Here is a 57671-nt window from a genome sequence, read left to right on the forward strand (position 1 = left end):
CTGTGATCATTCGCACACGATTGTGCATAAATCCCGTATCGTTGAGTTGTCTCATTCCTGCGTCTACAATCGGGTAGCCTGTTTTGCCTTCACTCCAAGCTTTAAACTCGGTTTCATCGTTTCTCCATACAATTTCGTCATACTGAGGTTTGAATGCCTGACCTTTACAGATGTGAGGAAAGTGCCAGGTAATAGCATGATAAAACTCTCTCCAGATTAATTCATTGAGGAAGGTCTCATTTACGGCTTGTGCCTTTGCCACTAATTGTCGTATGCTGATAGTTCCGAATCGTAAATGAATACCTAATCGGGAAGTTCCTTCTATTGAAGGATAATCGCGTTGTTGAGTATAGTTCCTGATTAAATCACCGTTAAATTCCATTGGAGGAAAGCTGATTCCTCTTTTTTTTGAAAATCCTAAATCAGATAGACTCGGGATAATATCACTTTTATACTGGTAGAAATTACAAAACAAATCTCTATTATCAAATGATTCTAAATATCCTGGTTGAAGATGTTGTTTCCATCGTTTACTATATGGTGTGAAAACAGTATAAGGTGTTCTGTCGTCTTTTACGATATCGTCTTTACTGAAAATAACCTGATCTTTGAAACTTAGGAAATCAATGTCTTTTTCTTTTAAGAGACTTTCGATATCAGCATCTCGCTCCCGAGCCGAAAGTTCGTAATCTTCATTTGCATATACTGCTTTTATTGTATGCTCTTTACAAAGATTCTCGAAAAATACTGCAGGTGTAGAATGACCTGTTTTTAGAGAGCTTCCACAATGACCCAATTCTTTTTGTAAGATTTGTAATTGCTGATGAATAAACTCTACTTGTGCATTTTCAGGTGTCTCAAACTGTTTCAGTATATCAGTATCGAAAATGAAAACAGGCATAACACGATATCCGCTTTTCAATGCGTGATAAAGTGCGGCATTATCATCGAGTCTTAAATCTCGGCGAAACCAGAAAATAACAATAGGGTTAGATTTCATTCTTTTTTGTTTAATTGCTATTAAAATAAATAACTGATTGATAAGGAAATTGTTCGGCTTTTAAAATCAGATCCATCCCGACTCATATCTGCTAATCCCCAATCGGGAATAAGAGCAAACTCGTATCTACCTTTTTCAAAAGCAAATAGTGCAGATAAACCACCATTGATATCTTTTAGAAAATTAGATGTTGGCGATCCGTTTTTTTCTTTCTTATATTTGTTCTCATTAGACAGCATATTAACTATAAGAAAACCACCTAGTCCGATTGAAAATGAAGTTGTAGGAGATAAATTCTTGTGATAGCCATACATCATGCGAGTGCCTATATAAAATTGATCTATATTGCTGTTGGTGTTATAATAAAAATCATATAGTGAATGATGAATATAACCTATTGAAAGTTCCATCAACCCAAAAAATCTTTGCTTTTTATTTGGCATTTTGACCCACCCTCTTATCTCTGTAATTGTACCCGGGTTTGCATTTGTGCCCCAGTCGCTGAGGTTTGAAATAGTAGATAAGCCAAGTCCTAGTCCAAGCCCGGATTCATAAAATTTTCTGTCTTTTGTAGAGATTGAGCTGTTTTTGTTTTTTGAGTATATTCTCTCTTTACCATAAATTTCATCTTTATAAATGTCATTATTCTCGGTTACTGCTGTTTTTTGATTATCTGGGACAAAAATATCAGCAGAAGTTTTAATGTTCTTCGTTTTATCATATTGATCTTTCACCTTGTACCAATTGCACCTCAATAAAGGATATGGATTTTCTATTCGTAGATCATCCAAAATGGTCTTGTTATATTCTTCTTCACCATCCAAACTTCCAAATAATAAAGCATTTGTCATAGCAATAGGATCTATTTTAGCCTGAGATTCTGCAATTTGAATAAAAGATGTGGCTTGTCCTTCTATTATAGCTTTCAATATTTTTTGATCTTTTACCCATTGCTTGTCCGCTTCATTCTTTATGCTTGTATAAATTTGCGGATAATATTTTTTTACGATGTTGATATTATCTGATTGTGAGTATACCGATAATACAAACAGTATAAAAATAGTAGTTAGTGATAGTTGCTTTGTTCCCATATTCATTAAGGTGTGTTGGTTATTCAAGGTCTTTTTATATTAAGACTAAAGAAGTGTCAAAAAGTTTAAAAGATAGATGATGGTTTTACGAAATTGTAATAACAAATAAACTAGGTAGACTTTAATTCTGTCAACTTGTCTTTTCTTATTTTCCTGATGATTCTTCCTTTCAGGACTTTTTGGCAGTTTATCGTTTTGGCATAGATTTCGCTATAGTTTGACTGAGAATATCAATATAAAATAGATCAAACAAATAATAAAAAATTAGAATTATGAGTATTAAACCTTTAGCAGATAGAGTGCTTGTTAAGCCAGCTGCGGCAGAAGAAAAAACTGTAGGAGGAATCATTATTCCTGATACCGCAAAAGAAAAACCATTGAAAGGCGAAGTTGTTGCCGTAGGTAACGGAACAAAAGACGAAGAAATGGTATTGAAAGCCGGGGATCAGGTACTTTATGGTAAATATGCCGGTACTGAAATAGAATTGGAAGGCGAAAACTTTCTGATTATGCGTCAGTCTGATGTACTTGCTATAATTTAAGGTCGCAGACCTTTTTATAGCTTTGGTTAGCATAAAAACCAGAGGTAGTTATATTTAAAATATAGCAATAAATATTTAACGGTATTTTTAAAGAATTAAAAAATCATGGCTAAAGAAATTAAATTTAATATTGATGCTCGTGACGAACTTAAGAAAGGCGTCGATGCATTAGCAAATGCAGTAAAAGTAACATTAGGTCCAAAAGGTCGTAATGTAATTTTAGAAAAAAAATTCGGTGCACCTCATATCACTAAAGACGGTGTGACTGTAGCAAAAGAAGTTGAATTGGAATGCCCATTCCAAAATATGGGAGCTCAACTTGTAAAAGAAGTAGCTTCTAAAACAAATGATGATGCAGGTGATGGAACAACTACAGCAACTGTATTGGCTCAATCGATCATCAGCGTTGGTTTGAAAAATGTAACAGCAGGTGCTAATCCCATGGATTTGAAACGTGGTATAGACAAAGCTGTTGCTAAAGTTGTTGCTAACCTTAAAGCTCAATCGGTAGCAATTGGCGACGATTTACAAAAAATAGAGAACGTAGCTAAAATTTCGGCAAATGGCGATGAGACTATCGGTAAGCTGATTGCTGAGGCTATGGGTAAAGTGAAAAAAGAAGGTGTAATCACTGTAGAAGAAGCTAAAGGTACTGAAACTTACGTTGACGTAGTAGAAGGTATGCAATTCGACAGAGGTTATATCTCTCCATATTTTGTGACAGATACTGAAAAAATGGAAGCTGATTTAGAGAATCCATATGTTCTTATCTATGACAAAAAGATTTCGGTACTGAAAGATATTCTGCCAATACTCGAAAAAACTGTTCAATCGGGACGTCCTCTATTGATTATTGCAGAAGACATCGATTCTGAAGCATTGACTACTTTGGTGGTTAACCGTCTTCGTGGTTCGTTGAAAATTGCAGCAGTAAAAGCTCCGGGATTTGGCGACCGTCGTAAGGAAATGTTGGAAGACATAGCAGTACTTACAGGTGGTGTGGTTATCTCAGAAGAAAAAGGTATCAGATTAGATGCAGCTACTATCGAAATGCTTGGTACTGCTGATAAAATTACTATCAACAAAGACAATACTACAATCGTAAACGGTGCAGGCGATAAAGCTGCAATTGCTGCACGTGTAGGTCAAATCAAAACTCAAATCGAAAAAACAACTTCGGACTACGATCGCGAAAAACTTCAGGAGCGTCTTGCTAAATTAGCAGGTGGTGTTGCAGTTCTTTACGTAGGCGCTCCATCAGAAGTGGAGATGAAAGAGAAAAAAGACCGTGTAGACGATGCTCTTTCTGCAACTCGTGCTGCTATCGAAGAAGGTACAGTACCCGGAGGTGGTGTTGCATATATCCGTGCAATCGAATCTCTTGATGGCTTGAAAGGCGAAAATGAAGACGAGACTACAGGTATCGAAATCATCAAACGTGCGATCGAAGAACCACTTCGTCAGATTGTAAACAACTGCGGAAGAGAAGGTGCAGTAGTAGTACAAAAAGTACGTGAAGGCAAAGGAAACTTCGGATACAACGCTCGTCTTGATATTTATGAAGACTTAGTGGCATCAGGAGTTATCGACCCTGCTAAAGTAGCACGTGTAGCACTTGAAAATGCTGCATCTATCGCAGGTATGTTCTTAACTACAGAATGTATTATCGCAGATAAAAAAGAAGAAAATGCAGGTCCAGCGATGCCTCCTATGGGTGGCGGAATGGGTGGAATGATGTAATTCGTCATTCGCTGTAATAAAGAATTAATGATAGAAAACGCTTTCGGATATTTCCGGAAGCGTTTTTATTTTATGGATAGAAATAAGGTAGTAGTCGTGATGCTGTTTTAGGTAAATTGGTTTTTATTCAGTATGTTTGAGTCTTGCTATGACCAATTGAAATAAACAGGTCTGTGACCTCTAAAATAATCTTTCTATGAAATTTCAGAAAATAACGATGATCGATGCTTGTCGTTTAACGGAGAATGCAATTCCCGAAATTCAAAAACTATCAATCGAACCTCTTAAATTATATTGGAGCTATCCTTCGTCAGAAGAAGAGGTGATCGAACGAATTGGTGATAGTGATTGTATATTAGTGAGTTTTCAGACACAACTTACTCCTAAGATTATAGCAGCTGCTCCCAATCTGAAGTATATTGGTATGTGTTGTAGTCTTTTCAGTGAAGAGTCATCAAGCGTTAATATTCCAGCTTCCAGAGAACGGGGAATCGTTGTAAAAGGTGTAAAGGATTATGGAGATGAAGGCGTTGTAGAATTTATCTTTAGTCAATTAATCAATTTAGGTAAAGGGTACGGCAAATATCAATGGAAAGAAGAGCCTTGCGAACTTGGAGGGAAAAGTATAGGTATAATCGGAATGGGTACTCTAGGTAAGATGGTTGCCGCTGCTGCCCGTTCATTTGGGATGAAGGTTTACTATTATAGTAAAACACGGAAGGCAGATGAGGAGGCTAGAGGATCGGAGTTTTTACCTCTTAAAGATCTGATGGCTGCAAGTGATGTTGTAACTCTACACTTGCCTCGTTATACAGTTCTCGTGAATGAAGAGGAATTTGCATGCAAGAAGAAAAGCTCAGTATTCATTAATACTTCTTTTGGACCTTTATTTGATAAAGATGCTTTTGTTAAGTTTATGAATGCAGACAAAACTTCTTTTGCTTTTTTTGATGCAGATGGGGTGGGAGTATATTATAAGGAGTTTGCAGAAATGGAAAATATTGTACTCTATGATAAGTCAGCAGGATTTACACGGGAATCCAAAGAAAGGCTATCACAAAAAGCAATAGAGAATATGATTGCTTTTTTGAAGGAAGGAAAATAAGTTTTTTAGATTATGGTCTCTGAAAATAAAATAGGCTATTCCATTCGGAATAGCCTATTTCTATATAAATAGAATCTTTGATTCTTTTATTCAGCAGCAGGAGCTTCAGCTTGAGGAGCATCACCTTCTTTTCTTACTACAGGTCTGTCAGGACGAGGAGGGCGAGGAAGAAGAGCTTTGCGTGATAGTTTTATTTTGCCTGTTTTAGCATCAACATCTACCAATTTCACTTCTATCATATCACCTTCTTTAAGACCTGATTCTTCAATCGTTTCAACACGATCCCAAGATAGTTCCGAGATGTGAAGTAAACCGTCTTTTCCGGGTAAGAATTCGCAAAAAGCACCGTATGGCATTATCGAGCGAACTTTAGCAGTGTATATTTCTCCAATTTCAGGAACTGTAACAATACCTTTAACTCTAGCCATTGCAGCATCAATAGAAGCTTTGTTGGTTGCAGATATTTCTACACGACCTTGGTTGTCTACCTCTTCGATAGTAACAGTTGCACCAGTTTCTTCTTGAATACCTTGTATGATTTTTCCACCAGGTCCGATAACTGCTCCGATAAATTCTTTGGCAATCATTATGATCTCGATACGTGGAGCATTTGGTTTAAGATCTTCTCTTGGTCCCGATAGAGTTTCCAATACCTTGCCTAAGATGTGTAAACGACCCTCACGAGCTTGGTTTAATGCTTTTTCTAAGATTTCGAAAGACAACCCGTCTACCTTTATATCCATTTGAGTAGCAGTGATACCGTCTCTTGTTCCACAAACTTTAAAGTCCATGTCGCCTAAGTGGTCTTCGTCTCCTAAAATGTCAGAAAGTACAGCGAAATTTGTTCCTTTTTTCTCAGAAATAAGTCCCATTGCAATACCTGTAACAGGTTTCTTAATAGTTACCCCTGCATCCATAAGAGCTAGAGTTCCGGCACAAACAGTAGCCATTGAAGATGATCCGTTTGACTCCAAAATGTCAGATACAATACGTATCACATAAGGGTAGTTTGCAGGAAGCATAGGTTTCAAAGCACGGTGAGCCAAGTTTCCGTGACCAATTTCACGACGACCTACTCCTCTTTGTGGACGAGCTTCACCCGTAGAAAATGGAGGGAAGTTATAATGTAACAAGAAACGTTCTTTACCGTTGAATAATACATCGTCGATAATTTTCTCGTCTAGTTTAGTTCCTAGTGTAACAGTTGTCAAAGATTGTGTTTCTCCACGAGTGAAGATTGCCGATCCGTGAGCTCCGGGTAAATAATCTACTTCTGACCAGATTGGACGGATTTCTGTAGTCTTACGACCATCCAAACGTTTTCCTTCATCAAGGATAGAACGACGCATAGCTTCTTTTTCAACATCGTGATAATAGCGAGAGATCAAAGCTCCTTTTTCTGCTAATTCCTCAGGAGTTAAAGCGGCTTTATATTCGTCTACAATTGCTTTGAAGTTAGCAATACGTTCGTGTTTGTTTGTGTTACATGATGCCGCAACAACATATGCTTTATCATAACATTTTTCCCAAACGTCTTTGCGTAGATCTTCGTCATTTACTTCATGACAGTATTCCCTTTTTACAGTTGTACCACATAGCTCCATCAATTCGATCTGAGCTTGGCATTGTACTTTAATAGCTTCGTGTCCAATTTTAATAGCTTCAAGCATCTCTGCTTCCGAAACTTCTTTCATTTCGCCTTCCACCATCATTATATTGTCGATAGTAGCACCAACCATAATGTCCATATCTGCTTGTGCAAGCTGTTGGAAGGTAGGGTTTACTACAAATTTACCATCAATACGACCTACTCTCACCTCAGAGATAGGGCCATTGAAAGGAATATCCGATACGGCAAGAGCTGCAGAGGCTGCAAGTCCGGCTAATGCATCAGGCATATCTATGCCATCCGAAGAAAACATTGTTATAGTAACAAATACTTCAGCATGGTAATTGTCAGGGAAAAGAGGACGTAGTACTCGGTCGACGATTCGACATACTAGGATTTCAGAGTCCGAAGCACGCCCTTCTCTTCGAAGGAAACCTCCGGGATAGCGGCCTGCCGCAGCAAACTTCTCTTTATATTCAACTTGCAAAGGCATAAAATCTACACCTGGATTTGCATCTTTTGCGGCACACACAGTTGCCAATAGAATGGTGTCTCCCATTCGTAGCGTAACAGAACCATCTGCCTGTTTTGCTAACTTTCCTGTTTCTAAGGTGATAGACCTTCCATCACCTAAATCGATACTTTTTGTAATCGGTTTAATCATAATTCTTTTTTACTTCTTAAAATCGCATAAAGTTACTCAAAGTTTTTTAATTATCGTGTTGACAAATAGATTAAAGACAGCTTGATATGTAAAAGTTCGTTCTGAAATGTGTTTTTTGAAAATTTATACATATACTTGTTAAGTTTTTTAATAGAAGTAAACCTTTTCAGCTTTACGGCTGTTATATTTTACCAAAAACTAAAAATTTAATATTAAGTGATATGAAAAAGGGAATTGTTTTATTATTTTCAGTAGTCTTATTTAGTTGTAATAACAAACCTCAGCAAGCAGGACAAGCAGATAGTGCTGTTTTGCAGGGATCTGATACGGTGCCGGTAGTGGTTGACGAGCACAATGCGATGAATTCGCTTGATTATAAAGGTGTATACAAAGGTGTTTTGCCTACTGCTTCAGGTAGTGGTATGGATGTGATGATAGAATTGGCTGATAGTACTTACAATAAAAAGATACTTTATGTAGGAAAAGGTGATAAAGCCTTTTATACTAAAGGAAGCTATTCTTGGAATAAAGAAGGTAATACTATTACACTGGAAGGTGAAGAGAAGCCCAATCAATATTTTGTAGGAGAGAATACACTGACTCAACTTGATATTGATGGTAACAAAATAAAAGGAGAGATTGAAGAAGATTATATTCTGAGAAAATAAGAAAAAAGAGAGAAAAAAGAGAAAAGAGGCTCCTGCCATGTGATAGGTGTCTCTTTTCTCTTTTTTTGTAAAGTAAAATATCTATTGTGTCTCTTTTTTATTTTAACGATTGTATTACTGAACTAATTTTCATCTTAGATGTTTCTATATCACAAATCTGTTGGGTATTATATGCCAATAGTTAAGTAGATTTGTGGTTTTTAGAAGAAGATATTCTGGAAAAAGAAACATTTTTTAATGTTATATTTTATGTATATAGTAAATAGGTGATATTTTTTGTTAAACACAGTTTTAGCTCTTTTTCGATTTAACATTGAGGGGGTTATCAAATGTTTTACAATTTTAATGAATAGATTTTATTTAATACTCATAACTGTTAGACATCCACTTTTGAAAAATATGAAAGACAAATACAATTTAAATGATCAGGTCGTTTCTGCAATAAAAGGTTCAATACCCAAAAATGGTAATGTGATCAATGAGTTAATGGAGGTTCTACCCATTGGGAAAGAGGCTGTTTATCGTCGATTGAGGGGTGAAGTGCCTTTTACTTTTGAAGAAATAGCTAAATTGTCTTTGCAGATGGGTTTTTCATTAGATGCTATTATTGGTGTGAAAAACCAAGAGCGAGCAGTATTTCATCTTAATATGTTGGATATCGATAATCTGATCGAAGATTATTGTCTGAAGCTGGGCGAGTATATTCACTTCTTTCGTAAAATGCGGGATCAAAAACAATTGAAAGCTCGTTTTGCCTTTAATACATTGCCTTATTCTTTTTATTTACCTTTTGAAAATCTAGCAAAGTTTCGTCTTTATCGATGGTTTTATCAAGCCAATAATATGCAATCGTATGTTTCTTTTTCCGAATTAAATATTACGCAGGAGGTTTTGGATATGCAGGTGGCTTTTATTGAAGAAAGCAGGAGTATTCAAAAGGCTGTGTTTATCCTTGACCGCGATATATTTAATTCGATAATTAAGGATATAAATTATTTTTTTAAATTAAATCTAATAATGCCGGAGGAGCTTGAGCAGTTGAAAAGTGATCTTTTTGAGTTGATAAATGAATTGGAAACGATTTCGATATCTGGCATGTATAAGACTGGTACAAAGGTGTCGATTTATTTAGCTAATGTCGATTTAGAAGCGTCTCACTCTCATATTGAATCTGATATAGTTGGTTATTCTCACCTTAGGGTGTTAGCTGTGAATGGGTTGGATTCTCAAAACTCTAAGGTTTCCGATGCACAAAGGGACTGGATCGAATCTCTGAAACGTTGTTCTACTTTGATAACGCAGAGTGGAGAGGTGGATAGGTTTGCTTTCTTTAGAAAGCAAAGAGTTGCCGTCTCGAATATTGGACGTGATTAAATTTTGATTATAATTCTCCTTTTTTTATAATTTAATTATAATTTTCTTTTTTGTGGGTATTCTATTAAAAGATGTCTATTTTCCTTTTCCGAGTCTGTTTTTAGTGATTTTGTGTCTGTTTAGGGTTGTTTGTTAATCAAATACTCCTTTTTCGTAAATAAGCGTGCGATATTTTTTGAAATTGGTTGCTATAAATATAGTAAATACACGAAATTTAGTAAACAACTTCAGTGATTAATATATAATTTTACTCCCCGGAAAATAATAAATCAAAAGGTATGTTATTAAAAAAAGAAAGATGTGCAGAAATGAATTTCTTTCCTTCAACGTTAAAGTTTTCAAGTAAAAAGTTGTTGTTAAAAATCACAAATTTATTAAGTGTCAGAACTTAAATGACTTCTCGATATTAGCCTCCTCGTGAGGCTATAGTAGGCAGTGATGCTAAAGTCGTGGTAAAAAGAACATAGAGAAATTAATTAATATAGATAATCAATCTGAATTTTAAATTATGTTACTTATAGTAAAAGATCGCTTGAATTAGAACTCCTAAATTATGTATTAAGTAAATGGAATGTCAGTGTTAATTTTTTAACGTTGAATGCTTCCTCTGTGCCTTGCTGAATCAATTTACTGGATTGTTTGTCAATCTTTTAAGATTTAGTCTCTAGAATTGTTGCGCTAATTACTGAAATTAACGACTTTAAACACAACGCGGCTTAATAACTGCTAAAATTATCGTGATTGCTCTTTTTGCGATAAATGAAACAAACAAATAGAATTTTTTTATGAAAATAGAGAGGATTACTAAAGTTGCTGTTAACAAATGCTCTTTTTTCGCTTATTTCTTTACAATCTTTACATTTTTTGCTTCTGCCCAAGTATATGGGCCGGAGAAAGTACTACAAGGAAATTTTGGAACCGTTGACTCCAGAGGAAAAAACGGAGATAATGGGGTAGGAGAAAATATATATCCATTGCTTGATGCTACAAAATTGGGCACTTATTATCAGCCGGCACATACTGTTTTTAATAATAATATTCTGAAAGAGGTTCCTATCAATCCTAATGCAACATTCGGTAAGCCTTTGACCGAAGTCGATGGAGCTAAAACATCTTATAAGTGGGGATTAACTGAGACTTGGTACTCCGGTTATGCTAATACCTTACCTGACAAATCGAATAAAAATTCATGGCAAATAGTGCCTCATGCTCCTAATAACGGATACTATATTATTGCGACTTCCACTAGTGGTATGTATCATTTGCCATCATTAAGCGATAAGCCTTGGCCTATAACATTGTACGATCGTTATGAAACCGACTTACAAAATCCACGCAATTACTTTATGGTTGTAAATGCGGATGAGGATTCGAAGAAGGTCTTTTATAGCCAAGAAGTTCAAGTTGAATCGGGACAGGCATACCGTATGGGCCTCGATTTGGCTCAGTTAAATAACACGGGTGCTGCTCCTTCTGTAGCTCTTGTTATTGATAGTGACCCCACCAAACTTTCTACAGCTAAAGCAATTAAGACTATTACAATGTCGAAAGTCGGAGTGTGGGAGAATACTTATTTCGATTATGTGGTTCCATGTGGTGTTAAAAAAGTATATATAGCTTTCCGAAATAATGTAAGCGGTGGTGTCGGTAACGATCTGGCTCTCGATAATTTGAGTATGAAAGCGATTATTCCTCAAATTAAAACTTCAATGAGCAATTGTTCTAAAGGAACTTATACATTAACAGTTTCTACTCCTGAAGCTTTTCCTGCTGCTTCTTATACTTTTCAGTGGCAAATAAAAAATGGAAATACGTATAAAGATGTATCAGGAGCAACTCAAAACTTTTATACGGCTAATGCCGCCGGTGTATACAGATTGTCGGTATATACCAAGACAACAGGCGAATGCCGTATGTATTCTAATGAAATAGCACTTACTAAAGTTGACAACTGTTTAGTTGTAGTTAATCCCGTAGCCCGGGATGATGTTTATACAACATTACCGGCTACAAATCTCGAAGGAAATGTGTTAACTAATGATGCTCCGGGTAATGTGGGTGATGCTCTTGCGGTTGTTGAATACGAAATAAACGGAACTAAATATGCAGCAGGAACAACAGCTAAGATATATAAGGACAATGTTTTAGTTGGAACTATAACTCTCAATCAAAATGGAACTTTTCTTTTCATCTCGGTTCCTGGTTTAAATATGCCGTTTACTGTTCCCGATATTACTTATGTTATTGCCGAAAATACAGCGGGTCAGGCTTCTGCAAAAATAAAGATAACAGTCAAAGAAAAAGCAGTTCCGGTTATTGCTGTTAAGTATGATGCTTCATGTACTTTATGCTCTATTAAAGTTTCCTTATCAGGAACAAATATGTCAGATGGAATAAACTATTCGTTATACAGAGGTACTGAGAAGAAAGGGACTTTCGATGTTAATTATAAGTTGGAATTTGTAGAAACTGTCTCGGGAACTTTCGAATATACTGTCAAAGACGAAAAGGGAGGTGTTGTGAAAACATTCAGCATGACTGTACATCCTGCTGCTGTTACATGGAAAAAGGCATCGACAACTACTTTGTGGAGCGATTCGGCCAATTGGGAATCGCCAACAGGAACGGGTTCTCCTATCTGGTGTACCGATGTAACGATAGCAGAAAATGCAGCTACGTATCCCACTTTAGTGGCAGGTGATGCTTGCAGGGATATTACGTTTAAGAATGGTGCTACTGTCGGACAAATACAACAACTTCTTTATAGAAAAGCATTTGTGGAGTTGAATCCCGAGCGTAATAGATGGTATATGCTGTCGGATCCGTTGCGATATATGTATTCTGCCGATTATCATGGAGATATGACATGGACTAATGCGGAGTCTCCTAAAATATTTATGATGTATTTTAATGTTGCAAGCAGTAAAAATCCGGATGGACGTACAGGGTATTCCGTCGGAGATTTTTCTAAGCCTTTTGCAAAACTTGAAGAAGATCTACGTACAGGAAAGGGTTTTGCTCTGTGGGTGAACGGAAAAGCAAATGGTTTTAGCTACAACGACACAAGCTTTCCTACGGGTACGCCTTATAAATTCCCTCGCAGATTGGCTAATGGGAATGACGTATCTTATAGTTATCACGATAAAACTACCGGTAAGTGGTTAACTCCTGTCTCAAATCTGGATAGAGGAGATGTTGCTAGTATTCCAAATGATTCAGTATGGTCAGTCAGCCATGATAAGCTATCAGCACAGCAAAAGAATAACAGATACAGGTTTCTTTTTGAAGAATCGTTCTCTAATGGAGCTTCAACTGTAGCAGTAGCAGCAGGGACGACTAATATTGTAGGTAATCCGTTTATGTCGCATATCGATTTTGCAAAATTTGTGGAAGACAATGCTAATAATATATATGGCTATTACAGAATTTGGGATGGAAATAAATTTTATGCCTATGTAGCTGCCGGCAGCTCCGAAATGTGGAGTGGTTTGGGTGGTCTTTCAACAGAAACATCAGTAGAAGGTTTGTCACAATTTATCCCTCCGATGCAATCGTTCTTTGTTGAAACTAAGCCGGGTAAAAGCTCAATTGTTTTTAAACCACAGAATATATCTGTTGCAAAAACCGGAGTTAATGTAGAATTAAGATCACAAATTCAGGCAATAAGTGATGTCATTTATATAAGCTTGACAATGAATAATACTCAGAGTCAAACCATATTGGCAGCCCGTAAAGGAGCTTCATTAAGATATGCAGCAGGAGAGGATATCAAGAAATTGTTTTCACCGGGAACAGACATTCCTGAGATATATACAATAGCTGACGAAACGGAGGCTTTGGAGATTAACCTCATAGGTAATGACGATAAAAACACTATTATTCCCATTGGAATCCGTACCGGAAAAACAGGAACAGCAACAATCACAATCAAAGGAATAGAAACATTCACAGCCTATTCTGATGTCATATTAATAGATAAACAACAAAAAAAAGAGTATGATTTACGAAAAACATCATCTGTGTCCTTCGACAAAACATCCGGTAAAAATCTCGAAGATCGCTTCACTATTGAATTAAGACGAAGATCGACAACAGGCATTGAGAAGGAAACTTCAGAGGGCGATGAAATCAGTATGACCCTGACGAATGGTATCCAAATCGAGTCTGCTCATTCAGAATTGGAGCAGGTGGAGTTATTTGATACTATGGGACGCGTAGTATTCAGAAAAGATAAAATCCATGATAATACATATTTAATTAATGAGGGGGTAGTGGGCAAAGGTTTCTATTTGCTGAAAGCAAAAACAACGGAAGCTTCAAAGTCTTTCAAACTGGTTCTCTAAATAGAAAAAAGGAAATTAAATAACAAAAATCATGGCTATATCTGATTATACAAATAGTTTGGATCCCAATGTATCTTCAGAGACAGCAACCCCATTTAATAATGAGTTGCCATCTTCCGAAACAATGAACCAAATAGAAACAGAGACTACTGTGTCAAATACTACAGCCTATGCAGGCTATAATCCGAACGATGATGATAATGCTCCGGAGTTAGGAGCGGTCGATTCTCCTGTAGGTGATGCATGGGCCCCTCTGATTGTATTCGTTGTACTATACGTTGCACGTATTATTCATAAAGAAAGAAAAAAGATGAATCGCCTTTATCTAAATAAGATCTAATGAAAAAAATAAGCGTGTTATTCCCGTTCATGTTGATTACACTATTTAGTGTTGCACAGCAACTACCCAGTGAGCTTTATTACGAGCAGGAAATAAGCCCTAAATACACACGATATGATCATGGAAATGGATATACGAATCCCAATAATCCCAATAATGATTATAGTAATAATGAAATGTATGTTCAACGAATTGAATCATATTTCGAGGTAGAAACAGGATATATGGATAATCCTTACTGGACAGGCACTTGGTCAAGCTTTTCTTATCTTATTGAAATGTTTAATCATTTACCCAACTATAATATTTTCAAAGGTTATATGTTCTCTGATTATTTCAGCAATTTCTGGTCTAACATCAATAAGGATAAAAGTAATCAAAGCGAAAGAGATCGGTTTTATAAGGAGCTTAGAATGAGTACGACCGACCCACGGTCAGTCGGTTCTCCAGCAGAACATTCTCTAATCGTGATTTTGCTAATCTGTATGCTACATTTTATATACTATTCGAAAAGAAAAAAACAATTAAAAGGCTTTGTGTAAGTCAACAACAAATAATTACAAGATAAAATTAAAATGAAATTAAAAAACTTATTCCTTTTAGGAAGTATTGCATTAATGACAATGTCATGCGAAAAATCAGAAGATAGTGTAGAAGCCAGTCCAATGATCTCGGTAAAGTCGGCTAGTATTAGTTTGCAAATTGCAGGATCGGACGATCTTGGAACAAGATCGTCGGGAAGTCCAACTCAAGAAGAGAAGGTGCTTAAATTAGATGCGTTTGTTTTCAATGCAGATGGTTCTCTTGAAGCGTATAAACCAGCAACAAGTTCAGTTAACACAATCACTAAAGTGGATAATATCGCTGTGACTAGTGGAGCGAAAAAGATTTTTGTATTGGCAAATTATGCAGGTGATGCATCTTTGATTAAAACATTAGATGATTTGAAAAAGGTATCAGCAGATTTGAAAAATGAAAAAGACAATGGCCGTCTGATTATGTCTACAGATTTAGCAGATGTAACTATTCTTCCCGGAAAAAACTATATTGGATATGCATCAGGTGTTACAGATGGTACATCTCTTGCTCCTCACTCTTATTCATTAACCAGATTGGTTTCCCGTGTGAAAATAGAAGATATGCAATGGCAAAGTAGTGAATATACTTTTGAAGATCAAACTGCATTTGTGTTAAATGCTGCAAAAAACTCTTTTATTGTTTCAGCGACATCTGTGTCGGCTCCTTCTTCCTACTACGAAGGTCTTGCCGGATCAGGTGATTTGTTTCCATCAGAAAGTACAGTTTTATCGGGAGCGGACAACTTCTTGACTACAGTTGCCGGCAATAATAATACCTATTTTTACCTATATGAAAATCAACCGGTAAATAGTGTAATGAATTATCCGACTATTTTGGTAATACGGGCAAAAGTAAAACGAAGCAATGTATATGTAAGTAATATTCCCGGACGTGTAGATGCAAACGGATATACTTATTTTCCTGTAATTATTAATAAAGAAGGAACGTCTTCTACAGTTACAGGGGCAACAGATGGTCACACTTATATTAAACGTAACAATACTTATAGTGTAAAAACTGTAGTGAAAGGTCTTGGTACAAGTAATCCGTTTAGTTCTGAATCTCCGTCATCATTAAATGCTCAGGTGAATGTGGCTGCTTGGGCTCTGAATATTTCTCAGACAAATGTATTTGAATAAAGTTGTGTTTATAATAAGAGAGTGTTGAAAGATCGGGTTATATCCTGTCATATTATAAATAAATTATGTATTTTATAAGTTAAACAGTATTGACGACGGCAGGTATAACCTTATCGAGAAAGATTATCTCCCTACTTCGAAACTTGAAACAGCTCAAGTGAAGAAGAGGGAGATGGTTTTTTCTATTTTAAAGCTGACAATATTTGAGGGCTAAATAGGTTATAGTACCTACCGACGTTTTAAGAGCTTCCTCATCGATCAGAAAAGTAGGGGTGTGTAAACCTGTGCATTTTTTTTGATTGCCAATAACTCCATATCTGTAAAAAGTAGTAGGATAAAGTTGGGAGAAAAATCCGAAATCTTCGGCAGTCATTCGCTTCGGTAAACCTCTAACTTTATCTTCTCCTAAATATTCTATAGCAAAAGTTTTTGCCATCCGCGTAACTTCTTCATCGTTATACGTACAAGGGTAGCCATCATACACTTCTATGTGGCATTCACAGCCATAGGCTTTGGCTGTATGAATAGCAATATCTCGTATGATTGGTTTCAATTTGGTTCTTTCTTCTTCGTCCATACAACGAAGTGATCCTGCAAGAGTAACCATGTTGGGTATAATATTTGTTGCCCCGTTTGCAATGAACTTTCCGAAAGAGAGAACACATGGCTTGAACGGATTTGAGCGTCTGCTAACTACTTGTTGCATGGCAACAACTAATTGTGATGCAGCCAATACGGTGTCGTTAAGGTCTTGGGGGATAGCCCCATGCCCACCATTTCCGGTTATTTGTATATGCACTTCGTCCGCCGAAGCCATAACGGTACCGGGTTCAAACCCCACCGTTCCTACAGGATAGTCAATATAAGCATGTTGTCCAATAATAATATCGGGTTTATAAGTGTCAAATATGCCGTCTTTTAGCATAAGGCTGGCTCCTCCGGGGTGTTTCTCCTCTCCGGGTTGAAAGATAAAAAGGATTGTTCCGGCAAACTGATCCTTCATTTCGTTAATAATTTTTACCGCACCAAGTAAGCTTGCTGTGTGGGTATCGTGTCCACAAGCATGCATAACGCCTTCGCTTTTCGATTTAAAATCAATGTCATTTTCCTCTGTTATGGGCAAGGCATCCATATCTGCACGCAATGCAATTGTTTTGGATGAGGGCTTGGAGCCTTTAATGCAGGCTAAAATTCCATAACCTCCAATCTTATTCCGATATTCGACTCCCCATTCCTGTAATTGCTTCTCTATATATAATGAGGTATTCTCTTCTTCAAAAGAAAGTTCGGGGTGCTTATGCAGGTGTTTATAGTGACCTACTGTATCATTGTGATATTTCTTGACCTTCCCGGTAACAATTTCAACTAATTTTTCAGACATAATTCCTGTTTTTAAGTAAAAGAAAGAATTTAAGTAGTCAATGGCAATTAATGTAATATCTCTTGGTATGGGCAAGGCAGAACCTTACCCATAGATTCGTTATATTACTCAAGCTCTGCGACCTTAAAAACTACGACCTTAAAATTACAAAATATATTAGCTACTAAGTTTCATATCGACCAAAAGTATTCTAATTTTGTAACTTCAAACATCGAATCCGTTAAATATGTCACAATATGAATACGTGCTGAAATCCACAAAGCGGCGTGCACGTTTAGCTATCCTGTCTTTTTATTTTATTCAAGGACTCGGTTTTGCCAGTTGGGCAAGCCGTATTCCGGATATCAAAACATCACTCTCTATGAGTGAAGCAGCTCTGGGGACAGTTTTATTTGCTCCGGCTTTAGGGCAACTGGCAGCAATGCCTATATCGGGCACTTGGATTGCCAAGTATGGCAGCATACGTATGCTGGCTATTTCGATGGTGCTTTATTGCTGTGTTCTGGTAACATTAGGACTTGCGGCTAATGCAATCATGCTTTTTATTAGTTTGTTTTTCTTCGGATTATGTTCTAACTTCTTGAATATCGGAGTTAATACACAAGGTTTACGGATGGAGGAAATTTATGGCAGACCTATAATGTCTTCTTTTCATGGTGGATGGAGTTTTGCTTGTGCCCTAAGTTCCGTTTTTGCCCTTTCTATTGCACCGTTTAAAATCGAACCCTATATTCATTTTACTATAATTGCAGTATTGATGCTTGGCTTAATGGCTCTCAGATTGAAAGATTTGATTCCCGATCCTCCGAAAATAGATAAGGGACAAAAGGAGACGATTTTTAAAAAGCCCGAATTATTACTCGTCCAATTGGGGCTAATAGGATTCTTCGGGATGTGCTCGGAAGGAGCTATGTTCGATTGGAGCGGAGTTTATTTTAAAGAAGTGGTACACGCTCCCGAAATGATTACCGTTATGGGATTTACTATTGTAATGACTACAATGGCTATAGGACGATTTCTGACTGATAAATTATCTGTGAGAATCGGAAAGAAAAGAGTCTTGCAGTTGGGAGGGTTGTTGATTTTTACAGGATTGATGATTTCTGTGATATTCCCTTATCTGATTCCCGCTGCTATCGGCTTTATGATTGTCGGTTTTGGTATTTCGAGTATTGTTCCTACCATATATAGCATAGCAGGACGGAATACAAAAGGATCGCCCAGTATTGCCTTGACTATCGTTTCGAGTGTAAGTTTTTTCGGCTTTTTACTGGGGCCTCCCATTATCGGATATATAGCCGAACTCACGAATTTAAGATATTCTTATGCGGTTGTTTCCATGTTTGGTTTGAGTATTACGCTCTTGGTAAGTTTAATCAGGTCATTGAAACATGTTAGGTAAAATCTTGTGATATAGACTCAAGTGTTGTACATTTGCACTATACTCAAAAAGTAAAAGATGATTATAAAAGACGCTAAGTTCGTAATAAGCAATACCGATTATAAACAATGTCCCACAGATGGCAAGCCCGAATATGCATTCATTGGCCGGTCTAATGTAGGGAAATCTTCTCTTATAAATATGGTTACCAACCATAAAGGTTTGGCGATGACATCGTCAAAACCCGGTAAGACTCAGTTGATAAATCATTTTATAATAAACGATGAATGGTATCTTGTCGATCTTCCCGGATATGGTTATGCGCAGAGAGGTAAAGAGGGTAGGGAGACCATCCGTATAATAATAGAGGATTATATTCTTAACAGGGATGATCTTACTAATTTGTTTCTGTTGCTGGATTGCCGACATGAACCCCAGTTAATAGATATGGAGTTTATGGAGTGGCTGGGAGAAAATGAAATTCCATTTGCCATAATCTTCACTAAAATAGATAAATTGAGTAAGTCTAAAGTCAAAGAAAATCTGGCTAAGTATACCGATAAATTACAGGAAACATGGGATGAGTTACCTCCTATATTTATCACCTCATCGGAACATCGCATTGGTGGTGATGAAATATTGGATTATATAGAGAAAATAAATAAAGAGCTTAAACATAGGTAATGTTAATGGGGTTATGGACTAAGTTTCTAGGGTATATTAAGAACTATAAATATTCATTTCTTACATTTATCCCTCTATTGGTCTTGAGTTATTTGCTCAATGGGAAGATGTTTTTTGCAGTAATAAATATTGCATCTCTGTTCTTCTTATTTAATATACTGGCTAAAACGAAGTATACATTCTTAGTATCTTCAATTCTGGTGATTTTTATTACTTCAGACATTGTTTATTATCTATTATATTCATCGTCCATGTATGTGGGAATCTTATCCTCCATTATGGAAACTACTCCTAAAGAATCTAAAGAGATGTTCGGAGAGTTGTATATATGGATTGTTCCTGTTCTCTTAATCGTAATCTTTCTTGTCGTTAAGATGTTGGGTGAGCTGAAGAGAAACAATCTCAAACGAATTTATGCTATAGGTGCTTTTATCGGAATTACGTTTGTGTTGATACCTGTCTATCTTTTCGTTAATTTGTCAAGAGATAAAGATGTTCAAATTCAAGCTTTGTATGCTAATAATCCGCTGTTGTGGTCGCAAACCGTTATTTCTTCTAAGTTTCCTGTTGTTTATAATGATATCGCAATATATGTAGCTTATTTCACAGAGAGAATCAAGATAAACAACCTGTTGTCCTCACACAAGGAAATACCGGAAGGTCTTTCGCCGGACAGTACGGCACAGGTAGTCGAAAGGATTTATCTGGTGATTGGAGAAAGCTCTTTCAGGGGGCATTATTCTTTATATGGGTATGATGTTGAAACAACCCCTTTTCTGGATAGTTTAAAAAATAATACAGATCAGCTACATTATTATAATGCCATATCGCCTGCTCCGCTAACACGTGATGCAATCCGTTTTTCTTTGTCATTCGGAACTCCGTTAGATCAAGATGCCTTTTTTACTAAAAAAAATATAATTGAATTGGCCAAAGATCAGGGATATGAAACTGTTTGGATTTCGAATCAGGAAAGGGTCGGGTCGTTCGATAACTATACCGGAATGTTAGCTTCATCGGCTGATAAAACATTCTTTCAGACGAAGCATGAATTATATCGCAACGATTTAGATTTAATAAAAGAATTAGATTCATACAGTAAGCCTTCAACAAAACAATTTATAATATTGCATTTGGCAGGAAGTCATATGCCGTATGAATACCGGTCGGATAGCATTGCCGAGAAAGCTATTCCGTTGCATAATACTGTTAATGTTACAAAGTACGACAGAACAATACATTACACGGATCGCGTACTCAAGGAAATATATGATTATAGTATTAAAAATGATAAACAATCTATTATTTATTACTTCTCGGATCACGGAGAAAGTATAGGAAAAGGACATGGATTGATTAATGAGGGTATAGAGCAGTTCGAAATCCCTTTAGTGGTTATAAATAATAATACGGAAATAGCGATCGATTCAATTGTGAATCAATATATGCAGCCTCAGCTAAATGTAATAAATAATGTAAATTCAGTTTATATTTTAGCTGAAATATTGGGTTATAAAGTTTCCCGGAATCTGATTGATGCAGGACTGAAAGAAGGACGATATATTTATCATGTAGATGGCAGAGCCTATTTGTTTAATAAATTAAAGTAAATAAAAAGGTCTCAGACCTTAATTAAAGTATATGGATACAAAATATATGCTACGAGCCATTGAATTGGCCGAAAACAGTGTGAAAAATGGAGGTGGTCCTTTTGGGGCTGTAATCGTAAAAGACGGTAAAATTGTTGCCGAAGGTTCCAATTGTGTAACTTTAGATAATGATCCTACGGCTCATGCAGAAGTAACTACTATCCGCAAGGCTTGTAAAGAGCTTAATACATTTGAGCTAAACGGATGCGAAATATATACTTCTTGCGAACCTTGCCCTATGTGCTTATCTGCTATATATTGGGCACGTATCGATCGTATATACTACGGGTGTTGTAAAGAAGATGCGAAGAATATAGGTTTTGATGATTCATTTATCTACGAGCAAATTGAATTAAAACCTGAATTGAGAAGTATTCCTGCATCTCAAATATTACATGACGAGGCTTTGTCTGCTTTCAGAATGTGGGAAGAGAAAGATGATAAGATTGAATATTGATAACGTTTCAGACCTATTTGTTGGCTTCTCCAAACGTTGTTTGTCTATTTAAATATAACTAACTATACTTGTAAGTAATGACTTTTAAGGTAAGATATTAAATTTCGGCTTTTACTTAAAATATAAAAACATGCTAACCCGAGCCAAAGAACTTTATCTAAAATATCCGGCTACGTTACTAACTACTATTCTGTTTTTTTTATGCTCTCTGTACGCAACATTTGATTGCCCTGAGTATGCTGCGAAAATAAGTTTAGCCCATATTTTTTGGGCTTTAGTGAATGTAATTCTATTATTTTCGGTCGTATTTTTAATTTCGAAGATACCGAGGTTTGGTATCATATTCTTAATAATCTTATCATTAGTTTTAACTGTTGACACTACCCATTTGATGGCTTATGGGACAAGGATTATGTTTGGCGGAGTTGCTTCAATGTTCGAGACAAATAGAACAGAGGCGATGGGAATGGCCGGGCATCTTTTGCTATATGGTGTACCTGTTTTCTTATCATGTGTTGTCTGTTTATATTGCATGACCAGAGAATTGAAGAAAAGCAGATTGAAGGTTAGCGTATTTGTGGCTTTAGCTCTTATTTGTGCAATTGTCTTACCTATAGCATTGGTAATGAAAGATGTTCAAAGGTCGGATCATCGTAAAAATACTTTTAGAGAGTACCCTTTATTTGTTATACAAGAGGTTATCGGCTATCGCTACCCAATCGGGTATGGTAGTCTGCTTATTACTGCTGCATATTTGGAGGAGACTCGGAAAATGAACCAATTTGCAGATAAAGAACGAGTTTTGCCCGAAGGTGTAGAGTTTAAAGGATTGGAAGGAATGCCTCAAACTGTGTATGTTTTAGTTGGAGAAAGCTCATTAAGAACTCATTATAGCTTATATGGATACGATATCCCTACGACTCCTTTTTTGGATTCAATGTATCGGGAGCAACAATTATATAAAGAAGATGCTGTGTCTCCGGCGAGTTTAACACGGGATGCAATTAAAATGACATTAAGTTTTGCGACCCCTAATAATCAGAATCTTTTTTATGAAAACAACAATGCTGTAGAGTTGGCAAATCTGGCAGGCTATAGTACATATTGGATATCCAATCAAGACAAGTTGGGTGTTTATGATAGTAATATAGGTCTTATAGCGTCAAGTGCCAATCATATTGAATTCCATAATTATAAAAAAGATGATCTTGAATTAATCAATATTGTTGATAGTTTATACAATAAAGAAAAGCATCAAGTGTTTTTTATTCATCTGAAAGGCAGCCATCTACCATATCCCGATAAAAGTGATGAGAGAGACGATGTACTGGCAAAGTCATTTCCGGAAGATCGCAAAGGATTTCTTTCATATGATAAAACGATCCATCATACCGATAGAGTCGTAAAATCTTTATATGATAATATCGTAAGTAGAAAAGATTCCACATCCTCATTAGTATATTATTATTCAGATCATGGCGAAATAATTGAAACAGGACATGGATTTTTGAATCATGGAATTGAGCAGTTCTTAATTCCGTTTATAGCAATTCCGCATAATTTCCAATTTAGTTGGCAGGACATGATAAACCGTTATCTGAATAACGGGGAGTTCAATAGTGTGAATTTTATAAATATTTTTGCTCAAAGTATTGGTTATTCATTATCAGATGAATTTGCTGACAGAGCTAAAAGTGATGGACCTTACTACTACCATGTCGACCGTAAAGTGTATAATTTTAATGATATAAAGAAATAATTTGGAAAATTGAAAGTATCACTATGTGTTATAAGATTAAGTAGAGTATTAAAGGAGTACAAGTTTTCGCTTCTTTGTTTTCTCTATCTTATTTTATTGGCTTTCTATTTAAGAATAGTGTTTATTGGTTGGAATCCATTATTTCAGCCTTTTAACTTATTTGTTTACTCAACCAGCTTGGTCTATGCTTTATTGAATGCTATTGTTGTATTCTCTCTTTTGAATCTGATTTTGCATATCAGAAAAGTTGGTATTGTATTTGTACTGCTGTTAGCAATTCTTCTAACTGTAGAAGCAACTCTCGCTATTGCTTTCTCTACTCAAATAACGATGGGAATGTTTGCTTCTATTATGGAGACAAACAGGCACGAAGCTTTGGGTGCAATCCGAATGTATTCTTTTATATCACTACCTTTATTGGTCATTACGAGTATTATTTTGTGGCTAACGTACAGAGAACTGAAAACCAAAAAGCCATATGTTTTAATTTCTATTCTACTTATCGTAGCAAGTTTAGGAGTAGGTTATGGCACAGGTTATATGTTAATGGATAAGTCTCAGAAAGTAAAGGTGATGAGCGAATTGGACATTTCTTACCTTATGCATTTTCAATCTCTGCTAGGAATTCGTTTTCCTTTACTTACCAATATGGGCTTTGCTTCGGTAGCTTATTATCAGGAAATGTCGCGATTTAAATCTGACCTGGCTAAACCCAAGAGTCTGCCGATAGGTTTAAATTTGTCCGTTTCTTCAAAGACTCCTAACACGCTATTTGTAGTTATAGGAGAAAGTTCTTTACGAACACATTATAGTTTATATGGTTATGATTTACCAACAACTCCTTTTCTGGATAGCCTGAAAAATGATAGCTTATTACATTATTATAATGCTGTTTCTCCGGCATCAATAACCAGAGATGCTTTGTGTTTATCGCTAAGCTTTGCAACACCATTAAATAGAATACCCTTTGCTGAGAATAAAAATATAATAACTTTGGCTAATGATGCCGGCTATGAATCTTACTGGATATCGAATCAGGATAAAATAGGAATGCACGATAGCTATGTCGGATTAATTGCATCTTATGCTAAGACTGCAATTTACTACAACTTCTTAAAGGATGATTTGGAATTGCTCAGTACCGTTAAGAGTTTTTATAACCCGAATATCAAGCAGATTTTTTTTATTCATCTCAAAGGAAGCCATCTGGAATATACAGATAAATATGATAATAAAGATTCTCTAGCATTACCTGATAATGCAAGTGAAACTATAGAATATGACCGAAGTATTCACCACACAGATAAAGTCCTCAAGTCTTTATATGATAATTTTGTGAGGGAGGCAGACGACATTTCATCTCTGATATTTTATTTTTCCGATCATGGTGAAATAATAAATAAAGGACACGGATTCTCAGAGGATAATATAAATCAGTTTCTTGTACCTTTTGTGGTGATACCTTATAATTATGAAATTGATATCGATAAGGTAATTAGTAAATATATTACTGATGGAAGATTAAATACAACTAATTTTAGCTATATATTTTCTGAGGCAATTGGTTATATTATTTCAGAGAAGGTAATTGATGAAGCAAAAAACGACGGACTTTATTACTATCATGTTGATGGTAGACCTTATCTGTTTAAAGAACTAAAGTAATTAGAGTATAAATTATACTATATGCAAAGTATACAATTAAATTATAGGAACATGCTAACTAAAGCCAAAGACTTTCTGTTGAAATATCCTGCAACCTTATTAACTGCTATTTTATTGTTTTGTTGCTGTATATATGCACCATTTGGCGATTTTGCATTTTTTTTGAAACTGGTAAGTGTTTATTTTGCTTTCTGGGCTTTTATTAATGTCTTAGCAATTATATCAATACTCTATTTAATTTCTCGTATTCCTAAAGTACGGATACTGTTTGTCTTACTATTCACTCTTTTGTTAACCATCGAAATAACTCATCTTTTAGCTTTTGACTCAAGGATAACTTTTGGAGTTATAGCTTCTATGTTCGAAACTAATGCTGTGGAGGCTACAGATGTTTTGATACGACTCTCTTCTTATGCTCTGCCTGTCTCACTAATTACATTTTTCTTATTTTTTCGAACATCAAAGGAGTTAATAAAATGTAAGTTGAGTGGTTGGGTTTTTCTGTCGATTTTGACTGTTTGTGTAATTGTTTTACCTTCAATACTTGTCGTGAGGGACGCTTTTATTCTGGAACAACGTAAAACTATTTTTACACAAGACCCACTTTATTTTATACAAGAGAAAACAAGTCATAAATTGCCATTAGTATATGGTCCTTTGGTGGCAGGTATTGCCTACTGGGATGAGGTTAGAAAATTCAATGAATTTGTAGATATGAAAAGGGTTTTACCTGATGGAGTTAAGCTTGAGGCAGAAAAAAAAACGCCTCAGACAGTCTATGTTTTGATTGGAGAAAGTTCGCTTAGTACCCATTATAGCCTGTACGGTTATAATATACCAACAACACCCTGGTTAGACTCTATGAAGCGAGATCGGAGCTTGTATAATATCGATGCTTTTTCGCCTGCTGCTCAAACACGTGATGCCGTGAAAATGTCACTTAGTTTTGCAGTGCCTACAAATCAGCAACCTTTTTTTGAAAACTTTAATGCTCTGGAACTGGCAAACCTAGCGGGCTATGAAACTTATTGGATATCCAATCAGGACAAGGTGGGTGCATATGATAGTTCTAATGGACTAATAGCTGCATCTGCTGTCTATTCGGAATTTCATAATTATAGTAAGGATGACTTAGATTTGATACCGATTGTTGATAGCCTATATGACAGAAGTAAATACCAGGCATTTTTTATTCATCTCAAAGGGAGTCATCTAAATTATCCCAATAAGAGCGATGAGATAGATAAAAGAATAGATAAATATTATAATGAAAGTAATAAAGATCCACTGATGTATGATCGAAGCATTTCTCATACAGATAGAGTGCTGGAGAAATTATACAATAGCGTTTTGAATCGAAACGACTCAGCATCCGCTTTAATTTATTATTATTCGGATCATGGAGAAATAATACATTTAGGGCATGGGTTTTTGAATCATGGAATTGAACAGTTCTTAATTCCATTTATTGTTATTCCCGTAAATGACAACTTAGATATAAGCGGAATTATAACTCCTTATTTAAATGATGGTTTGTTCAATTCCGTAAATTTTATAAATGTATTCGCTCAGAGTATTGGTTATGCGATATCTGAAAAAAATATAGAACAAGCACGTAAAGATGGATTAACTCTTTATCATGTCGATCGTAAAGTGTATAATTTTAATGACATAAAGAAATAAAACGTGTGGAAATGCAGACCAATTTTATTTTAACAGTGCCATTTTCAAATATATTTATTAAATTTGGAGAATTGTAAAACCATAATGGAAAAGAACGATTCAAATTCTTGCAAATATGAAAAAAATCAATTTTAGCGCAGGTCCCTCTATTTTACCACAACAAACAATCGAAGAAACAGCAAAGGCTATTTTAGATTTCAATTCGTCCACATTATCTCTTATGGAAGTTAGCCACAGAGGTAAAGATTTTATCGCTGTAATGGATGAAACTATAGCATTGTTTAAAGAATTATTGAATGTACCTGAAGGCTATTCTGTTATATTTTTAGGTGGAGGTGCCAGTTTGCAATTCTGCATGGTTCCTTTTAATCTTTTAGAGAAAAAAGCAGCCTATCTCAATACAGGAACATGGGCTAGTAAAGCTCAGAAAGAAGCGAAATTATTTGGAGAAGTTATTGAAGTTGCAAGCTCTAAGGCTGACAATTTTTCATATATACCAAAAGATTATACGATTCCTGCTGATGCGGATTATTTCCACATTACAACCAACAACACTATCTTCGGAACAGAATTACACACTGATCTGGATTCGCCGGTACCTTTAATTGCTGATATGTCTTCTGATATATTTTCACGAGTAATTGATGTATCTAAATATGGTCTTATTTATGGCGGTGCACAAAAAAATCTGGCTCCGGCAGGTCTGACATTTGTTATTGTAAAAGACGAAATCTTAGGAAAGGTTTCTCGTAAGATACCTACAATGTTGGATTATAAAACACATATAGAGAACGAATCGATGTTTAATACACCTCCGGTTGTGCCTATTTATGCGGCTATGCAAACTCTTAGATGGCTAAAAGCTAACGGCGGAGTACCAGCTATGGAGAAAAAGAACAAAGAAAAAGCGGCTTTATTATATGCAGAAATAGATAGAAACCCATTATTCGTAGGAACTGCCGCTAAAGAAGACCGATCAATAATGAACGTATGTTTTGTTATGGCAAAAGGTCATGAGGAGAAAGAAGCTGACTTCTCTAAATTTGCAGTAAGTAAAGGTCTTGATGGTCTGAAAGGACACCGCTCGGTTGGAGGATTCAGAGCTTCTATTTATAATGCTATGCCTGTTGAAGGAGTTCAGGCATTAATAGATGCGATGAAGGAATTTGAAAAACAAAACGCATAAGCAAGTTACGGACCTTTTATTATATAAGACATAAAATGAGTAAAAAGATATTAATAGCAACTGATAAACCTTTTGCTTCAGAAGCTGTAAAAGGAATCAAGAATGTAATAGATCAGGCAGGATATGAATTAGTTCTGCTTGAAAAATATACAGAAAAACAACAGCTATTGGATGCTGTAGCCAATGTAGATGCTGCAATTATCCGTAGTGATATTTTTGATAATGATGTTTTTGAAGCTGCAAAACAACTTAAAATAGTAGTACGTGCCGGTGCCGGATTTGATAATATCGATTTGGAAGCTGCAACCTCTCATGGGGTATGTGCAATGAATACTCCCGGACAAAATGCAAATGCGGTAGCCGAATTGGCATTCGGGCTGGCTGTATATGCAGTGCGTAATTTTTATAATGGCACGTCTGGAACAGAATTAGCAGGTAAAAAACTGGGTATTCACGCCTATGGAAACGTAGGACGTAATGTTGCCCGTATTGCTAAAGGATTCAATATGGAAGTATATGCATTCGACCCTTTCCTTTCGGCAGAAGCTATCGAAAAAGAAGGAGTAAAAGCAGTGAAAACTGTTGAAGAATTGTATTCTACTTGCGAATTTGTATCGTTACACATACCTGCAACTGCTGAAACTAAAAATTCGATCAATTACGAATTGTTGAATAAGTTGCCTAAAAAAGCATTGTTGATAAACACTGCTCGCAAGGAAGTTATCAACGAAGCGGAGATTGTGAAGTTGATGGAAGATCGTATTGATGTAAAATATGTTACTGATATACTGCCTTCTAATCATGCAGAGATGGCTGAGAAGTTTGCAGGAAGATACTTTTCTACACCTAAAAAAATGGGTGCTCAAACGGCGGAGGCTAATACAAATGCGGGAATAGCAGCAGCTAATCAGATAGTTGATTTTATTAAAAATGGTAACGAGTGTTTCAGAGTAAATAAATAATATATTACCAATTAATATATAAAAAAATGAGAATAGTTTAGAAACTATTCTCATTTTTTATTTTATAAACGCTTAAGAGCGAAAGACTTCTCATCCTTATTCTATTTTACCACAAATACGATATTCATATACGAGTCGTAGTTGGCTTTTTTGAGAACCGTATAATTCATTACTCCTGCAGCCGTAATCTGATTGATAGTTATTAGTTTTGGGTCGTAATAGGTGACATAGTAATACAAATTGTCAGCCGAAGCATACCTCGGAATCGACGTTGGTGCGCCTGCACTATACTTCGGTGTGGCAAACTGATCCTGATAGATCTTAAACAAATCGACACTGGCTGCCCCCAGTATGGAAGTGGGGATATTAATAGAAGGCATATAAAAGAACTGGCGGTTAAACAATGTCAAACATGTCCACTGCGGAGCAGATGCCGAACCGATGTTTTGTGAGATACAGTTTTTATCGGTATCGTATACGAAAAGACTCGGTGCAGGGTTGATGATAGACGTTTTCTGAACGGTAGTCATACGAGGAATAAGCAATCCCTGAGAGTTCCCGCTACCCTGTATGTCAAGTGCGCTACTACTTTGCGGCGTTTCATTATAGACGCCTATCTGACTGTAAAGAGGGCTAGCTACGATCATGAAAAGCAGGAAGCAAATTATTTTGTATATAAATTTCATCGTCAATATCAATTTGATGGTTATTGCTGAAGCGAATTATACAGATTGGTACGAACTATAGGGTTGGTCTGTATAGGGCAATCTGTAACATTGGTTTGCATGTTTATTTTACTCAGAGTCGTATTATCCGCCTTTATGGGTGTAATAGTTATTGTGTATACACCTGTACTTGTATAAGTATGAGGTTGCTTGTAAATAGTTGTACCTGCTGCAATGGGTTGGGTTACTTTGGTTGTGCCGTCACCAAAATCCCATTCGAGTTTCACGGGAAGTTGAGAGGCTACCCCCGACATATCCACAGTGATACTATAGTTGTGACTATTAGCCGTACATTGGAAATTTTTTGGTTTTGCTTTCCCTGCAAACCACGAACCCATAAACGAAGGGAAACCTATCTGGTTATTAGTGCCACTTTGAAGAAAAGTCGTATTGTCGGTCTGGTAAATTCGCCAAAGTGAGGGATCATCATCGGGATTATCTACAATAACAATACAATTGGTGCTATAGGTCGCAATGTAGAGTCTTTTATCTGGACCCAATTGTGGATTGTATGGAGTGCCTGGAAGCGTTGTTATCAATCTAAGAGGAGTGGTGCTGGTGCCCGCCAGTAAAGCATTGAAATCGTAGACACTGAGAGTTGAAGCAGCATAACCGCCAGTATACAGGTATTTCAGTGAAGGGGAAAACTCTATTCCATAGATACTTGTCCCACCGGGCACAATTCTTCTTATGTTAGTAAATACACCGGTGGCGTTGTTGAAGTCGCCAACAACCAAGCCACCATCACTATATTGCCCCCATGCAAAATGCTTGCCGTCATATGATATCTTGATATAACCGCACGCTCCAATGGATATCGATGAGCTAAAAGTGGTAGTACTGACAACCGGATTGGCGGCAATACCAGCTTCGGTAAACTTCCATGCATTGAATTGGGTAGGATTTCCCCTGCCCGGAGCTATAATCCAGTAAGAGCCATCCGCCCCCAATGTTGCAGTACAACTCTCACTGATAGCACCTACGCCATTGGGGAGTTTTATGTTTTTCTGTGTAGTAATCACATCGCCTAAAGGAAGAGCTACTGTGCCGTTTCCTTTTAAGCTCATATCTACTACCGAATATGCAGCTGTATTGCCTGCGACTGTGCCGATATTCAATGTCACTGCGACGAATTTAGTCGTGCTTCCCGGATAGGGGAATATAATACCCGATTGAGCGGAAGAGCTATGACCTGTAAGTGCCGGATTTAAGCTGCCGGGCATTGCCTTGCCGTTTGTATCCCAGATGGTTATTCCATCCGAATAAAACAGCAACTTGCCATCGTTGTCGGATAAGGAGAAGCAACCTTCGACGGTGTTTATGGATGACTTAAACGATGTCGGCAGTCCTGCTAAGGTAGCGTTAGCTGTACCTAGCAATCCTGTCAGGGTTATGCTGCGGGTGGTGTTCCATGTTAAGCCCGCATTAACGCCGAAAGCCCAGTTGTTCATTTCCTTTTGTGCCTGTAGCAGGGCGGGTAAGCACATCGAAATAAGTAAAATAAGTATTATTTTTTTCATTGTCGTTTTTCTATTATTTTACTACAAATACTATATTCATAAACGACTTGTAATCAGCTTCCTGTAGTATTTGGTAGGAGACCTTTCCATCAGCAGATATGCTGTTTATTTTCAGAGTTGTATCGTCGTAATAGGTGATGTAGTAATAGAGGTCGGTAGCCGCAGGGAAATAGGGGATTGATGCAGGCGAACCTACACTGCGGGCAGTGGATGCTACATTTGAAAACTGTTTCTTGTATTCAGCATATAAATCTAAGGGGGTGGCAACTACTCCTATCGTTGAGGCATCCACTGCGATAGAGGGCATATAAAAAAAGCCCGATTGATTGTCTTTCTGAGAAAGGCATACCCATATGGGTGAAGCTCCGGTGCCTGCGTTCTGCGAGATGCACTTACTCGTAGTATCGTACACGAGCAAGCCGGGAGCGGGATTGGAAATGGCGATTTTCTGTGCAGTGGTCATTCGGGGAATCAAAACTCCCTGATTATCATTGGGGCTTACTACATCAAGTGCGGCACTGGGGTTGGGGGTGGAGGTGTTAATGCCCACTTGAGCTTGTAGGTTTACAAGACACAGAGCGAAAAGAATACAGGTTAAGATGCTTTTTTTCATTGTTCCTTAAATGTTAATATTAGTTGTCGTTTGATATTGTCGTTTGAAATTTGAAGTTGCAAAAATACAAAAATAAAGTTCATAAAAGCTTACTATATCTTGTGTTTTGGATGCTATTGATGTAATTAAGGGGGTAAATCTCCTACTTATTAAGTAAATATGGAATAGCTCTAGCTATTGTTGTTAACTATAGTCGTCAGATATTTTCTCTTTCTTACATGCTGATTTATTTCTGTAATCATAATTCGTTTGTTTTATATGTTTATATTATTTTATTGTTGACTGATAACTTTCAAGAAAAAAGGCAGTAACCTGTAATCGCTACACGCTACTGCCGAGTATCGTTTTGCCGGGGGTAGAGCCTTTTGTTGCAGAGGTCTTTGAACGACAACAACAAGACAAGAACCTCCTACAACAGGCTTTACCTGCAAAATGATAAATATATTTTATGGGGAAATTGTATTGAGTTAAAAAGACGCAATAATAAAAAAGGACGAAAAGATTCGCCCGAATTATTTTTATTATGATTACTCTTACTAGTAAAGCGGGAGGAGCAAGATTACTCTCTCTCTCTCTCTCTCTCTCTCTCTCTCTCTCTCTCTCTCTCTCTCTCTCTCTCTAACATTTTGGCACACAAATCAAAATCTAAAAAGTTAAATTTCAGATTGTTGTGTGTTAAATTATTTGTTAAAGTATCAATCATTGGGTGCTATAAAGAGTTATTTTTCAGAGGTAAATGTATGAATTTATTTTAGATATCCCAAAAAAATATTTTTTTAGATTCTTTTTAATTTAATCTCGAAATTTGTTTCACTCCTTTTACTGTACGTAATTTTTTCATCAGACTCTCCAGCGTATTTGTATCCTGAAGGGTAACTGATAAATTACCTTGAAATAGTCCGTCATTTGAATCAATGCTGATAGAGCGAAGTGTTATACCTTGTTCTTTAGATATAATAGATGTAAGATTGGTAACAATTCCTATATCATCTGCACCTACAACACGTAACACTATTGTATAGGATGATCCAGACTTACCCGACCAGCGAGCCGGTATAACCCGATAGCCGAAACGAGAAAACATATCATGTGCATTCGGGCAATTGATTCGATGTATCTTTATTCCTTGAGAAGATATAAAACCAAATACTTCATCTCCATAAATGGGGTTACAGCATTTAGCTAAAGCATAGTCTATGCCTTTCAAATCTTTGTCGAGAATGAGTTCGTCCGTTGCGCTTGCATTGCCTTGGGATGTAGCTTGTGGTTGTATAGTATAACCTTCAGCACTAACCATTTCGTGTTTGTCGTGAATTTCGGCTTCGCGTTTCTCTAATTCGAGATACTGATCAATAACAGTATTTACATCCAGAGCTTCCTGAGCAATCTTAATGTAAAAATCCGTAACTGTTTTAAAGCCTTTCTTTTTGATGAGACGCATCATTACGCCCTCATCCTCGTCTATTTTTTTATTCTTAAATCGCCTCTTTAAAAGTTCTTTGGCGTATTCTACTTGTTTGTTGGACTCTTCTTTTAGCCGTTGGCGTATTTTGTTTTTAGCTTTTGTTGTTGTGACAAAATTCAGCCAGTCCTGTTTGGGTACTTGGTTGGCGGAGGTCATAATCTCTATCTGATCTCCGCTGTTCAACTTATGGCGGATAGAAACATTTTTGCCATTGACCTTCCCTGATACGCAGGTTGATCCAAGTTTTGTATGTATAGAAAAAGCAAAATCAAGAATTGTAGCTCCTTTAGGAAGTTTATGTAAATCTCCTTTCGGCGTAAATACATAAATTTCATCGTCGTAAATATCCAGCTTAAAATCTTCAAGCTTTTCGTTATTTGCAACATTCTTATTCTCTAAAGTTTCACGCAAAGTTGTCAGCCAGTCATCAATATTCGATTCGCTTTTAACCCCTTTGTATTTCCAGTGAGCAGCTAAACCCCGTTCGGCAATTTCATCCATGCGGCGGGTTCGTATCTGCACTTCCACCCATCTAGATTGGGGTCCCATTACTGTAATGTGCAGAGATTCATATCCATTGCTCTTTGGGATGGATAGCCAATCTTTAAGCCTCTTTGGGTTGGGTTGATATAAATCCGTAACAATAGAATAGATCTGCCAGCATTCGGCCTTCTCTTTGGGTTGAGGAGAATCTAATATTATACGAATAGCAAAGAGGTCGTATATAGATTCAAATTCAACCTTTTGTTTCTTTAATTTATTGTGAATAGAATAGATTGATTTAACCCGTCCTTTTACATCATAGTTAAGTCCTGTTTCTTTTAGCTTTTCTTCTAAAGGAGCTATAAATTCAGCAATGTATTGGTCTCGTACAACTTTACTTTCGTTTAGTTTTTGAGATATGTAATCGTACATTTCCCGGTCAGTATATTTTAAATACAGATCTTCTAGTTCCGATTTAATATTATATAGACCCAGTTTGTGGGCAAGTGGGATATATATATAAGACGACTCAATTGATAGTTTCAGGCGAGTAGCTTCATCTGCTTCGTTAGCCGTTCTCATTAAATATAATCTGTTGGCAATCATAATTAAGATTACCCTCATATCTTCGGCAAATGAAAGTAATAATTTGATGAAATTTTCAGATTCCAGGGTAGTCCGGTTGGCTTCAAGATGATTAATCTTCATGAGTCCTTTTACTATGTCGGCTACCTCGGGGTCAAAAATTTGCTTTATCTGCTCTATTGTTACTATTTTATTGACAACAGGTCTGTATAATAAGTTTGCTATAACAGCTGCTTTGCGGAGTCCGATTTCGTTAATAACAATAAGCACAGTATTTAGTACTGCAATAAGATGATAGTATTTATTCTTGTTGACTCTGTAGATGCCCTGTGCGATGCCACTTTTAATAGTAGATCTCAAAAATGCTTCTTCTGTGCGTGAAATTTGTAATTCCTTTGATTTTGCTGACAGTTGAAGTAGTAAGGATTTGAATTCCTCTTCTTGTGCACTATAATCTTTCATTGCTTGTGTACAATTTTGCTATTTTTCCTAAAACATATAATACCTGAATGTAAAAATAATATTTTCCTTCCATATTGGGGTTTTGTTTTCTTCCTTTTATTGAAAATTCATCAATTATTGAACTTTTTACTTTTACTTCAGAGAAAAACATTTGTACCTTTGAATGAATTAAGGTTGCAGACCTATCTGGAGTCTTGGTTGGGTGTGAAAACGATAATTTCTTGTAATTTGAAAATACCTCATTAAATATTTTCATTTACATGAGATTGCAGATCTCGTCGTTTTTCGAGTAAGCGCTTTAATTGGAGGTGTTTATTGTAGTGGGTGTTGTGTGGAGTCTTTAATGTTTTTAATGTATAGCATATGAATTCGGATAAATTACAACGATTAGAAAAAAATAAAAAGTTTCGGAAAAAGTTTTATAATAAAGAAGTGTGGAAGAATTATGCTATAATACCTCCTTCGGTAATCCTCTTTGCCTCTTTGTTTGGTATCTTGTATCTGTTTAACCTAGACCGTCTGGTCAGTTTGTATACTATTCCTTGTCTTATTTTGCTGGTATTAGGTACTATATGGTTGAAGGCTGCTCGCAGATATATTTTAACTCAAAGCATATCGGATGACAAAACTTTCCTGATTTGTCCGATTATATCTTTGATGAATAAGGAGGGAAAAACTATTCGGATGTTCTCTGTAGGAAATAATAGACATAATAAGAACTATCTGGAAAAAAAGAAAAAGGAGATATTGGATAGTATTTCGGGAGATTTTTCAGCTTTGGATTTAACGTCTAAGGCAGGATTACAACTTATTCCTAATACGGATGTGTATATTGTTACTCCCTCATTTTCTGATCGGATAGCGAACAAAAATGCAAAAATGAGTGTTAATACATATGCGATATTTGATAATTCGGATAAAATTAGATACATAAATCTTCGGGAGTTGGAGAGTTTTTCTTGATGAAAAATGTTAAAATTCATCTAATTTATGTGTTATTAGCTGAAAGATATTGTTTTAATATATTTCTATGATTATCTTTGTTGCAGAATCGTGATTTTTATTGTTAAGATTCACATGTATTACAAAGTAAGCTTATGTTAAATTTAGGTGTCAAAATAAAGAAAGCATTAGTTGTATTATCATTTTTACTACTAATCCCGTTTGTTGCTAACTCAGCATCAGGTACTTTTTCTGCACCAATGAGTTTTCTTCCGATGGAAGATGCTCTCTCTGCAGCTCGGAGTACGCCCGGATTTGTTAATGAGAATATCAAACCCTATAGACAATCTTTTAATTTGGGTAATGAACCGTCCCGAAACGGGTATATAAATTTTACATCTACAGATATATTAGCCTTTATATTTTTAGCAGGGGTATATCTGATGTTTGTAAGACGAAACTCGCAGTCGAGAAATGCCTCTTTTTAAATCGCGATATTAAAATTAGATTTTTTTATTTTTTGAAAGATTATAATATAAAGCAAGCCTGTTCAGGCTTGCTTTTTTTATTTTATTATGTGTCAATGTGGATATCTTTTCTATATTTGTGTAGTATTAATCCTAAATATGATTTCTTATGCATCAAATATTTACAGATAGAGATTTAGAGCAGTTTAAAGTAATGGGAGTGGATGTGGCTAGCGTTGATGATCAAATCAATCGCTTTAAAACAGGATTTCCTTATCTTGAAATTGCGAATTTTGCTACTAATGGAAAAGGTATTTCAGTTGTAGAGGCCTCTGATTATGATAAATATATAACTGCATGGGACGAGTATTGTAAATCGGGACATTCAATAATAAAATTTGTGCCTGCATCGGGTGCTGCCAGTAGAATGTTCAAAGATTTGTTTGAGTTTATACAAGGGAGATCGGATCTTTCCGACAACGATTTTGTTAGATTCTTTTTTGATAATATTCAGAAGTTTGCCTTTTTTGAGGATCTTAATGCTGCGTGTGTTACTAAAAAAGGGTTGGATGTTAAGTCTCTTATTCACAATAAACAATATAAAGACATACTGGAAATATTTCTTTTGAAAGATGGTTTAAATTATGGCGGATTACCCAAAGGCTTGCTGAAATTTCATTCTTATGAGAATCGTAATCGAACACCTGTAGAGGAACATTTAGTTGAAGGAAGTCAATATGCTAAATCAGCCGATGGAGAGGTTGTACTCCATTTTACGGTTTCTCCGGAGCATCGTAGTTTGTTTCAAGACCTGATTAACGTCGTTTTGGTTGATTATGAGAAGGCTCTAAATGTTAAGTTTAATGTTAGCTTTAGCGAACAGAAGAAAAAAACAGATACGATTGCTGTTGATAAAGATAATTTACCATTTAGAGATGGGCAAAATTTGCTTTTTCGCCCGGGAGGCCATGGTGCATTGATTGAAAATCTGAATGATTTATCATCAGATGTGATCTTTATTAAAAATATAGATAATGTAGTTCCAGATAAATTTAAACAAGAGGAAACTTTCTATAAGAAATTATTGGCAGGATATCTTGTGGATATTCAAACGAGAGTTTTTAGATATTTGGAGCTTATTGATTCGGGAGTTTATTCAAGAGAAGAGCTTCTTGAAATACTTTATTTTTTACAAGATGAGCTTAATGTTAAAAATCCGGATACTAAATATTTAGAAGATGCGGAGCTAGTTTTATATCTACAGAGAAAGCTTAATCGTCCGATAAGAGTCTGCGGTATGGTTAAGAATGTTGGGGAAGCCGGAGGAGGCCCATTTTTTGCTGTGAATGCAGATGGTACAGTATCCCTTCAAATCTTAGAGAGCTCTCAAATTGATCTAAGTGATCCTGTGAAAAAGGACTTGTTTACTAGTGGGACACATTTTAATCCGGTGGATATTGTTTGTGCTGTAAAGGACTATAAAGGAGAGAAATTTAACTTAATTGATTATATTGATATAAATACAGGCTTTATAAGCGAAAAAACAAAAGAAGGCAGAGCTCTTAAAGCATTGGAATTGCCAGGTTTGTGGAATGGAGCTATGTCTGACTGGAATACGGTGTTTGTAGAAGTTCCTCTCGGTACCTTTAATCCGGTTAAGAGTGTTAACGATTTATTGAGAAAAGAGCACCTTTCTAATGCTTGAATGTGGCTTAAAATACTCTTTTGTTAATGTTTATTTTGTTTAAAATATATTTATCTTTATATTTGTGGCTTGAAAAAATTGCAAATGGGTGATTTTTAACAAAACTTTAAATGACAAAAACAGCATTAATAACAGGAGTTACCGGACAGGATGGAGCCTATTTGTCAGAATTTCTGATAAAGAAAGGATATACTGTTCATGGTATAAAAAGAAGGTCTTCTCTCTTTAACACAGATAGAATAGATCATTTATACCAAGATCCCCATGAAGATCATAGAGATCTCATTCTTCATTATGGGGATATGACGGATAGCATGAATCTTACCCGCATAATTGGTGAGGTGAAACCTGATGAGATTTATAATCTTGCTGCAATGAGTCATGTGAAAGTGAGTTTTGATATACCCGAATATACAGCTAATGCTGACGGTATAGGAACCTTGAGGTTATTAGAAGCTGTCCGTTTATTAGGACTTACTGATAAAACCCGTATTTATCAGGCTTCTACTTCTGAATTATATGGTTTAGTACAGGAAATACCCCAAAAGGAGACTACGCCTTTTTATCCGAGAAGTCCATATGCTGTAGCCAAATTGTATGCATATTGGATTACGGTTAATTATCGTGAAGCGTATGGTATGCATGCTAGTAATGGTATATTGTTTAATCATGAATCACCACTGAGAGGTGAGACATTTGTTACCCGAAAAGTTACGAGAGCTGTCTCTCGGATAGTTTTAGGCCTTCAAGATAAGGTTTTTATGGGTAATTTGTCGAGCAAAAGAGATTGGGGGCATGCCAAAGATTACATTAAAGCAATGTACTTAATTTTACAACAAGACACTCCGGATGATTATGTAATATCGACTGGTATAACAACGACAATTAGAGATTTTATTAAAATGTCGTTCATGAAGGTTGGAGTGACGGTTGATTTTAAGGGTGACGATGAATTTGAAGAAGGATTTATTGCATCAATTGATGAGTCGATATTTGTAAGTAAAGTAGGGATAGAATATCTGGAAGCTTTTAGAAAGAGAATTGGAAATTCTGTAGTTGGTGTTGATCCAGCTTATTTTAGACCTACAGAAGTTGATATATTAATTGGAGATAATACCAAAGCTAAAGAGAAATTAGGATGGGAGCCATTTTATGATTTGGACGCTTTGTGTGAGGATATGGTGAGCCACGATGTAACTTTGATGAAAAAAGAAGAGTTCTTGAAAAAAGGAGGCTATAAGATTCTTAATTATTTTGAGTGAAAAAGTGATTGATAAATCTTCGAAAATATATATTGCAGGACATCGGGGATTAGTAGGCTCAGCTATTTTGAGAAATCTAAAAGACCGGGGGTATAATAATTTTATATTGCGTACTCATGAAGAATTAGATTTAAAAGATCAATTAGTGGTTGCTAAGTTCTTCGAAGAAGAAAAACCTGAATACGTCATTTTAGCAGCGGCTAAAGTTGGTGGGATTATTGCAAATAATAAATACAGGGCCGATTTTATTTATGAGAATTTGATGATTCAAAATAATATTATTCATCAAGCGTATCTAAATAAAGTGAAAAAGCTAGTATTTTTGGGTAGTACATGTATTTATCCTAAAGAAGCCCCTCAGCCGATGTCAGAAGACTTGCTGCTGACTTCTCCATTGGAATATACAAATGAGCCCTATGCCATAGCCAAGATTGCAGGAATTAAAATGTGTGAAAGTTATAATATTCAATATGGAACCAATTTTTTGGCTGTTATGCCAACTAATTTATATGGACCAAATGATAATTTTGATTTAGAGAAATCACATGTTCTTCCGGCTTTGATAAGAAAAATATATCTTGGTAAATGTTTGGAGGAAAATAACTGGGATTTGATTAAGCTAGACTTGCAATACAGACCAATTGAGAATATTGATAATAATTCGAGTGAGGTTGATATTCTATTTATATTAAATAAATATGGAATCAGTCGAATCTCTGATCAAGACGCAAAGATTGAGATTTGGGGATCAGGAAGTCCTATGAGAGAGTTTCTTTGGAGTGAGGACATGGCTGATGCAACAATTCATGTAATGGAGTCTGTGAACTTTTTGGAGTTAATAAACGTTACAATAGGTAAGGAAATTCGAAATACTCATATAAATATTGGTACAGGTATTGATATTTCGATAAAAGAACTAGCTTTGCTGGTGAAAAAAATAATTGGTTTTAAAGGGCAATTGTGGTTTAATACCGAAAAGCCTGATGGAACAATGAAGAAGCTGACTGATGTTTCTAAATTACATTCTTTAGGATGGAAGCATAAAATAGAAATTGAAGAAGGTGTAGAATTGATTTATAATTGGTATAAAAATACTGAAAGATAAGAATTAAACTGTTTAACTATAATTAATTGATTATGAAAAAGGTAAGTTTACTTTTGTGTTTAGCTCTTGCTGGCATAAGTGCTACTGCTCAAGAGAGCGGAGTTAGTGCTGAGGCAGGAAGAAAAGCAACTTTCACTCGTAACGGATTCTGGGATAACTGGTTTGTCGGTGCAGGTGCAGGTGCTAGTGTTTATTTTGGTCCAAGCGATCAACATGCAGATTTTCTAGATCGTATGACTGTTAATCCTTCGGTTTTCGTAGGGAAATGGTTCAACCCATACTTAGGAGTACGTTTCCGTGGTCAAGGTGGAAAAATCCATACTTTCAGTGGAAATCAAGGTCAAAACATGTATAGCATGACTCATGTTAATGCTACTGTGGATTTCATGTTCAACGTAACAAACTACTTAGGTAAATACAATGAGAATCGTTTTTATAACTTTATTCCTACTGTAGGTGTTGGTTATGATCATCGTTTTGAAAACAAATTCAAACACCGTGGGTTCAATGGTCCTACATTCAATGCAAGTTTATTGAATACATTCAGAATTACAGATAAATTATCGGCATTTGCTGAAGTTGGTGGATTCATTGTAGAAAGAAGATTTGATAGAGGTCCTCAAGGTAAAACTCATTGGAATGGAATCGCTACAGGTACTGCAGGTCTTATCCTGAAAGTTGGTAAAGTTGGATTCGAAGAAGCTGTTCTTATGGACACAGATTTACTTAATGACTTGAACGGACAAATCAACAAGTTGAGAAGAGAAAATGATGATTTGAGAAATCGCAAACCAAATTGTCCTCCAGCTGTTGTATGTCCTGAGGCTCCAGTCCAAGTTGCAGCTCCGGATACTTACATTCCTAATGTGGTATTCTTCCGTTTAAATAGCGCTAACATTGATAACAATCAAGAAGTTAGTATCTATAACACAGCTCAATTCTTGAAATCTAACCCAGATGCTAAGATTAAGATCATTGGTTATGCTGACAAATTAACAGGTACAGCAGAATACAATCTTAAACTATCTGAAAGACGTGCAAGAAACGTTGCTAAAGTTCTTACTGATAAATACAAAATCAGTAGCGACCGCATCAAAATTGAATGGAAAGGTTCTTCTGAGCAACCATACAAAGAAAATGCATGGAACCGTGTTGCTATCTTCTTCGCTCAATAATATTAGCGTAGAATATAAAATAAAAAGAAGCTATCTTAGGATGGCTTCTTTTTTTTATCTCATTATTGTGAATAGAAAAGATAACTATTTTTTATCCACGATATATTAGCAGAGATGATATCTGAAAAAAAGAAAACCGAGCAATGATAATTTTTGCCCGGTTTCCAATATTAGTTCAGTTAATGAATTTATTTTTCAGCTACTAAAGCAGTGTTATTGCTGTTAATAGAAGTCATATTCAATACTATCAGATATTTCTTATATTGCTCTGCAGACAATACATTTTTTGTATTTGCTAAGTTAAAAGCCAGAGCTTTTCTTACTTCTTTTTCTGAATCTGCACCACTGCGAGAAGCCTTTTCCATTTTTTGAGAAGATAATTCGAATATTTCTTTCAAATATCTTTGTTGTTCATAATCTGCTCCCAAATAGTTAACAAGTCCGCTAAATTTTTCTTTTTCATTTAATTTTGAAAGAAATGCATAGTTGCCATCTGCAGCGAAAGAAATAGAACTTAATGAAAAAAGAGCAACTGCTAAAATAAATAAACGTTTCATAACCTAAAAATTTTAAATAAAACAATCTTTTGATGACCGTAATTGTAACCTAACCTAAATAAAAAAAGACAGAACACACCTATGTTTTTAATTCATGGTATATTCTGTCTGTAGATTTATGATACAAATATAGCACATTTTTTTAGATAAAACAAATTAAATAAGACTTCTGTGATATTTTAATATTGAAAATCTCGATAAGGTATCATTCTGATTTATATCTGGACGTTTCTTCATAGTTATTTAATAATTATGTCATATTTTGGAAGCGATTTATTGTTTTGTCTTTTTTTATTAACATTTACGTAATACGTGAAGTGTCTTTTTTCTATTCTTTTCGAGTTAAATATGACGTTTTAATATTAAATAAAAAATAATATATCATAACTCAATATTTGCGTGTCTCTAAAAAACAAACTATCTTTATCGCACTTATCTTTCAAATTAAAAACAGAATAATATCTTACTAGATGAAAACAGAACAAACCTTATCTGAATTAAAGCGTCGATTTCCGAATGAACCAGAGTACCATCAAGCAGTACATGAAGTTCTGGAATCCATTGAAGAAGTATATAATCAGCACCCTGAATTTGAAAAAGCGAATCTTATTGAAAGACTTTGTATTCCGGAGCGTATTTTTTCTTTCCGTGTAACATGGGTAGACGATAAAGGAAAGGTACATGTTAATATGGGATATCGAGTACAACATAGTAATGCAATAGGACCGTATAAAGGAGGGATACGTTTTCACTCATCGGTAAACCTATCTATCCTTAAGTTCTTGGCATTTGAACAAACCTTTAAAAACTCATTGACAACTTTACCTATGGGTGGTGGAAAAGGTGGTTCGGATTTTAATCCTAAAGGGAAATCGAATGCAGAGATCATGAGATTCTGCCAGGCATTTGTTACGGAACTTTGGAATCATATTGGTCCAGATACGGATGTGCCTGCCGGGGATATTGGTGTCGGTGGACGTGAAGTCGGTTTTATGTTTGGTATGTATAAAAAATTGGCTCGTGAATTTACAGGAACTTTCACGGGTAAAGGCTTGACTTTTGGAGGATCATTGATTCGTCCTGAAGCAACAGGATATGGAAATGTGTATTTTCTACTGGAAATGTTGAAGACTCGCAATATAGATATTAAAGGTAAAAAGTGTCTGGTATCGGGTTCCGGTAATGTGGCTCAGTATACTTGTGAGAAACTGATCGAACTGGGAGCTATCCCAATGACCCTTTCAGATTCTGATGGCTATATCTACGATCCGGAAGGTATCACTCTTGAGAAATTGGAGTATGTGAAAGAACTTAAAGATCTTTATCGAGGACGTATTAAAGAATACGCTGAAAAATATAACTGTAAATTTGTTGCCGGTGGACGTCCTTGGAATGAAGTGGCTGACATTGCATTACCTTCTGCAACTCAGAATGAGTTGAACGGTGATGATGCCAGAGCTCTTACCGCTAATGGTGTTATTGCAGTGTCGGAAGGTGCTAATATGCCATCGACTCCTGAGGCTGTAAATGTATTTTTGGATGCGAAAATATTGTATGCCCCGGGTAAAGCGGCTAATGCAGGCGGAGTATCAGTATCGGGCTTGGAGATGTCTCAAAATTCAGGACGTTTAAGTTGGTCTATCGAGGAAGTTGACGAGAGATTGAAAGTAATCATGTCTGATATTCATGAGAACTGTTCTAAATATGGAAAAGATGCTGATGGTTTTGTGAATTATGTAAAAGGTGCAAATATTGCAGGCTTTATGAAAGTGGCAAGAGCAATGATGGCACAAGGTATAATATAATATATTAGTCAGCGATTTATAAAAAATAAGAGCCGCTTTTAAGTGGCTCTATTTTTTTAGTTAACTTTCAAGTAAGGAGATGTTATCGTTGTGGTGGCGAACGGATGTGTTCGCTTAAATATAGGGCAGATATATAGGTCTGCCCCTACTTTAATACAACACCGTATTTTTTCTTTCCGTTTATTTTTATGACCAAAGGATTTGAGAATCTTACGTGCCGAATTGCATCCGATTCATATAGTGCAGGCAAACTGTTAAGGTAGGGTTCATCAAAAGTACCTTCATTCTCCAAATAAGAATTGATAGTGAAATATCCTACGCCGAAAGATGTCAGGTTCTGAAAGAAGTGTGTCCCTTGACTGGGTTCTATCCGATAGTTTTCGAGTCCCGATTCAACCAGTAGTCTTGCATTGCTTATATGAGGCCATTTTACAGGGATTCCCAGCCACGAATCGCTACTTCCCCACCTTCCGGGTCCTACCAGAATATAACCTCTGTCTTCTTCCGTAAATTGCTTATTCAATTTTTCTATTTCATAGGCTAATAGCTGGTTATTGGAGGCATTAAAATTTTCGGTTTTAACGTATATGATATCATATACATCGTCTGTAATACCATTACCTAAAGCATTATTTGACGTTAGAATGGTATCCTCTACAGCTATTTTGGTAAGATCTTCATTTAAGGCTTCTTTATTCTGAACAATAGGTCTGATCTGAAGCAGATAAAATGTTGCTTCATCTTTATTTTTCAGATTAACGGCGAATTCGATTTCTACTGCCCGCCCCATTTCGAATTGAGTTATCGCCAATACTTTTTGAAGTACACTTGCTAACGGGAACAACTCATGTTGAAGTATGTTTGCAAAAGATATAATTTTACGCCCACCCTCATAAAAACCTTCATATATAGTTTGATCGATAGGATCGAATGTCGAGACAATGAAACGCAAGGAGTCATCAGTTACAGCATCATTTACATTTAACTTCAATAAATTGAAACCGTCATTGATTGAAAATTCCTGTGTGATATCTTCCATATCAAGAGCATAGAACTGTCTTTGAGTCTCTCTCAATGCAAAATCAACAGAACTTAATTGTAAGATATTATGGGGGTGATAGGGTGAAAATCGTAATGTAGTTCCACCATCTACTATATATTTTCCAAGCCCTAATGCTATGTTGGCTATACCTTCTTCGGCTTTTTCATGTCCGATAGGGTAAAAGTTGAGTGAGCGTGTTACACCCGACATGGTAGGGTAGAATCGGTTTCCATATCTGCTTCCCACAACTTCCTGTAAAACTATTCCCATTTTTTCCTGATCTATGACATTCTGAGTTGCTGTCATATAGGCTTTGCTGTCAGCATAAAATACCGAAGCGTACACCGATTTTACAGCAGCTTTTACCAGTTGTACCATTTTTTGCTTGTCTTCCAAAGCCGGAACCATATAGGTTGAATATATACCTGCAAAGGGTTGATAATAGGAGTCTTCCAGTAAACTCGATGAACGTATGGCTAAAGGTGACTTAACCGCTTCGAAGAAAGTAAGGAAATCATCATCCAGACTTTCCGGTAAATCGGCCTCTAAGAAATGTTGAAGAATTTCTTCATCACTTTTATCTGATAATGCGATTGTATAGAGATTGTTAGACTCCATGAAATCATCAAAGATATCCGTACATAATACTACTGTTTTGGGGAGTAATACAGGGAAATTAGGATTCTCATTCAGTTCGAAGTTTGTTTTTACAATGTTCCCAAGAAATGCAAGGCCTCTTCCTTTCCCTCCCAATGATCCGTTGCCGATACGTGCAAAATTAGAGAATTCATCGAAACGGTCTTTTTCGAATACGGCAATTACGCCCGAGTTCTTCATCCTTCGGTATTCGACTATCGTATCATAAATAATTTTTCGGGCTTCCTCTATATTGGTGAGATCATTAAAGTCGATTTTTTTCAGAGTTTCAGCAATAGGAAACATCGCTCTGGAATAGAGAAACCTGGAGAAATGATTATGAGACATATGATAAATTAAAGATTTATCAGGTATCGTTAATATTGATTTCTGTAGATCTTTTAAATTTTTTATGCGGACAATCTCTTCTTTTGTATCAGGGTCTATTATGATAAAATCACCAAAACCAAACTGCTCAATAATTTGTGTTCTCAGATCCAAAGGATAGCTTTTCGAGTTCTTATCGATAAAGCTGCACGAAAGCTCATCGGCATATACTTTGTTACTTACTTCTGACGAATTGAATATGATGGGCAGAAACCGGTCTTGAGTCTTTATCCATTTAGCAAGGTTATAGCCTGCCAGTTTTTCCTTAAAACCTCCGTGCATGTAACTCATATCTGTAACGATACCCAGAATATTGTCTTTATATTGAGTGTATATAACGGCAGCTTCTTCATAACTACGTGCTAAGAGTATTTTAGGTCTGCCTCGCATTCGGAGCATTTTTTGATGTTCGTTTAAGGCTTCCTTTGAGAACTCGCGGGACTCCTTAAGTACGATCTTAAATAATGCGGATAATGCCGAAGAATAAAACCGTATAGAATCCTCAACCAATAATATAATTTGCACACCTACCATTTGGGTATCGTGTTCAACATTCATCGAATCTTCTATCAGTTTAATGATTGCCAGCAGCAGGTTAGAATTTCCCAGCCAACTGAAAACATAATCGGCAAAAGTAAGGTCTTCGGTCGAAAAACGTTTGGATACTTCTTTAGAGAAGGCAGTCATTACCACTAGAGGAATTTCAGAATACAACCTTTTGATTTCTCTTGCTGTTGCGAACATATCGGAATCATCCATGTTCGGCATGTAAATTACCAGTTCGTAATGATTGTCTCTGAGATGATTAAATGCATCCTCTGCTGTTGATACCTGAGTAAATCGGGGAGGGTAGCGTAGGTTCAGAGACGTGTATTCATCAAATATCTGCTCATCAACACGTCCGTCTTCTTCCAATATAAAGATGTCGTATTTGGTTGCTATAAGTAGTATATTGTAGATACGCTTATTCATCAGGCTGGCAAATGAAGTATCTTTAAATTGAAATCGTTTTATATCTGATATATTCTGCATATATTTATAAGAGCTCTAATGAATTGTATATTTACTTAAAGTTTAAAAATAGGAATAATAATTTGGCTTGGAAAATGAGTGATGAAAAACTTCTACAATAAGATGACATTAGTTACAAAAAGGTATCACGAAAGTTACAAAGGTGACTAATTAATGTAACTTTTCTTGTTTTATTAAAGTGCTGTAAGTTAGTGCTTAATTGTTGAAAAGGTTACAAAAGTAACAAAAGTGACACTTTTTGTATGGTTTTTCTTTTCTACCTTTAAATAACAATGCTCTGCCCTTTGTAGATAGATAAAATAATTCAAAGGATTGATTGTATGGGCGTATGTGTACGCCTGATATGCAAATAAGAGTGAAAGATTTTTTTACCCTTACAAAAAAAGATTATGGAACAGAAAAAAATAAAATTAAGTGTACTGGATCAGTCACCTATCAATAAGAATAAAACAGCCTCGGAGGCTTTGATTGAAACAACTCAACTGGCTGAACTTACCGATCGGTTGGGGTATACCCGCTTTTGGGTGTCGGAACATCACAATGCCGAAAGTCTGGTGGGAACTTCGCCCGAAATACTGATTGCTCATTTGGCTAACCATACCAAGAATATACGTTTGGGATCGGGAGGTATTATGCTTCCTAACCACAGTGCATTAAAGATGTCCGAAAATTTCAGGCTCCTTGAAGCATTATATCCTAATCGTATCGATATGGGTATAGGTCGGGCACCCGGTACGGACCGATTGACAGCATCGTTACTCAACCCTAACAATCGTTTCGATGAGCAGGATTTTATACAGCAACTTTATCATCTTGATAATTTCTTTCATGATGCCGATAAAAAAGATACTATCTATAGTAAAGTAAAAGCATACCCTTCAATTCCGACAGTGCCTCACCGTTGGTTGTTAACTTCGAGTGGAGAGAGTGGGGCGATTGCTGCTCATTTTGGTATGGGCTTATCTTATGCACAGTTTATAAATCCGCACTTGGGAGCAAATGTTATAAGAGAATATCGGAAAAACTTCAAACCCTCGGAGGACTTGAAAGCTCCACAAGCTAACGTCGCTATATTCGCATTTTGTAACGAGGATGAAGAGGTCGTAAGAAAACAGCAGGCTGTGATGGATTACCGATTTATTCAATTGGAGCGTGGTGGAGGTCTTGCTCCTGTAGTCTATGAAGATATTAAACATATGCCTTATTCGGAGTTTGAATTACAAAGAATTAAAGTAAACAGAGGCAGGACAATATTTGCGACTCCCGAAATAATGAAAGAGAAGTTAATCGCTTTAGCAGAAGATTATGAGGTGGATGAAATAATGCTTGTAACTTATGCCGAAAAATTCGAAGATAGACTTCATTCCTATGAATTATTAGCAGAAATATTTCAGTTAGGTAATTGATCTTCAATGATAAGTTAGTAATAAATGTTCTATTATAATTTTCTACGCGCAATCGAAGATTGCTTGTGTTCCTTTTGTCTAACGCCACAAAAGGAACCAAAAGGGCAAGTGCTTCGTGGCTCGCCTATCTGACTTAAGCTCGTGGGCTAAACTAAACCTATTGCCTATCGGCACGTTTAGTTTTACACCCACTTTGCTCGTCAGAAACGGCTGCGCCACTGATGCACTAAGGCTGGCGCACGCAATCGAAAATTGTCCGTCAGGCTTCCGACCTTGTCGGTTGCACGGGGTACCCGCAGGGCGAATGAAAGCGTTAAGAAACAAAAAGAAATTGGCGTTAAAAGTAATTTTTTGTTTTAGCTTTCGAGCACGTAGCGGGTCGGGCAAAGAGGTACAGTCTTGATCTTTTGTTTCGTTTTGCATCAAGGCAAAATGAAAAACAAACCCGATAGGGTGCGTTAGAAATAATAGAACATTTACTTTTAACTACAGAAGCAATAAAAAGGTCTGCGACCTTAAAATAATAAATATCCAAGGTTACTTACAACTCAGAGTAATAAAAATTTATATATTTGCATATTGGGTTTCTATGTCCGCTTAAGAATGGAGACTCCCTATAATAAACGAAATATTATTTATTCAAATTCTCTAGAAAAAATGAAAATTGCTATTGTTGGCGTAAGTGGTGCTGTCGGACAAGAATTTTTAAGAGTTCTTGACGAACGCAATTTCCCGTTTGATGAATTAGTCTTGTTTGGTTCCGGTCGTAGTGCAGGAAAAGAATACACCTTCAAGGGTAAGAAGTACACGGTAAAAGAACTGAAGCATAACGATGATTTCAAGGGAATAGATATTGCTTTTGTGTCGGCAGGTGGCAGTGCCTCTGTAGAATTTGCTCCTACGATCACCAAACATGGAACGGTAATGATCGACAATTCCAGTGCCTTCCGTATGGATAATGATGTGCCGTTGGTTGTACCCGAAGTAAATGGCGAGGACGCTAAAGTACGTCCCCGTAATATTATTGCGAATCCTAACTGTACAACAATTCAGTTGGTAGTTGCATTGAAGCCCATTGAGGAACTGTCTCATATCAAACGTGTACATGTTGCTACCTATCAGGCAGCATCGGGTGCAGGAGCTACAGCTATGGACGAACTGGTGAATCAGTTTAAGCAAATCGTACATAATGAGCCCGTTATTGTAGAAAAATTTGTAGCCCAACTGGCATACAATGTAATACCTCAGGTAGATGTATTCACCGAGAACGGTTATACAAAAGAAGAGATGAAAATGTATCACGAAACCCGCAAGATAATGCATTCCGATGTTGAAGTGAGTGCAACCTGCGTACGTGTTCCCGTTGTACGTGCCCACTCCGAAGCTACATGGGTGGAGACCGAAAAGCCTGTTTCTATTGAAGATGCCCGTAAAGCTTTCAGTGAAGGCAACGGCATTATCCTGCAAGATAATCCGGAGAAAAAAGAATATCCGATGCCGCTTCATGTTGCAGGAAAAGACCCTGTATATATCGGTCGCATCCGCAAAGATATCAGCAACCCGAATGGATTGTCATTTTGGTCGGTGAGCGATCAGATCAAAAAAGGTGCGGCTTTAAATGCTGTACAGATAGCTGAATATCTTATCAAAGAAAATGCATTGTAAAGAAGTAGTTACTTTACTATAAAAATAAAGGGTATCTATTAACTTTAGATGCCCTTTATTTATTAAATCTTATAATGGATCAATCTATATAGTATGAAAAAGCTGCAATTCCTCAAACCCTTGCTAAACTTTGTATTTATAGCATTACTGATAACTACTGTTAGTCGCGTTATCCTCTTCTTTATGTATAAAGATCGGGTTGATATAGTCGAAAATTATTGGGAAATATTTCCCATTGGATTAAGAATCGATTTAATTCTTATCTCATATCTATCCTTTATTCCTGCTATTCTTCTATTTTTTCTTCCTGATAAATTAGCTAAATATACAAGCCGGTTTTTGACAATCTATTTTGTACTGTTCTTATTCCTCATCTTCTTTATGGAGATTGTCAGTCCCGATTTTATAGATCAATACGATACACGTCCCAATAAATTATTTCTTGAATATCTCATATACCCCAAAGAGGTAGCTACGATGCTACTTAAAGGGCGTGTTGTGACCGTCATTATAGTCTTGCTGCTTTCGGGTGCTGCCCTCTGGTTTGGTTTCAAAAAAGGAGCTAAGTTATTCATAGTTCGTCCGACAGAATATAAATATAGATTGTTGTTGTTTCCTTTAGCAGGCTTTCTCCTGTTCTGGGGAGCAAGAGGGAGTTTAACCAGTAAAAGACCCATCAATCCCAGTCTTGCAACTTTTTCGAACGATCAGCTAACCAATTGTTTGGCTCTGAATTCGACGTACACACTCTTTTATGCTGCTTACGGCTTAAAAAATGAAGTAGATGCCAGCAAGATGTACGGAAAGATGGATTTGGAAGAAGCCATTGCTTGTGTGAAAAAATATATGAATGTAGACGAGGGTGACTTTACAAACCCCGATTTACCATTGATGCATACGCAAATGCCGGATACTTTATTAAGCAGGCCATACAATCTGGTTATCTTTCTACAGGAAAGTTTGGGTGCCGAATTTGTAGGTGCTTTAGGAGGTATGCCTCTTACACCCGAATTAGATAGGTTGTCAAAAGAGGGATTGTTATTTAGCCGGCTTTATAGTACAGGTACAAGAAGTGTAAGAGGAATAGAGGCTGTTGCTACAGGTTTTTTGCCTTCTCCTTCGGAAAGTGTGGTGAAACTTAGTGGTGCTCAAACAGACTTCTTTACATTGGGAGCTTTGTTAAAACAGGCAGGTTACAATACCAGCTTCATTTATGGAGGAATGGCAAACTTCGATAATATGGGGTCTTTCTTTAATGGAAATGGTTTCGACAATATTATAGATGAATCAGTACTTGATAAAGATGACACTAAATATGCTTTTAAAGGAACATGGGGATATTCGGATGAAGATTTAGTAACAAAGGCAAATGAGTATTTCAAAAGCTTGGGCGATAAACCGTTCTTCTCGTTTATGTTCTCAAGTTCCAATCACGATCCTTTTGAATTTCCTGACGGGCGAATCGAACTCTACGAGCAACCCAAAAATACAGTTCACAATGCAATAAAGTATGCAGATTTCTCAATCGGTAAATTCTTTGAACTGGCTAAGAAAGAAGATTATTTTAAGAATACAGTGTTTATAGTAATTGCCGATCACAATACACGAACCTATGGAAAGAATTTAGTGCCTATCAATAAATTCCGTATTCCTGCTCTGATAATCGGACCTAATGTTCCGCAGGACGTAAAGTATGATAAACTATCGAGCCAGATAGATATACCGCCCACCTTATTAAGCATGATCGGAATGAAAGTAGAGACACCTATGCCGGGGCGTAATATCATTCAGCTCGCAGATAGCATACCCGGACGTGCAATTATGCAGTTTCATGATATCAATGCTTTTAGGGTAGAGGATAGGGTTGTGATTATGCAACCCAATAAAAAGCCTTTACAGTTTGAGGTGAGGAATGATACTACACTCGTTCCCATGGAATTGGATACTGAATTGGCAAAGGATGCACTGGGACATGTTATTGCAGCAGATTATATGTATAAGGAGAAGAAATATCGATTGAAATAACCAACCTATACAAGCAAAAAAGGAGAGTAGTTTCAAACTACTCTCCTTTTCTATATGAATTTGTTGCTCCTTACTTAGTTCTTTTTTTATCAATACCCTTAGCTACATTATCAGGAGTCGTAACGGTTTCCTTTTTCACTCCGCTTCTTTCCAGTAATGCATCTATAGTTGGTTCCTGTCCTCTGAACTTAACGTATAATTCCATCGGGTCTTCAGTGTTTCCTTTCTCCAGAATGTTTTTCCTGAAAGCCTCAGCGGTTTCTTTATTGAAGATACCGTTCTTTTTGAAGGCGGCAAAAGCATCTGCATCTAATACTTCCGACCATTTGTAGCTGTAGTATCCTGCAGCATAACCACCGGAGAAAATATGTCCGAATGAAGCTGACATATTAGTACCGTCTGCTACAGGCAGAAGAGCAGTTTTTATCATTGCATTTTTTTCGAAATCTTTGATGTCACCCTCATAAGGATTTTTGAGTGTGTGCCATGCCATATCAAGGTATCCGAATGATAATTGGCGATAACACAAATATCCTGCATTGAAATTAGAAGCATCGATCAGTTTGTTTACTAATGCAGCAGGTATGGGATCACCTGTTTTATAATGTACGGCAAATCTGTCGAGGTATTCTTTTTGAGTCAGCCAGTTTTCCATTACCTGTGAAGGCAATTCAACGAAATCGCGGGCAACATTGGTTCCCGATAAAGTTTCGTATGTACATTCGGTAAGCATGCCATGTAAACCATGTCCAAATTCGTGTAAGAATGTTTCAACCTCATCAAATGTTAATAAAGCAGGATCGTTTTCTGTCGGGCGGGTAAAGTTCATTACCAACGATACATGAGGGCGCGAATCTACACCATCGCGTTTGTATTGACCTTTGTACTCGGTCATCCAGGCACCTTGGCGTTTACTTTCACGAGGGTGAAAATCGGTATAGAGAACAGCAATATACTTGCCGTTAGCATCAAATACTTCAAAAGCTTCCACTTCGGGATTATATACGGGAATGTCTGTGTTTTTCTTGAAAGTCACACCATATAAATCTGTAGCCAAACCGAAAACGCCTTTCTTTACGTTTTCCAGTTCGAAGTACGGGCGTACCATTTCATCATTCAGATCATACTTTTCAGTCTGTAGTTTTTCCGAATAATAAGCCCAGTCCCAAGGTTGTAAATTAACTTGCTTTCCTTCCAGCTTAGAAGCATATACTTGAACATCTGCTACATCCGCTTTGGCTTTTTCTGCAAAAGCAGTATATAAATTATCTAAAAGATTGAATACTCCTTTTTCGTTTTTAGCCATTTTATTTTTCAACGAGAAAGCCGCATAGTCGGGATAACCTAGAAGTTGAGCTATCTTGAGACGAAGGTTCGCTATTTTTCGAACATTCTCCTGATTATCGAATTCACCGCCTGCAACACATTTGGTGCTGAATGCAAGATATAATTTCTCTCTCAAATCACGGCGATCCGAGTATTTCATGAAAGCGATATAGCTTGGCCCCGAAAGATCAAACATCCAGCCTTCTTTGTTTTTTTGTTTCGCTTTAGCCTTTGCAGCATCACGTACACTTTGAGGAAGACCTGCCAAATCGGCTTCGTCGGTAATCAGCATTTCGAACTTATTACTTTCCTTCAATGCATTTTGACCGAAATCGAGTGTAACCTTACTCAATTCTGTAGATAATGTACGGTATATCTCCTTATCTGTGGCTGATAGAGTAACCCCTCTGTTTTCGAATCCTTCATATATCTTTTCAGTCAGGCGTATTTGTTCAGGCGTAAGACCCGAGTCGTTACGTTTGTCGTATACGGCTTTCACGCGGGCAAAAAGATTTTCGTTCAGACTGATGTTGTTGCTGTGCTCTGATAACTTAGGTGATAATCTCTGAGAAATTTCCATCATCTCGTCATCGCTTTCGGAGCTTAGCAGATTAAAAAATACCGAACCGACATCCGATAACAATTTTCCTGATTTTTCATAGGCTTCAATTGTATTTGCAAATGTAGGGAGTTCAGGGTTGTTAATTATTTGATCAATCTCTACCTCCTGTTCTTTTATACCTTTTTCGAATGCAGGTTCATAATGCTCATTTTTGATTTTATCAAAAGGAGTTGTACCGTGAGGTGTTTTATATTCAGAAAAAAACGGATTTTGAGAATTAATATTAGCTGTCATAATTGCTATAAATAAAATTAAAATAAAGGGTTTTCTCATATACATGTACTATCAAGTTAGTAAATCTTTTGTTAATAAACATTCAAAAAGTAAGTAAAGTTCTTCTTTTTTCTTTGTAACTGCAAATTAATGTTCAGATTAACTAAGGCTATACTTGAAAATAAACAATAATAAAGTTACTTTTGCATAACTGGGTATGGTGTGCATTGTCTTAATTTATTTAAAATAATTATTACATTACTTCATTACCAGATTCAGCTGTATTGGTTTATCGGTCCGATACTGAACAGATTTAGATAGAAACTTCAAATTACTGCACTTACATTATGATTGATTATATAAAAGGAAATATTGCCGAATTAACCCCGGCTTCGACTACAATAGACATTAACGGAATAGGATACTTCATCAGTATCTCTTTGAATACTTACTCGGCTTTGGAAAATAAACCAAATGCAAAACTCTTTATCTATGAGTCTATTCGCGAAGATGCACACCAATTATTCGGTTTTATAAACAAGCGCGAACGTGAATTGTTCATGCATCTGATTAGTGTTTCGGGTATTGGTGCCAGTACCGCCCGTATGATTCTGTCTTCGATGAATCCTAATGAGTTGGAGATAGTGATATCTTCCGGTAATGCCGATATGCTTAAAACGGTAAAAGGTATCGGTCTGAAAACTGCCCAACGTGTTATTGTCGATTTGAAAGATAAGATAAAAGTGTCGGGAGATATCGGACAAGGAGATATAGTAATCAATAACGAAACAGCTAACGAAGCTATAGCTGCTTTAGTGATGCTGGGATTTAATCAGGCTCCATCTCAGAAAGTAGTTTCGAAACTAATGAAAGACAAGCCCGATAGTACAATAGAGCAAGTGATAAAAGCTGCGTTGAAACTACTGTAAAACTATCGCGGATCAAAGGTTAAAGCCATATTAGTTGAAGAAGAAATTTAAATATTTTATTTTCTTATCACTGTTTATTTGTGGTATAAGTTTATTCTCCGGGACTTCCGGGCGAATGGATACTACTATACCGGAGATCAGTAGTGATATAGCTTTGCCCGAAGATACAGGAGCCATTTATCCGGTACGTAAAACACAAATTACCAATTATGAAGATCTGATACAAAAAACACCTGTAGACCTACGCGACCCCTCTAATATAAAGACCGAAGTAGAATTTGATGTGAGGAATAATATTTACTTGTTCCGAACCAAAATGGATGAGGGCGAATGGGTCACACCTTTTACCTTGAATCCTCAGCAATATATGGATTATTCGTTGAAGGAATCTATGACTCAATACTTCAAAGTGAAGAATTCGGAAGCGTTTGATCAGAAGGATAAGAAAGAAGAATTTTCGCTGAAAGATATTAAGGTTAATCTGGGGTCACTGGAGCGTGTATTCGGTCCGGGAGGAGTTCAGTTGAAAACCCAAGGGTATACCGAAGTCTCGGCAGGGATAAAGCACACTTCGACCGAAAATCCTACTTTGGCATTGAAAAACAGGAGCCGTACCATGTTCGATTTTCAACAGAAGATACAGATGAATGTGGATGCTTCCGTCGGGGATAAGGTGAATTTCGGATTGAACTACGATACGGAAGCCACTTTCGACTTTGACTCCAAGAGAATAAAATTAGCTTATGAAGGTGACGAGGACGAAATTGTTAAATATCTCGGAGCAGGAAATGTTGCTCTAAATACGACTAATTCGCTTATCGGTGGAGGTGCATCCTTATTTGGGATTCGTGCCGATTTACAATTCGGAAAATTAAGAATAAATACGGTTATCTCTCAACAGGAATCGGAAACTCAAACAGTGGGTTCAAAAGGAGGAGTTCAGACGAAACCTTTTGAGTTTACCGCCGACAAGTACGACGAGAATCAGCACTTCTTTTTAACCGAATATTTCAGGGATCATTTTGATGAGGGAATGAGTAAGCTTCCTTTTGTAAAATCGCCTATTCTTATCACAAATATAGAGGTTTGGGTCACCAACAAACGGGGAAATTTTGATAAAGCTCGTAACGTGGTTGCATTCGCCGATTTGGCAGAACACGATAGTATCAATAACCCGAGATGGATAGCGGGATCAATTAAAGTTCCTGACAATAGGTCAAATAACTTGTACAGTACGATTAGGAGTGAATATGCGGAAGCTCGTGACATAAGTAATGTGACCTCTGTCCTGACAGGTCGGGCAGGACTGGTGAGCGGTCAGGATTATGAAAAGCTCGAAAGTGCAAGACCGCTCGATGCTAGCGAATATACTCTTAATACCCAACTGGGGTTTATCTCTCTTAAATCTGCTTTGGCTGATGATGAGGTGCTTGCCGTGGCATTCGATTATATAATGAACGGGCAGAATTATAGAGTCGGGGAGTTTGCCGTCGAAATTCGAAGTAAAGTGGAAGCCGGTGACAGCAAATCGGGGGCTTTGTTTCTAAAGTTGGTGAAGCCGGTAGCTCTATCCCCTCATTCTTTTTCTTGGGATCTGATGATGAAGAACGTTTATCGGTTGGGTGACAGGCAGATTCAGAAAGATAAATTCAGGCTTAATATTACTTACCTGAGTGATACTCTTGGTACTTATATAAATTTTATACCCGAAGGAGCAATCAGAAATAAGTTGCTCTTGAGAGTCATGAATCTGGATCGATTGGATGCACAGGAAAACCAGCATCCGGATGGTATATTTGATTTTCTTGACGGCTTTACCATATATCCCGAAAACGGACGGATCATATTTCCTGTGGTCGAACCTTTCGGCTCTCATCTTCGGAAACAAATAGCCAATGATGCCATTGCCGATAAATTTGTCTATCAACAATTGTATGACTCTACACGTTTTGTTGCGGAGCAGATTGCCGACAGGAACAAATTCAAAATAAGCGGTTCTTACAGAGCATCATCGTCTAACTCGGTCATAAACCTCAATGCGATGAATGTTGCCCGTGGGTCGGTTGTCGTTACTGCCAACGGAGTGCCTTTGATTGAGAATGCCGACTATACGGTCGATTATGCTGCGGGTGAAGTTACTATTCTGAATCAATCGTTGATAGACGCAGGTACGCCGATCAATGTTACGCTCGAAAATCAGGCATTGTTCAGTATGCAGCGAAAAACCCTCTTAGGATTAAATTTAAGTTACGATTTTAGCAAGAATTTTACCGTTGGCGGAACTATTATGCATATGTATGAGAGACCTTTAACAGCCAAAGTAGGTATAGGGGAAGAAGCTATCAAAAATACACTCTGGGGGTTAAATACAGCCTATCGGACACAATCTCAATGGTTGACTAATCTGGTTGATAAACTCCCCTTTGTTACAGCAACGGCTCCTTCTCAGATAGTATTTAACGCCGAATTTGCACATATGATCGGAGGGCACTATCAGAACCAATACTTGCACGGAT

The 57671-nt window shown here is 36.6% G+C and carries 43 protein-coding genes (2 of these 43 cut by a window edge); 30 read left to right on the forward strand and 13 right to left on the reverse strand.

Annotation, left to right across the window (positions count from 1 at the left end; translation table 11 throughout):
- Positions 1-1000, reverse strand: partial view of a cryptochrome/photolyase family protein gene (locus CLV62_RS11780; protein WP_110310985.1) — the 5' portion only. Its footprint begins 314 nt before the window's first position; only the first 1000 of its 1314 coding nucleotides appear in the window; it begins with the start codon at positions 998-1000; its stop codon lies off the left edge, out of view.
- A gap of 20 nt (positions 1001-1020) precedes the next feature.
- Positions 1021-2091 (reverse strand): hypothetical protein, encoded by a 1071-nt coding sequence (locus CLV62_RS11785; RefSeq protein WP_146212734.1) that lies wholly within the window; start codon positions 2089-2091, stop codon positions 1021-1023.
- A gap of 272 nt (positions 2092-2363) precedes the next feature.
- Here CLV62_RS11785 and CLV62_RS11790 point away from each other — a divergent pair, with 272 nt between their 5' ends.
- The 3 genes from CLV62_RS11790 (at position 2364) to CLV62_RS11800 (ending at position 5478) form a co-directional block, all read left to right on the forward strand.
- Positions 2364-2633 carry a co-chaperone GroES gene (locus tag CLV62_RS11790; RefSeq protein ID WP_110310987.1) on the forward strand — a complete coding sequence of 90 codons (270 nt, stop codon included), beginning with the start codon at positions 2364-2366 and terminating at the stop codon, positions 2631-2633.
- A gap of 105 nt (positions 2634-2738) precedes the next feature.
- Positions 2739-4373: a chaperonin GroEL gene (groL, locus tag CLV62_RS11795; RefSeq protein WP_110310988.1), complete on the forward strand. Its 1635-nt coding sequence runs from the start codon at positions 2739-2741 to the stop codon at positions 4371-4373.
- Positions 4374-4569: 196 nt separating this feature from the next.
- Positions 4570-5478, forward strand: a complete 909-nt coding sequence (locus CLV62_RS11800; protein ID WP_110310989.1) for an NAD(P)-dependent oxidoreductase — start codon at positions 4570-4572, stop codon at positions 5476-5478.
- An 86-nt stretch (positions 5479-5564) separates the two neighbouring features.
- Here the strand turns inward: CLV62_RS11800 and pnp are convergent, their stop codons facing one another.
- A complete protein-coding gene (gene pnp / locus CLV62_RS11805; RefSeq protein ID WP_110310990.1) occupies positions 5565-7751 on the reverse strand; it encodes a polyribonucleotide nucleotidyltransferase in 2187 nt (728 codons plus the stop codon).
- Between the two features lie 221 nt (positions 7752-7972).
- Between pnp and CLV62_RS11810 the strand changes: the two genes are divergently transcribed.
- The 6 genes from CLV62_RS11810 to CLV62_RS11835 all read left to right on the forward strand — a co-directional run bounded on the left by CLV62_RS11810 (position 7973) and on the right by CLV62_RS11835 (position 16194).
- Complete coding sequence (locus CLV62_RS11810) at positions 7973-8419, forward strand: copper resistance protein NlpE (RefSeq protein WP_110310991.1); 447 nt, start codon at positions 7973-7975, stop codon at positions 8417-8419.
- Between the two features lie 399 nt (positions 8420-8818).
- Positions 8819-9793, forward strand: a complete 975-nt coding sequence (locus CLV62_RS11815) for a hypothetical protein (protein WP_110310992.1) — start codon at positions 8819-8821, stop codon at positions 9791-9793.
- Between the two features lie 785 nt (positions 9794-10578).
- Positions 10579-14136 (forward strand): T9SS type A sorting domain-containing protein, encoded by a 3558-nt coding sequence (locus tag CLV62_RS11820; RefSeq protein WP_110310993.1) that lies wholly within the window; start codon positions 10579-10581, stop codon positions 14134-14136.
- Between the two features lie 31 nt (positions 14137-14167).
- Positions 14168-14476, forward strand: a complete 309-nt coding sequence (locus CLV62_RS11825; protein WP_110310994.1) for a hypothetical protein — start codon at positions 14168-14170, stop codon at positions 14474-14476.
- Positions 14476-15018, forward strand: a complete 543-nt coding sequence (locus tag CLV62_RS11830) for a hypothetical protein (protein ID WP_110310995.1) — start codon at positions 14476-14478, stop codon at positions 15016-15018. Before CLV62_RS11825 ends, CLV62_RS11830 begins: the two co-directional genes overlap by 1 nt.
- Before the next feature lie 33 nt (positions 15019-15051).
- The gene (locus tag CLV62_RS11835) at positions 15052-16194 is read left to right on the forward strand and encodes a fimbrial protein (protein ID WP_110310996.1); all 1143 of its coding nucleotides are present in this window, start codon (positions 15052-15054) and stop codon (positions 16192-16194) included.
- A 187-nt stretch (positions 16195-16381) separates the two neighbouring features.
- On the opposite strand, the gene CLV62_RS11840 is transcribed toward CLV62_RS11835, so the two are convergent.
- The gene (locus CLV62_RS11840) at positions 16382-17575 is read right to left on the reverse strand and encodes a M20 metallopeptidase family protein (protein WP_110310997.1); all 1194 of its coding nucleotides are present in this window, start codon (positions 17573-17575) and stop codon (positions 16382-16384) included.
- Between the two features lie 226 nt (positions 17576-17801).
- Here CLV62_RS11840 and CLV62_RS11845 point away from each other — a divergent pair, with 226 nt between their 5' ends.
- From CLV62_RS11845 to CLV62_RS11860, 4 genes are read left to right on the forward strand one after another with little or no spacing between them, the layout of a single operon-like run.
- Complete coding sequence (locus CLV62_RS11845; protein WP_110310998.1) at positions 17802-18977, forward strand: MFS transporter; 1176 nt, start codon at positions 17802-17804, stop codon at positions 18975-18977.
- Between the two features lie 57 nt (positions 18978-19034).
- The gene (gene yihA / locus CLV62_RS11850) at positions 19035-19640 is read left to right on the forward strand and encodes a ribosome biogenesis GTP-binding protein YihA/YsxC (protein WP_110310999.1); all 606 of its coding nucleotides are present in this window, start codon (positions 19035-19037) and stop codon (positions 19638-19640) included.
- Positions 19640-21250 (forward strand): phosphoethanolamine transferase, encoded by a 1611-nt coding sequence (locus tag CLV62_RS11855; protein WP_110311000.1) that lies wholly within the window; start codon positions 19640-19642, stop codon positions 21248-21250. Before yihA ends, CLV62_RS11855 begins: the two co-directional genes overlap by 1 nt.
- A 46-nt stretch (positions 21251-21296) precedes the next feature.
- The gene (locus CLV62_RS11860) at positions 21297-21746 is read left to right on the forward strand and encodes a nucleoside deaminase (RefSeq protein WP_185144264.1); all 450 of its coding nucleotides are present in this window, start codon (positions 21297-21299) and stop codon (positions 21744-21746) included.
- A 153-nt stretch (positions 21747-21899) separates the two neighbouring features.
- Here CLV62_RS11860 and CLV62_RS21945 read toward each other — a convergent pair whose 3' ends face one another.
- The gene (locus CLV62_RS21945) at positions 21900-22088 is read right to left on the reverse strand and encodes a hypothetical protein (RefSeq protein ID WP_221409243.1); all 189 of its coding nucleotides are present in this window, start codon (positions 22086-22088) and stop codon (positions 21900-21902) included.
- Between the two features lie 49 nt (positions 22089-22137).
- On the opposite strand from CLV62_RS21945, the gene CLV62_RS11865 reads away from it, so the two are divergent.
- The 5 genes from CLV62_RS11865 (at position 22138) to CLV62_RS11885 (ending at position 29001) form a co-directional block, all read left to right on the forward strand.
- A complete protein-coding gene (locus tag CLV62_RS11865; RefSeq protein WP_221409244.1) occupies positions 22138-23505 on the forward strand; it encodes a phosphoethanolamine transferase in 1368 nt (455 codons plus the stop codon).
- A 9-nt stretch (positions 23506-23514) separates the two neighbouring features.
- The gene (locus CLV62_RS11870; RefSeq protein WP_110311003.1) at positions 23515-25170 is read left to right on the forward strand and encodes a phosphoethanolamine transferase; all 1656 of its coding nucleotides are present in this window, start codon (positions 23515-23517) and stop codon (positions 25168-25170) included.
- Between the two features lie 51 nt (positions 25171-25221).
- Positions 25222-26853, forward strand: a complete 1632-nt coding sequence (locus CLV62_RS11875) for a phosphoethanolamine transferase (protein WP_170120051.1) — start codon at positions 25222-25224, stop codon at positions 26851-26853.
- A gap of 115 nt (positions 26854-26968) precedes the next feature.
- Complete coding sequence (serC, locus tag CLV62_RS11880) at positions 26969-28039, forward strand: 3-phosphoserine/phosphohydroxythreonine transaminase (protein WP_110311005.1); 1071 nt, start codon at positions 26969-26971, stop codon at positions 28037-28039.
- 35 nt (positions 28040-28074) lie between these two features.
- Positions 28075-29001: a 3-phosphoglycerate dehydrogenase gene (locus CLV62_RS11885; protein WP_110311006.1), complete on the forward strand. Its 927-nt coding sequence runs from the start codon at positions 28075-28077 to the stop codon at positions 28999-29001.
- Positions 29002-29102: 101 nt separating this feature from the next.
- Here the strand turns inward: CLV62_RS11885 and CLV62_RS11890 are convergent, their stop codons facing one another.
- The 5 genes from CLV62_RS11890 to CLV62_RS11910 form a co-directional block, all read right to left on the reverse strand.
- Complete coding sequence (locus CLV62_RS11890; RefSeq protein ID WP_146212735.1) at positions 29103-29687, reverse strand: hypothetical protein; 585 nt, start codon at positions 29685-29687, stop codon at positions 29103-29105.
- Positions 29688-29707: 20 nt separating this feature from the next.
- Positions 29708-31246 carry a PKD domain-containing protein gene (locus tag CLV62_RS11895; RefSeq protein WP_110311008.1) on the reverse strand — a complete coding sequence of 513 codons (1539 nt, stop codon included), beginning with the start codon at positions 31244-31246 and terminating at the stop codon, positions 29708-29710.
- A 13-nt stretch (positions 31247-31259) separates the two neighbouring features.
- Positions 31260-31859 carry a hypothetical protein gene (locus CLV62_RS11900; protein ID WP_110311009.1) on the reverse strand — a complete coding sequence of 200 codons (600 nt, stop codon included), beginning with the start codon at positions 31857-31859 and terminating at the stop codon, positions 31260-31262.
- 787 nt (positions 31860-32646) lie between these two features.
- Positions 32647-34854, reverse strand: coding sequence for a RelA/SpoT family protein (locus CLV62_RS11905; protein ID WP_110311010.1), 2208 nt, complete (start codon positions 34852-34854; stop codon positions 32647-32649).
- A complete protein-coding gene (locus CLV62_RS11910; RefSeq protein WP_110311011.1) occupies positions 34841-35110 on the reverse strand; it encodes a hypothetical protein in 270 nt (89 codons plus the stop codon). Before CLV62_RS11910 ends, CLV62_RS11905 begins: the two co-directional genes overlap by 14 nt.
- Positions 35111-35217: 107 nt before the next feature.
- Here CLV62_RS11910 and CLV62_RS11915 point away from each other — a divergent pair, with 107 nt between their 5' ends.
- The 6 genes from CLV62_RS11915 to CLV62_RS11940 all read left to right on the forward strand — a co-directional run bounded on the left by CLV62_RS11915 (position 35218) and on the right by CLV62_RS11940 (position 41510).
- Positions 35218-35817 carry a hypothetical protein gene (locus CLV62_RS11915; protein WP_110311012.1) on the forward strand — a complete coding sequence of 200 codons (600 nt, stop codon included), beginning with the start codon at positions 35218-35220 and terminating at the stop codon, positions 35815-35817.
- A 134-nt stretch (positions 35818-35951) separates the two neighbouring features.
- Positions 35952-36284, forward strand: coding sequence for a hypothetical protein (locus tag CLV62_RS11920; RefSeq protein ID WP_110311013.1), 333 nt, complete (start codon positions 35952-35954; stop codon positions 36282-36284).
- 157 nt (positions 36285-36441) lie between these two features.
- On the forward strand, positions 36442-37968 hold the full coding sequence (locus tag CLV62_RS11925) for a DUF4301 family protein (RefSeq protein ID WP_394337205.1): 1527 nt from the start codon (positions 36442-36444) through the stop codon (positions 37966-37968).
- A gap of 110 nt (positions 37969-38078) precedes the next feature.
- Positions 38079-39230, forward strand: coding sequence for a GDP-mannose 4,6-dehydratase (gmd, locus tag CLV62_RS11930; RefSeq protein WP_110311015.1), 1152 nt, complete (start codon positions 38079-38081; stop codon positions 39228-39230).
- Between the two features lie 7 nt (positions 39231-39237).
- Entirely contained in the window at positions 39238-40335 is a 1098-nt protein-coding gene (locus CLV62_RS11935) for a GDP-L-fucose synthase family protein (RefSeq protein WP_110311029.1), read from the forward strand.
- 32 nt (positions 40336-40367) lie between these two features.
- Complete coding sequence (locus CLV62_RS11940) at positions 40368-41510, forward strand: OmpA family protein (RefSeq protein ID WP_110311016.1); 1143 nt, start codon at positions 40368-40370, stop codon at positions 41508-41510.
- Positions 41511-41698: 188 nt separating this feature from the next.
- On the opposite strand, the gene CLV62_RS11945 is transcribed toward CLV62_RS11940, so the two are convergent.
- The gene (locus tag CLV62_RS11945) at positions 41699-42067 is read right to left on the reverse strand and encodes a hypothetical protein (RefSeq protein ID WP_110311017.1); all 369 of its coding nucleotides are present in this window, start codon (positions 42065-42067) and stop codon (positions 41699-41701) included.
- A gap of 470 nt (positions 42068-42537) precedes the next feature.
- On the opposite strand from CLV62_RS11945, the gene CLV62_RS11950 reads away from it, so the two are divergent.
- Positions 42538-43872 carry an NADP-specific glutamate dehydrogenase gene (locus tag CLV62_RS11950; RefSeq protein ID WP_110311018.1) on the forward strand — a complete coding sequence of 445 codons (1335 nt, stop codon included), beginning with the start codon at positions 42538-42540 and terminating at the stop codon, positions 43870-43872.
- A gap of 145 nt (positions 43873-44017) precedes the next feature.
- Here the strand turns inward: CLV62_RS11950 and CLV62_RS11955 are convergent, their stop codons facing one another.
- Positions 44018-46969 (reverse strand): PEP/pyruvate-binding domain-containing protein, encoded by a 2952-nt coding sequence (locus CLV62_RS11955; protein WP_110311019.1) that lies wholly within the window; start codon positions 46967-46969, stop codon positions 44018-44020.
- Positions 46970-47358: 389 nt separating this feature from the next.
- Between CLV62_RS11955 and CLV62_RS11960 the strand changes: the two genes are divergently transcribed.
- The 3 genes from CLV62_RS11960 (at position 47359) to CLV62_RS11975 (ending at position 52065) form a co-directional block, all read left to right on the forward strand.
- Positions 47359-48375 carry an LLM class flavin-dependent oxidoreductase gene (locus CLV62_RS11960; RefSeq protein WP_110311020.1) on the forward strand — a complete coding sequence of 339 codons (1017 nt, stop codon included), beginning with the start codon at positions 47359-47361 and terminating at the stop codon, positions 48373-48375.
- Positions 48376-49032: 657 nt separating this feature from the next.
- Entirely contained in the window at positions 49033-50040 is a 1008-nt protein-coding gene (locus tag CLV62_RS11970) for an aspartate-semialdehyde dehydrogenase (protein WP_110311030.1), read from the forward strand.
- Between the two features lie 93 nt (positions 50041-50133).
- Entirely contained in the window at positions 50134-52065 is a 1932-nt protein-coding gene (locus CLV62_RS11975; RefSeq protein ID WP_110311022.1) for an LTA synthase family protein, read from the forward strand.
- Between the two features lie 70 nt (positions 52066-52135).
- On the opposite strand, the gene CLV62_RS11980 is transcribed toward CLV62_RS11975, so the two are convergent.
- The gene (locus tag CLV62_RS11980) at positions 52136-54286 is read right to left on the reverse strand and encodes a M3 family metallopeptidase (RefSeq protein WP_110311031.1); all 2151 of its coding nucleotides are present in this window, start codon (positions 54284-54286) and stop codon (positions 52136-52138) included.
- 287 nt (positions 54287-54573) lie between these two features.
- On the opposite strand from CLV62_RS11980, the gene ruvA reads away from it, so the two are divergent.
- Positions 54574-55155, forward strand: coding sequence for a Holliday junction branch migration protein RuvA (gene ruvA / locus CLV62_RS11985; RefSeq protein WP_110311023.1), 582 nt, complete (start codon positions 54574-54576; stop codon positions 55153-55155).
- Between the two features lie 34 nt (positions 55156-55189).
- Positions 55190-57671, forward strand: partial view of a T9SS outer membrane translocon Sov/SprA gene (gene sov / locus CLV62_RS11990; RefSeq protein WP_110311024.1) — the beginning only. The gene runs 4985 nt beyond the window's last position; only the first 2482 of its 7467 coding nucleotides appear in the window; its start codon is at positions 55190-55192; the stop codon falls past the right edge of the window.

It is taken from the genome of Indolivaga alginatilytica, from assembly GCF_003201355.1.
In the GTDB taxonomy this organism is placed as follows: domain Bacteria; phylum Bacteroidota; class Bacteroidia; order Bacteroidales; family Dysgonomonadaceae; genus Dysgonomonas_A; species Dysgonomonas_A alginatilytica.

Excerpts from the sequence above, each read along its gene's own strand:
- CLV62_RS11940 (WP_110311016.1), top strand. The coding sequence starts at position 40,368 with ATGAAAAAGGTAAGTTTACTTTTGTGTTTAGCTCTTGCTGGCATAAGT.
- CLV62_RS11785 (WP_146212734.1), bottom strand. The coding sequence starts at position 2,091 with ATGGGAACAAAGCAACTATCACTAACTACTATTTTTATACTGTTTGTA.
- CLV62_RS11955 (WP_110311019.1), bottom strand. The coding sequence starts at position 46,969 with ATGCAGAATATATCAGATATAAAACGATTTCAATTTAAAGATACTTCA.
- serC (WP_110311005.1), top strand. The coding sequence starts at position 26,969 with ATGAAAAAAATCAATTTTAGCGCAGGTCCCTCTATTTTACCACAACAA.
- yihA (WP_110310999.1), top strand. The coding sequence starts at position 19,035 with ATGATTATAAAAGACGCTAAGTTCGTAATAAGCAATACCGATTATAAA.
- CLV62_RS11905 (WP_110311010.1), bottom strand. The coding sequence starts at position 34,854 with ATGAAAGATTATAGTGCACAAGAAGAGGAATTCAAATCCTTACTACTT.
- CLV62_RS11945 (WP_110311017.1), bottom strand. The coding sequence starts at position 42,067 with ATGAAACGTTTATTTATTTTAGCAGTTGCTCTTTTTTCATTAAGTTCT.
- groL (WP_110310988.1), top strand. The coding sequence starts at position 2,739 with ATGGCTAAAGAAATTAAATTTAATATTGATGCTCGTGACGAACTTAAG.
- CLV62_RS11980 (WP_110311031.1), bottom strand. The coding sequence starts at position 54,286 with ATGAGAAAACCCTTTATTTTAATTTTATTTATAGCAATTATGACAGCT.
- CLV62_RS11820 (WP_110310993.1), top strand. The coding sequence starts at position 10,579 with ATGAAAATAGAGAGGATTACTAAAGTTGCTGTTAACAAATGCTCTTTT.
- CLV62_RS11890 (WP_146212735.1), bottom strand. The coding sequence starts at position 29,687 with ATGAAATTTATATACAAAATAATTTGCTTCCTGCTTTTCATGATCGTA.
- CLV62_RS11865 (WP_221409244.1), top strand. The coding sequence starts at position 22,138 with ATGGCTTATGGGACAAGGATTATGTTTGGCGGAGTTGCTTCAATGTTC.
- CLV62_RS11830 (WP_110310995.1), top strand. The coding sequence starts at position 14,476 with ATGAAAAAAATAAGCGTGTTATTCCCGTTCATGTTGATTACACTATTT.
- gmd (WP_110311015.1), top strand. The coding sequence starts at position 38,079 with ATGACAAAAACAGCATTAATAACAGGAGTTACCGGACAGGATGGAGCC.
- CLV62_RS11810 (WP_110310991.1), top strand. The coding sequence starts at position 7,973 with ATGAAAAAGGGAATTGTTTTATTATTTTCAGTAGTCTTATTTAGTTGT.
- CLV62_RS11860 (WP_185144264.1), top strand. The coding sequence starts at position 21,297 with ATGCTACGAGCCATTGAATTGGCCGAAAACAGTGTGAAAAATGGAGGT.
- CLV62_RS11915 (WP_110311012.1), top strand. The coding sequence starts at position 35,218 with ATGAATTCGGATAAATTACAACGATTAGAAAAAAATAAAAAGTTTCGG.
- CLV62_RS11920 (WP_110311013.1), top strand. The coding sequence starts at position 35,952 with ATGTTAAATTTAGGTGTCAAAATAAAGAAAGCATTAGTTGTATTATCA.
- CLV62_RS11800 (WP_110310989.1), top strand. The coding sequence starts at position 4,570 with ATGAAATTTCAGAAAATAACGATGATCGATGCTTGTCGTTTAACGGAG.
- ruvA (WP_110311023.1), top strand. The coding sequence starts at position 54,574 with ATGATTGATTATATAAAAGGAAATATTGCCGAATTAACCCCGGCTTCG.
- CLV62_RS11975 (WP_110311022.1), top strand. The coding sequence starts at position 50,134 with ATGAAAAAGCTGCAATTCCTCAAACCCTTGCTAAACTTTGTATTTATA.
- pnp (WP_110310990.1), bottom strand. The coding sequence starts at position 7,751 with ATGATTAAACCGATTACAAAAAGTATCGATTTAGGTGATGGAAGGTCT.
- CLV62_RS11910 (WP_110311011.1), bottom strand. The coding sequence starts at position 35,110 with ATGAAAATATTTAATGAGGTATTTTCAAATTACAAGAAATTATCGTTT.
- CLV62_RS11835 (WP_110310996.1), top strand. The coding sequence starts at position 15,052 with ATGAAATTAAAAAACTTATTCCTTTTAGGAAGTATTGCATTAATGACA.
- CLV62_RS11885 (WP_110311006.1), top strand. The coding sequence starts at position 28,075 with ATGAGTAAAAAGATATTAATAGCAACTGATAAACCTTTTGCTTCAGAA.
- CLV62_RS11855 (WP_110311000.1), top strand. The coding sequence starts at position 19,640 with ATGTTAATGGGGTTATGGACTAAGTTTCTAGGGTATATTAAGAACTAT.
- CLV62_RS11825 (WP_110310994.1), top strand. The coding sequence starts at position 14,168 with ATGGCTATATCTGATTATACAAATAGTTTGGATCCCAATGTATCTTCA.
- CLV62_RS11950 (WP_110311018.1), top strand. The coding sequence starts at position 42,538 with ATGAAAACAGAACAAACCTTATCTGAATTAAAGCGTCGATTTCCGAAT.
- CLV62_RS11895 (WP_110311008.1), bottom strand. The coding sequence starts at position 31,246 with ATGAAAAAAATAATACTTATTTTACTTATTTCGATGTGCTTACCCGCC.
- CLV62_RS11960 (WP_110311020.1), top strand. The coding sequence starts at position 47,359 with ATGGAACAGAAAAAAATAAAATTAAGTGTACTGGATCAGTCACCTATC.
- CLV62_RS11845 (WP_110310998.1), top strand. The coding sequence starts at position 17,802 with ATGTCACAATATGAATACGTGCTGAAATCCACAAAGCGGCGTGCACGT.
- CLV62_RS21945 (WP_221409243.1), bottom strand. The coding sequence starts at position 22,088 with ATGATACCAAACCTCGGTATCTTCGAAATTAAAAATACGACCGAAAAT.
- CLV62_RS11840 (WP_110310997.1), bottom strand. The coding sequence starts at position 17,575 with ATGTCTGAAAAATTAGTTGAAATTGTTACCGGGAAGGTCAAGAAATAT.
- CLV62_RS11970 (WP_110311030.1), top strand. The coding sequence starts at position 49,033 with ATGAAAATTGCTATTGTTGGCGTAAGTGGTGCTGTCGGACAAGAATTT.
- CLV62_RS11815 (WP_110310992.1), top strand. The coding sequence starts at position 8,819 with ATGAAAGACAAATACAATTTAAATGATCAGGTCGTTTCTGCAATAAAA.
- CLV62_RS11875 (WP_170120051.1), top strand. The coding sequence starts at position 25,222 with ATGCTAACTAAAGCCAAAGACTTTCTGTTGAAATATCCTGCAACCTTA.
- CLV62_RS11900 (WP_110311009.1), bottom strand. The coding sequence starts at position 31,859 with ATGAAAAAAAGCATCTTAACCTGTATTCTTTTCGCTCTGTGTCTTGTA.
- CLV62_RS11790 (WP_110310987.1), top strand. The coding sequence starts at position 2,364 with ATGAGTATTAAACCTTTAGCAGATAGAGTGCTTGTTAAGCCAGCTGCG.